56 protein-coding genes, 1 other RNA gene and 1 pseudogene (1 of these 58 only partly in view) are annotated in these 56,037 nt (G+C 63.3%); 26 read left to right on the plus strand and 32 right to left on the minus strand.

Going from position 1 to position 56,037, the window contains the following annotated elements; translation table 11 throughout:
• From INS93_RS11460 to INS93_RS11485, 6 genes are all read right to left on the minus strand, one after another.
• A partial coding sequence (locus INS93_RS11460) for an aminotransferase class III-fold pyridoxal phosphate-dependent enzyme (RefSeq protein WP_192981981.1) occupies positions 1-281 on the minus strand: 281 nt, incomplete at its 3' end.
• Positions 282-304: 23 nt separating this feature from the next.
• On the minus strand, positions 305-1,651 hold the full coding sequence (locus tag INS93_RS11465) for a glutamine synthetase family protein (protein ID WP_074860614.1): 1,347 nt from the start codon (positions 1,649-1,651) through the stop codon (positions 305-307).
• 28 nt (positions 1,652-1,679) lie between these two features.
• Complete coding sequence (locus INS93_RS11470; RefSeq protein ID WP_192981984.1) at positions 1,680-2,237, minus strand: helix-turn-helix domain-containing protein; 558 nt, start codon at positions 2,235-2,237, stop codon at positions 1,680-1,682.
• A gap of 16 nt (positions 2,238-2,253) precedes the next feature.
• On the minus strand, positions 2,254-3,543 hold the full coding sequence (locus INS93_RS11475; RefSeq protein ID WP_192981987.1) for an NAD(P)/FAD-dependent oxidoreductase: 1,290 nt from the start codon (positions 3,541-3,543) through the stop codon (positions 2,254-2,256).
• A gap of 78 nt (positions 3,544-3,621) precedes the next feature.
• Positions 3,622-3,921: an antibiotic biosynthesis monooxygenase family protein gene (locus INS93_RS11480; protein WP_192981990.1), complete on the minus strand. Its 300-nt coding sequence runs from the start codon at positions 3,919-3,921 to the stop codon at positions 3,622-3,624.
• A 20-nt stretch (positions 3,922-3,941) separates the two neighbouring features.
• Positions 3,942-4,088, minus strand: coding sequence for a hypothetical protein (locus tag INS93_RS11485; protein WP_192981993.1), 147 nt, complete (start codon positions 4,086-4,088; stop codon positions 3,942-3,944).
• A gap of 329 nt (positions 4,089-4,417) precedes the next feature.
• Between INS93_RS11485 and INS93_RS11490 the strand changes: the two genes are divergently transcribed.
• A complete protein-coding gene (locus INS93_RS11490; RefSeq protein WP_192981996.1) occupies positions 4,418-5,365 on the plus strand; it encodes an AraC family transcriptional regulator in 948 nt (315 codons plus the stop codon).
• Between the two features lie 89 nt (positions 5,366-5,454).
• Here the strand turns inward: INS93_RS11490 and INS93_RS11495 are convergent, their stop codons facing one another.
• From INS93_RS11495 to dnaX, 5 genes are all read right to left on the minus strand, one after another.
• The gene (locus tag INS93_RS11495; RefSeq protein ID WP_192981999.1) at positions 5,455-6,603 is read right to left on the minus strand and encodes an acyl-CoA dehydrogenase family protein; all 1,149 of its coding nucleotides are present in this window, start codon (positions 6,601-6,603) and stop codon (positions 5,455-5,457) included.
• Positions 6,604-6,669: 66 nt separating this feature from the next.
• Positions 6,670-7,248 (minus strand): DUF4157 domain-containing protein, encoded by a 579-nt coding sequence (locus INS93_RS11500; protein ID WP_160020221.1) that lies wholly within the window; start codon positions 7,246-7,248, stop codon positions 6,670-6,672.
• Positions 7,249-7,278: 30 nt separating this feature from the next.
• Entirely contained in the window at positions 7,279-7,878 is a 600-nt protein-coding gene (recR, locus tag INS93_RS11505; protein ID WP_074674874.1) for a recombination mediator RecR, read from the minus strand.
• A gap of 393 nt (positions 7,879-8,271) precedes the next feature.
• Entirely contained in the window at positions 8,272-8,598 is a 327-nt protein-coding gene (locus tag INS93_RS11510; RefSeq protein WP_003460931.1) for a YbaB/EbfC family nucleoid-associated protein, read from the minus strand.
• Between the two features lie 24 nt (positions 8,599-8,622).
• Entirely contained in the window at positions 8,623-10,716 is a 2,094-nt protein-coding gene (dnaX, locus tag INS93_RS11515) for a DNA polymerase III subunit gamma/tau (RefSeq protein WP_192982001.1), read from the minus strand.
• Positions 10,717-11,181: 465 nt separating this feature from the next.
• On the opposite strand from dnaX, the gene INS93_RS11520 reads away from it, so the two are divergent.
• Both INS93_RS11520 and INS93_RS11525 read left to right on the plus strand, forming a co-directional pair.
• Positions 11,182-11,403: a hypothetical protein gene (locus INS93_RS11520; protein WP_037004057.1), complete on the plus strand. Its 222-nt coding sequence runs from the start codon at positions 11,182-11,184 to the stop codon at positions 11,401-11,403.
• A gap of 53 nt (positions 11,404-11,456) precedes the next feature.
• Complete coding sequence (locus INS93_RS11525) at positions 11,457-11,744, plus strand: DUF3509 domain-containing protein (RefSeq protein WP_119691084.1); 288 nt, start codon at positions 11,457-11,459, stop codon at positions 11,742-11,744.
• Between the two features lie 124 nt (positions 11,745-11,868).
• On the opposite strand, the gene ffs is transcribed toward INS93_RS11525, so the two are convergent.
• The 3 genes and pseudogenes from ffs to INS93_RS25095 form a co-directional block, all read right to left on the minus strand.
• An RNA gene (gene ffs, locus INS93_RS11530) (signal recognition particle sRNA small type) lies at positions 11,869-11,965 on the minus strand.
• Positions 11,966-12,069: 104 nt separating this feature from the next.
• Complete coding sequence (locus INS93_RS25090; protein ID WP_370604793.1) at positions 12,070-12,849, minus strand: methyl-accepting chemotaxis protein; 780 nt, start codon at positions 12,847-12,849, stop codon at positions 12,070-12,072.
• 78 nt (positions 12,850-12,927) lie between these two features.
• Positions 12,928-13,704 (minus strand): annotated as a pseudogene (locus INS93_RS25095) (MCP four helix bundle domain-containing protein); the annotation flags it as partial.
• 196 nt (positions 13,705-13,900) lie between these two features.
• Between INS93_RS25095 and INS93_RS11540 the strand changes: the two are divergent.
• Together INS93_RS11540 and INS93_RS11545 are read left to right on the plus strand one after the other, a co-directional pair.
• Entirely contained in the window at positions 13,901-15,493 is a 1,593-nt protein-coding gene (locus INS93_RS11540) for a hypothetical protein (protein WP_192982007.1), read from the plus strand.
• A 137-nt stretch (positions 15,494-15,630) separates the two neighbouring features.
• Complete coding sequence (locus tag INS93_RS11545; RefSeq protein ID WP_192982010.1) at positions 15,631-15,909, plus strand: HU family DNA-binding protein; 279 nt, start codon at positions 15,631-15,633, stop codon at positions 15,907-15,909.
• 44 nt (positions 15,910-15,953) lie between these two features.
• Here the strand turns inward: INS93_RS11545 and INS93_RS11550 are convergent, their stop codons facing one another.
• The 7 genes from INS93_RS11550 to arcD form a co-directional block, all read right to left on the minus strand.
• Positions 15,954-16,247, minus strand: a complete 294-nt coding sequence (locus tag INS93_RS11550; protein WP_192982013.1) for a copper-binding protein — start codon at positions 16,245-16,247, stop codon at positions 15,954-15,956.
• A gap of 20 nt (positions 16,248-16,267) precedes the next feature.
• A complete protein-coding gene (locus INS93_RS11555; protein ID WP_192982016.1) occupies positions 16,268-16,765 on the minus strand; it encodes a cupredoxin domain-containing protein in 498 nt (165 codons plus the stop codon).
• Between the two features lie 117 nt (positions 16,766-16,882).
• On the minus strand, positions 16,883-18,298 hold the full coding sequence (locus INS93_RS11560) for a multicopper oxidase family protein (protein ID WP_192982020.1): 1,416 nt from the start codon (positions 18,296-18,298) through the stop codon (positions 16,883-16,885).
• Between the two features lie 15 nt (positions 18,299-18,313).
• On the minus strand, positions 18,314-19,714 hold the full coding sequence (locus INS93_RS11565; RefSeq protein WP_192982022.1) for a TolC family protein: 1,401 nt from the start codon (positions 19,712-19,714) through the stop codon (positions 18,314-18,316).
• Positions 19,701-20,000 carry a hypothetical protein gene (locus INS93_RS11570; RefSeq protein ID WP_192982025.1) on the minus strand — a complete coding sequence of 100 codons (300 nt, stop codon included), beginning with the start codon at positions 19,998-20,000 and terminating at the stop codon, positions 19,701-19,703. The genes INS93_RS11565 and INS93_RS11570 overlap by 14 nt, the downstream gene beginning before the upstream one ends.
• A 74-nt stretch (positions 20,001-20,074) precedes the next feature.
• Entirely contained in the window at positions 20,075-20,479 is a 405-nt protein-coding gene (locus tag INS93_RS11575) for a hypothetical protein (RefSeq protein WP_192982028.1), read from the minus strand.
• Positions 20,480-20,547: 68 nt separating this feature from the next.
• Positions 20,548-21,975 (minus strand): arginine-ornithine antiporter, encoded by a 1,428-nt coding sequence (gene arcD, locus INS93_RS11580; protein WP_192982030.1) that lies wholly within the window; start codon positions 21,973-21,975, stop codon positions 20,548-20,550.
• 205 nt (positions 21,976-22,180) lie between these two features.
• On the opposite strand from arcD, the gene INS93_RS11585 reads away from it, so the two are divergent.
• The 8 genes from INS93_RS11585 (at position 22,181) to INS93_RS11620 (ending at position 32,247) form a co-directional block, all read left to right on the plus strand.
• Positions 22,181-22,867 (plus strand): hydrolase, encoded by a 687-nt coding sequence (locus INS93_RS11585; protein WP_021489897.1) that lies wholly within the window; start codon positions 22,181-22,183, stop codon positions 22,865-22,867.
• 97 nt (positions 22,868-22,964) lie between these two features.
• On the plus strand, positions 22,965-23,543 hold the full coding sequence (locus tag INS93_RS11590) for an antibiotic biosynthesis monooxygenase (RefSeq protein ID WP_192982032.1): 579 nt from the start codon (positions 22,965-22,967) through the stop codon (positions 23,541-23,543).
• A gap of 137 nt (positions 23,544-23,680) precedes the next feature.
• Positions 23,681-25,522, plus strand: a complete 1,842-nt coding sequence (locus tag INS93_RS11595) for an amidohydrolase (protein ID WP_192982407.1) — start codon at positions 23,681-23,683, stop codon at positions 25,520-25,522.
• Between the two features lies 1 nt (position 25,523).
• Entirely contained in the window at positions 25,524-27,128 is a 1,605-nt protein-coding gene (locus tag INS93_RS11600) for an MFS transporter (protein WP_192982035.1), read from the plus strand.
• Positions 27,129-27,172: 44 nt separating this feature from the next.
• Positions 27,173-27,910, plus strand: coding sequence for an alpha/beta hydrolase (locus INS93_RS11605; RefSeq protein ID WP_192982038.1), 738 nt, complete (start codon positions 27,173-27,175; stop codon positions 27,908-27,910).
• Positions 27,911-27,941: 31 nt separating this feature from the next.
• Positions 27,942-30,950, plus strand: coding sequence for a sensor histidine kinase (locus INS93_RS11610; RefSeq protein WP_192982041.1), 3,009 nt, complete (start codon positions 27,942-27,944; stop codon positions 30,948-30,950).
• A complete protein-coding gene (locus tag INS93_RS11615) occupies positions 30,950-31,591 on the plus strand; it encodes a response regulator (RefSeq protein ID WP_160020237.1) in 642 nt (213 codons plus the stop codon). The genes INS93_RS11610 and INS93_RS11615 overlap by 1 nt, the downstream gene beginning before the upstream one ends.
• Before the next feature lie 86 nt (positions 31,592-31,677).
• The gene (locus tag INS93_RS11620; protein WP_192982043.1) at positions 31,678-32,247 is read left to right on the plus strand and encodes a helix-turn-helix domain-containing protein; all 570 of its coding nucleotides are present in this window, start codon (positions 31,678-31,680) and stop codon (positions 32,245-32,247) included.
• Here INS93_RS11620 and INS93_RS11625 read toward each other — a convergent pair whose 3' ends face one another.
• Together INS93_RS11625 and INS93_RS11630 are read right to left on the minus strand one after the other, a co-directional pair.
• A complete protein-coding gene (locus INS93_RS11625) occupies positions 32,248-32,850 on the minus strand; it encodes a glutathione S-transferase family protein (protein ID WP_192982046.1) in 603 nt (200 codons plus the stop codon).
• A 107-nt stretch (positions 32,851-32,957) separates the two neighbouring features.
• Entirely contained in the window at positions 32,958-34,115 is a 1,158-nt protein-coding gene (locus tag INS93_RS11630; RefSeq protein ID WP_192982048.1) for a PLP-dependent aminotransferase family protein, read from the minus strand.
• Between the two features lie 83 nt (positions 34,116-34,198).
• Between INS93_RS11630 and INS93_RS11635 the strand changes: the two genes are divergently transcribed.
• The 4 genes from INS93_RS11635 to INS93_RS11650 all read left to right on the plus strand — a co-directional run bounded on the left by INS93_RS11635 (position 34,199) and on the right by INS93_RS11650 (position 38,901).
• Positions 34,199-34,720, plus strand: coding sequence for a MarR family winged helix-turn-helix transcriptional regulator (locus tag INS93_RS11635; protein WP_160020241.1), 522 nt, complete (start codon positions 34,199-34,201; stop codon positions 34,718-34,720).
• Between the two features lie 217 nt (positions 34,721-34,937).
• On the plus strand, positions 34,938-35,456 hold the full coding sequence (locus tag INS93_RS11640; protein WP_192982051.1) for an RNA polymerase sigma factor: 519 nt from the start codon (positions 34,938-34,940) through the stop codon (positions 35,454-35,456).
• A complete protein-coding gene (locus tag INS93_RS11645) occupies positions 35,453-36,412 on the plus strand; it encodes a FecR domain-containing protein (RefSeq protein WP_192982053.1) in 960 nt (319 codons plus the stop codon). Before INS93_RS11640 ends, INS93_RS11645 begins: the two co-directional genes overlap by 4 nt.
• Positions 36,413-36,492: 80 nt before the next feature.
• A complete protein-coding gene (locus INS93_RS11650; RefSeq protein WP_192982056.1) occupies positions 36,493-38,901 on the plus strand; it encodes a TonB-dependent siderophore receptor in 2,409 nt (802 codons plus the stop codon).
• Positions 38,902-38,954: 53 nt separating this feature from the next.
• Here the strand turns inward: INS93_RS11650 and INS93_RS11655 are convergent, their stop codons facing one another.
• A complete protein-coding gene (locus tag INS93_RS11655; RefSeq protein ID WP_192982058.1) occupies positions 38,955-39,602 on the minus strand; it encodes a hypothetical protein in 648 nt (215 codons plus the stop codon).
• 145 nt (positions 39,603-39,747) lie between these two features.
• Between INS93_RS11655 and INS93_RS11660 the strand changes: the two genes are divergently transcribed.
• Both INS93_RS11660 and INS93_RS11665 read left to right on the plus strand, forming a co-directional pair.
• Positions 39,748-40,359, plus strand: a complete 612-nt coding sequence (locus tag INS93_RS11660; RefSeq protein WP_192982061.1) for a LysE family translocator — start codon at positions 39,748-39,750, stop codon at positions 40,357-40,359.
• Entirely contained in the window at positions 40,359-41,549 is a 1,191-nt protein-coding gene (locus tag INS93_RS11665; protein WP_192982063.1) for a benzoate/H(+) symporter BenE family transporter, read from the plus strand. The genes INS93_RS11660 and INS93_RS11665 overlap by 1 nt, the downstream gene beginning before the upstream one ends.
• 137 nt (positions 41,550-41,686) lie before the next feature.
• On the opposite strand, the gene INS93_RS11670 is transcribed toward INS93_RS11665, so the two are convergent.
• The 5 genes from INS93_RS11670 to INS93_RS11690 form a co-directional block, all read right to left on the minus strand.
• On the minus strand, positions 41,687-42,589 hold the full coding sequence (locus INS93_RS11670) for a bile acid:sodium symporter family protein (protein WP_192982065.1): 903 nt from the start codon (positions 42,587-42,589) through the stop codon (positions 41,687-41,689).
• A gap of 112 nt (positions 42,590-42,701) precedes the next feature.
• Positions 42,702-43,463, minus strand: a complete 762-nt coding sequence (locus tag INS93_RS11675; RefSeq protein WP_192982068.1) for an SDR family oxidoreductase — start codon at positions 43,461-43,463, stop codon at positions 42,702-42,704.
• Positions 43,464-43,666: 203 nt separating this feature from the next.
• On the minus strand, positions 43,667-44,368 hold the full coding sequence (gene pyrF, locus INS93_RS11680; protein ID WP_192982071.1) for an orotidine-5'-phosphate decarboxylase: 702 nt from the start codon (positions 44,366-44,368) through the stop codon (positions 43,667-43,669).
• Between the two features lie 241 nt (positions 44,369-44,609).
• Complete coding sequence (locus INS93_RS11685) at positions 44,610-45,527, minus strand: response regulator (RefSeq protein WP_192982409.1); 918 nt, start codon at positions 45,525-45,527, stop codon at positions 44,610-44,612.
• Positions 45,524-46,798: an ATP-binding protein gene (locus INS93_RS11690; protein WP_192982412.1), complete on the minus strand. Its 1,275-nt coding sequence runs from the start codon at positions 46,796-46,798 to the stop codon at positions 45,524-45,526. The genes INS93_RS11685 and INS93_RS11690 overlap by 4 nt, the downstream gene beginning before the upstream one ends.
• Positions 46,799-47,059: 261 nt before the next feature.
• On the opposite strand from INS93_RS11690, the gene INS93_RS11695 reads away from it, so the two are divergent.
• The 4 genes from INS93_RS11695 to INS93_RS11710 all read left to right on the plus strand — a co-directional run bounded on the left by INS93_RS11695 (position 47,060) and on the right by INS93_RS11710 (position 50,361).
• Entirely contained in the window at positions 47,060-48,454 is a 1,395-nt protein-coding gene (locus tag INS93_RS11695) for an ethanolamine ammonia-lyase subunit EutB (protein WP_192982074.1), read from the plus strand.
• Positions 48,454-49,215 (plus strand): ethanolamine ammonia-lyase subunit EutC, encoded by a 762-nt coding sequence (gene eutC / locus INS93_RS11700; protein WP_192982076.1) that lies wholly within the window; start codon positions 48,454-48,456, stop codon positions 49,213-49,215. Before INS93_RS11695 ends, eutC begins: the two co-directional genes overlap by 1 nt.
• Before the next feature lie 54 nt (positions 49,216-49,269).
• Positions 49,270-49,443 carry a DUF2897 family protein gene (locus INS93_RS11705; RefSeq protein WP_003461005.1) on the plus strand — a complete coding sequence of 58 codons (174 nt, stop codon included), beginning with the start codon at positions 49,270-49,272 and terminating at the stop codon, positions 49,441-49,443.
• Positions 49,444-49,602: 159 nt separating this feature from the next.
• Entirely contained in the window at positions 49,603-50,361 is a 759-nt protein-coding gene (locus tag INS93_RS11710) for a CPBP family intramembrane glutamic endopeptidase (protein WP_192982078.1), read from the plus strand.
• On the opposite strand, the gene INS93_RS11715 is transcribed toward INS93_RS11710, so the two are convergent.
• The 3 genes from INS93_RS11715 to INS93_RS11725 form a co-directional block, all read right to left on the minus strand.
• Positions 50,312-51,130, minus strand: a complete 819-nt coding sequence (locus tag INS93_RS11715; RefSeq protein ID WP_192982080.1) for a substrate-binding periplasmic protein — start codon at positions 51,128-51,130, stop codon at positions 50,312-50,314. The two genes, INS93_RS11710 and INS93_RS11715, sit on opposite strands and share 50 nt — an antisense overlap.
• Positions 51,131-51,207: 77 nt before the next feature.
• Positions 51,208-51,993, minus strand: coding sequence for a substrate-binding periplasmic protein (locus tag INS93_RS11720; protein ID WP_192982082.1), 786 nt, complete (start codon positions 51,991-51,993; stop codon positions 51,208-51,210).
• A gap of 237 nt (positions 51,994-52,230) precedes the next feature.
• Positions 52,231-52,854 (minus strand): TetR/AcrR family transcriptional regulator, encoded by a 624-nt coding sequence (locus INS93_RS11725; protein ID WP_160016619.1) that lies wholly within the window; start codon positions 52,852-52,854, stop codon positions 52,231-52,233.
• Between the two features lie 221 nt (positions 52,855-53,075).
• Between INS93_RS11725 and INS93_RS11730 the strand changes: the two genes are divergently transcribed.
• The 3 genes from INS93_RS11730 to atuC all read left to right on the plus strand — a co-directional run.
• Positions 53,076-54,863 carry an acyclic terpene utilization AtuA family protein gene (locus tag INS93_RS11730; RefSeq protein WP_192982084.1) on the plus strand — a complete coding sequence of 596 codons (1,788 nt, stop codon included), beginning with the start codon at positions 53,076-53,078 and terminating at the stop codon, positions 54,861-54,863.
• A gap of 91 nt (positions 54,864-54,954) precedes the next feature.
• Complete coding sequence (locus INS93_RS11735) at positions 54,955-55,824, plus strand: SDR family oxidoreductase (protein WP_192982086.1); 870 nt, start codon at positions 54,955-54,957, stop codon at positions 55,822-55,824.
• A gap of 4 nt (positions 55,825-55,828) precedes the next feature.
• Positions 55,829-56,037 carry the beginning of a geranyl-CoA carboxylase subunit beta gene (gene atuC / locus INS93_RS11740; protein WP_192982089.1) on the plus strand. The gene runs 1,408 nt beyond the window's last position, so 209 of the gene's 1,617 nt are visible here — the first part of the coding sequence; it begins with the start codon at positions 55,829-55,831; its stop codon lies off the right edge, out of view.

A 56,037-nucleotide genomic window follows, 5' to 3' on the forward strand; every position in this document is an offset into this window, starting at 1 on the left:
GTCTGGAAGAAGGTGTTGTAGAACGGCAATTGACGCATCTGCGCGCTGGCGGCTTCGACCAGTTCCTCGCGGCCATAGCCGACGGCCACGCACCACAGACCGGCCATGCCGTCGAGGATCTTGTTGCCCTCGCTGTCCCACAGGTGCACACCCTTTGCTTCAGTGATGATGCGCGGGCCCTTCTCGGCCAGTTGCTTGTAATCACTGAACGGCGCCAGGTGGTGGGCCTGGCTGAGGGCTTGCCAGTGGGCGGTCTTGGGGTTGTTCACGGCGTTATTCATGGCGCCTCCTTCTATCCGTGACATCACAGGTACCAGCGGTATTCGCGCGGGCTGATGTCGTGCATGAAGGCCAGGTGATCCTGGCGTTTGTTCTCGCAATAGACCATGACGAACTCGCTGCCGAGACCAGCGGCGACACGCTCGCTGGCCTGCATGCAGCGCACGGCGTCGAGCATGTCCTTGGGAAAGTCGACGCCGCTTTCGCGGTCGTCATTCAGGGGGGCGATGGGCTCGACCTTGGCGTCGAGGCCATGCTCGATACTGGTCAGCAATGCCGCCAGCACCAGATAGGGGTTGGCATCGGCGCCCGGCAGGCGGAACTCCAGACGCAGGTTGCGCGCATCCGACTCGGGGATGCGTACGCAGGCGTCACGGTCCTCGAAACCCCAACTGGCCTTGCTCGCCGAGTTCACCTGGGCACCGAAGCGGCGATAGCTATTGTGGTTCGGCGCGTAGATCGGCATCAGCTCCGGCAGCAGTTCCAGGCAGCCGGCCACGGCATGCCGCAGCGGGCGCTGCTCGTCACACGCCAGCAGGTTGTCACCGGCTTCGTCGTAGAGGCTGACGTGGATGTGCATGCCACTACCCGGATACTGCAGGTACGGTTTGGCCATGAAGCTGGCGCGATGGCCGTATTTGAGCGCCACGCCACGGGTCAGCCGACAGAACAGCGCCGACCAGTCGGCCGCCTGCATCGGGTCGGTGTTGTGGCTGAAGTTGATCTCGAACTGCCCCGGGCCGATCTCGGCGGTGATCACCGTGGTATCGATGCCCTGCAGGCGTGCGGTCTCGGTGATGTCGTCGAGCACGTCGGAAAAACGCGACAGCCGCTCGATGTGCATGTTCGGCTGGTCGTCGGCATCGCCGCTGAGGTCGTCGCGCGGGTACTGCGGCAAGCCGTCCTTGAGCGCCTTGTCGAACAGGTAGAACTCCAGCTCGAAGGCCACCACCGGGCGAATGCCGCGTGCGGCCAGACGCTGCACCACGCGCGCCAGCACCTCGCGCGGTTCGAATTCGATGGGCGCTTCGGTGCCGTCGGAGCTGATCAGCATCTGCCCCAACGGCTGGCGCTCCCAGTTCACCAGCTTGAGCGTGCCGGGAATCAGGCGCCGTGGCGCGTCCGGGTCGCCGTCATGAAAGCAGTAGTCGCCGATCTCGTAGAGACCGCCCTGGGCACCGAGCAGCACGCAGTTCTGCGGTAGCTTCAGGGCGCTGCCGGCAGCGACCTTTTCCAGCATCTCGATGGGGTAGCGCTTGCCATAGAAATGTCCGGGAATATCCAGGCAGATCAGGTCGACGAAGCGCACCTCTGGGTGGGCCTGGCGGAATTGGCGGACTTCGTCGAGCAGCTCGACTCGGGTGACGTTCATTGGAGTTATGTCCGGTTCACGGTAAGGGTCAGGTGTAGATCCACAGCACACGCGCTGGCGTTTCGCCCTGGTTGGCGTAGCGCAAACGCGCGTAGCTCGGGACCTGGAAGGCATCGCCGGGATACAGCGTGGCACTTTCTTCGTCCTCGCCCAGCCATAGCGTCAGCTGGCCGTCGAGTACGTAGCCGGCCTGTTCCGAGCGGTCGCTCATCTGCCGCTCGCCACTGCTGGCTCCAGGTTCGAGCAGGCTTTCGACCACCATGAAGGCGCCCTGCAAGGTCGGCGAAGCCATGATGTCGGTGATGCCACCGGCCAGGTACAGGGTGCGGCGCTCGTCCGGGCGCGTGACCCAGTCCAGCGCCTTGGGTTTGGGCAGGCTGTAGAAATAGGTGGTGGGTACGTCGAGCGCCTCACTGATGGCGGTCAGGTCCTCGACCGTCGGACGCGACAGGCCCCGCTCGACCTGCGAGACAAAGCCTACGGAACGACCGATTCGCTCGGCCAGCTCGTTGAGGGTGACCTTCTTGTGCTTGCGCAGGTCGTGGATGAGCACGGCCAGGGCCGCCATTTCCAGATTCTTGTCCATGTCAGGGCTGTCCATTTCAGAAGCTGTCTCTGAGTCGATACCAGGCTTTGCCGATGGCCTCGAGCGGCGCAGCCAGACGCTCACCGAACGGAAATTCGGGGTTGCGCAGTTGCCGGTACAACGCCAGTTCGTCGTCATCACCGAGGATGGCATCGCTGACGGCACGCGCCGCCGCCAGGGTCGGCAGCACGCCATGACCGGAGAAACCCTGCAGCCAGTAACGGCCGTTCTCGCCACCAACGTCCGGGGTGCGGGCACGGGTCACGTCGATATGACCGCCCCAGGCGAAGTCGATGGCCACGCCTGACAACTGCGGGAATACACGCTCGAGGAACGGCCGCGTGGCAACGGCAATGTCCTTTGGCAAGCCACCCAGGTAGGTGCAGCCACCGCCGAACAGCAGGCGGTGATCCGGGGTGCGGCGGAAGTAATCGAGGACGAACTGGTTGTCGGTGACGCAGGCATTGCGCGGCAACAACGCCTCGGCGCGCTCGGCGCCCAGCGGCTCGGTGGCGATCTGGTAGGTACCGACCGGCAGGATGCGCCGGGCCAGGCGTGGCTCCAGACGATCGATATAGGTGTTGCAAGCCAGCACCAGGGTGTCGGCCTGCACGCTGCCCTGCCCGGTACGCACGCGATAACCGTCCCCATGCACATCCTGGCTCAGCGCGCGGCTCTGCTCGAAGATCTGCCCACCGGCACGGACGAAGGCCTCGGCCAGACCGAGCGCCAGCTTGAGCGGGTTGAGATGCCCAGCCTCGGGGTCATAGAGGCCGGCGCGGTAACGCTCGCTGGCGACCCACTGCGGCATCTGTTCACGCGACACGAACTGCAGCGCGCGGTGCCCCCATTTATAGGCGGCTTCCTCCTGCCACTCATGCAGCAATGCCACGCGTCGGGGCAATACTGCCGTCCACAAATGACCATGGCGGTAATCGCAGTCGAAGCCATGGCGCTGGGGCAGTTCACGCAGCTCGTGGGCTGCCCAAGTCATGCCGTCCCACAGACGGCGAGCGCGCTCAATGCCCAGCGCCTTTTCCAGCGGCGGCATATCGCACGACCAGCCCAGAATCGCCTGCCCGCCGTTGCGTCCAGAGGCTGCCCAGGCAACACGACTGGCCTCCAGCAGAATGACTCTGCGTCCCGCTTCGGCCAGGCGCAAGGCGGTGTGCAGGCCACTGAAACCGGCACCGATCACCAACACCTCGCACTGCAGATCACCTTGCAGCACTGGATGATGCGTCAGTCGATCCTTGCAGCTATGGGCGTAATAGCTGTCGACGTGCTCACTGGCATGACGAAACATAGACAACTCATGAAATTTAAAATAATTAATTTCATGAAAATCTATAGAGATAATTTCACAAAGGCAAGCCTGAGCGGCTCAGGCGACTTGCTGCTGCAACTCCATACCGCACTCGAGATGAGTGAACAGCCCTTCGTCTATCGCCTGGGCCACCACCCGGCGCAGGCCCTCGCTACCGAGGAAAGCGTCGCGTGCCACTGCCGAGCGCCACTGCCCTTCTACCTGCCAGATCAACGGGTCAGTGCGCAGAGAGAACACATGCAGGCGTTCGCAACCTGGGATATCCCGGCCGACCTCATGCAAGCGCGCCAGGCACTGCCCCAACCGGTCTGAACGGTCGGGGCGGGCGCGAACGGTCATACGGTGAATGATGCTCATGGCAACCTCCTGGAGTTGAATCAATACATACCGGCAGCATTTCGCTGCAGAACATGGGGCGCTGCGTCTGGCTCTGCAAAAGCCGCTTCGCCAAGGGCTCTTGAGTCGAGCCAGGCAGTGGCGAGCAACAACAGGGTCAGCGGCGCGATCAACCATTTACTGGACATGGCTCGCTCCTTTCTTGACATGTGTGGGCACCGCTCAGCGGGTGATATCGCTACTGCATGCGCTCGAGCCGGCACAGAGGCATCGCTCGATGGCTACAAAGATCAGGCAGAAGGTCATCAGAGCGTTAGTCGATTTCTGGTGAATTCTTGCCTAAAACTCCATAGCAATGGAATTGCTGCAACCGAGTGCATCGCACCCTGCCCCCCTTGAAACACTCTGTATCACTGGCCATTTGCCCATTACTGGCAAATATTTGCCTAATCCTGCCGCACCTCATGACTTGCCTGAAAAACCTGGCTAGGCTTCGCTGACTTTCCGGAGGCGTGCCATGTATTCACCCATTAACACCGCCACAACTCTCGACACCCCACTTGCCGAGCTGAGCCACGAAATGGCGCGTCTGGTCGAGCGCTTCGTCCCCGAGGATGGCTTACACCTCACCGCCATCCCCGGCCTGAAACTGGCGCGCGCCACAACACCCAGCCTGCCGATGCAGACGGTCTACGACCCGTGCCTGTGCATCATCGCCCAGGGCCGCAAGGAGATTCGTCTGGGTGACGAACTCTATGTTTATGATCCGTTGAATTACCTGGTGGCATCGGTGGTATTGCCAGTCACCGGCCGAGTGATCGAAGCCAGCCCGGAGGCGCCGTACCTGAGCCTCGCACTGGAGATAGATCCGGCATTGATCAGCAGCTTGATCACCGAGATGCCACCCATTCCGGCCCCTGATGCCGCCTCGCAACGGGCGCTTTTTCTCGACCGTCTCGACCCGCGCTTGCTGGATGCGGTGATCCGCCTGCTGCGCCTGCTGGAAACCCCGCGCGACATCGCCATGCTGGCGCCATTGGCATTGCGCGAGATTTTCTACCGCATGCTGCTCAGCCCACAGGGCCATCGCCTGCATGAAGTGGTCATCGCCGACAGCCAGAGCCAGCGAATCTCCCGCGCCATCGAGTGGCTGCGCAAGAACTTCGATCAACCGCTGCGCATCGAGGAACTGGCCCGCGAAGTGAACCTGAGCCCCTCGACCCTGCACCACAGATTCAAGGCCGTCACGGCGTTCAGCCCACTGCAGTATCAGAAGCAGCTGCGCCTGCAGGAGGCCCGCCGGCTGATGCTGTGCGACAACCTGGAGGCGGCAGCGGCCAGCTACCGCGTTGGTTATGAAAGCCCATCGCAGTTCAGCCGCGAGTACAGCCGTCTGTTCGGCGACCCGCCGCAACGCGACATCGCCCGCCTGCGCCAGGCCGCGCAGAATCAGCAAGCATCCTGAACGCCGCCTTCCGTGGGAGGCGCTTTAGCGGCGACGGTGCTCAGCAGCGCCTCTGATCGCGGCTAAAGCCCCTCCCACTGCGCGCCCGGCTACAGCCCCATCTGCTTCGCGATGATCTCGTTCATGATCTCGCGCGTACCACCACCGATAGAGAGGATGCGGTTGTCGCGGTACAAGCGCTCGACCAGGCTTTCGCGCATGTAACCCATGCCGCCCATGATCTGCACCGCATCATAGGTAAGACGGTCGGAGATATCGGTGGCGAAGTTCTTGGCCATGGAAATCTCCTTGATCACGCTCCTGCCGGCGGCCATCTGCGCGGCCTGACGGTAGGTGAATTCGCGGGAGACCTCCAGCTGCGTCGCCATCTCGGCCAGGCGATGCTTGAGCACCTGGAACTTGCCCACCGGCTTGCCGAACGCCTGGCGCTCACGCGCCCACTTCAGCGACTCTTCCAGTGCCAGTTGCGCGGTCATGTTGGCCATGATCGCCAGGCTCAGGCGTTCGCTCTGGAAGTTGGCCATGATGCAGGCGAAGCCGGCGTTCTCTGCGCCGATCAGGTTTTCCACCGGCACCCTGCAGTCATCGAAGAACAACTCGGCGGTATCCGATGCCCACCAGCCCATTTTCTTCAGCTTGCGACCGACGCTGAAGCCCGGCGCCCCCTTCTCCACCAGCAACAGGCTGACGCCGCCGAAACCCTCACCACCGGTACGCACGGCCACCGTGTAGTAATCGGCACGCACGCCGCTGGTGATGAAGGTCTTGCTGCCACTGATACGGTAGTGATCGCCATCGCGTACGGCGCGGGTCTTGAGATTGGCCACGTCGGAGCCACCGGAAGGCTCGGTCACCGCCAGCGCCATGATCTTCTCACCGGCCAGCACCTGTGGCACCACACGCTCACGCACAGAGGGTTTGGCCCATTTGAGGATGGGAGGCAGCCCGATATCCAGTGAGCCGAGCCCGGCCACCAGGCCGCCGGAACCACAACGCATCAGCTCCTCGCTGGCCGCGACCTTGGCGAACACGTCACCCTCATGGCTGCCACCGTACTGCTCGGGGTAACCGATGCCTAGAATGCCCGCCGCTCCCGCCTTCTGATACAGCTCGCGAGGAAACGCCTCGGCCTCTTCCCATTCATCGATATGCGGCAGGATCTCGCGCTCGACAAAGCGCCGAACGGAATCACGAATCAGTCGGTGAGATTCATCGAAATACGACAAAGGGGCGGCCATGCGGGTACTCCCGTTATTGTTTTGGGAACCCTAACCTAGCGCTTGCTTGGTTTTCAAGCGAGCGTTTCATTTCTGCTCGCGCAACACCTTTCTCACCCGCTCGCCCATCTCGTAGGCTGGCCCCTCCACCGACTGGAAATTGCGCGTGTAGCGCTGGGCGAAGCCATCGGTGCCCCACTCTCGGTATTGCTGTACATGCCACAGTTCATGCGCCCACAACGCTGCATCCTCTGCGGCAGCATCGGCGTTGCGAAACACCACAACATCGACCAGCGTCACGGCCTGTACATCAGGGTTCTGCAGCATGACGGTAGCGGCGTCCATCTCGTCGGTAATGCCCACGCGATAGCGCACTTCATCGAGCAATGCATCGTCGTAGAACGACGCAAGCTGCGCACGGATCATCAAAGGAATCGGCTCTGTGCCGGCTCGCAGTGCTGCCTGGCGAGAGTGCAGCAACCAGGCTTCGAGACGTGCCGCAGCCAGATTCAGGCCGTCCTCACGGACCTGCACGGGATCGGGCACGCACAAGCAGGAAGCGCCCAGACACACCTGCACCTGCCCGGTCGGACATTGAGCCTGTGCGGCCAGAGGCCCCCCAAGCAGGAGCACCAGAGCCATACGGCGCAGAGTGTCGGTGGTCACTGGCACTCCGAATCTGGAGGGTCTGATTGCTTACAGGCTGATCGGGCGTCGACCTGCCAAGGCATGGGCCAGGGTGCCGCCGTCGACCAGTTCGAGCTCGCCACCAAGCGGCATACCATGGGCGATGCGCGAGGCGACCAGACCTTTGCCGACGAGTATCTGGGCGATGTAGTGCGCCGTGGCCTCACCTTCCACCGTCGGATTGGTGGCCAGGATGACTTCGCTGAAAGCACCGGCATCGATGCGCTCGAGCAGCGCAGGAATACCGATTGCCTCTGGCCCCAGACCATCGAGCGGTGACAGATGTCCCTTGAGCACGAAGTAGCGACCGCGAAAGCCGGTCTGCTCCACGGCATGCACGTCCATCGGACCTTCCACCACACACAGCAGGCTGTCGTCACGCCGCTCGTCCAGGCACAGCTGGCAGATCTCGTCCTCGCTCAGGCTGCGGCAGCGCTTGCAGTGCCCAACCCCTTCCATCGCCGCATTCAGTGCCTGCGCCAGACGCTGACCGCCACTGCGATCACGCTCGAGCAGCTGCAGCGCCATGCGCTGCGCCGTCTTCTGCCCAACGCCGGGCAGGATGCGCAGGGAGTCGATCAACTGGCGAATCAGAGGGCTGAAACTCATGGCGTTCCTACAGGTTGATGGCCCGGATGCGATCCGGGGAACGAGACGTACATCTATCCCCGGATTTCATCCGGGCTACGCACCCACCTGATTCGGCTGTGGGTGCGTCATTATCACCACGCAATCCGAGGGGGCGACCAGACGGTATGCAGGTTCGTAGCCCGGATACAATCCGGGTGCACAGGTCACAGATCATTCCCGGATTGCATCCGGGCTACAAATTTGAGGCCCGCCGCCGTCCTGCACATGCGATCAACACAATAAGAGTGGCGATCAGGCGACGTGCAGGGCAAGGCGTCGGCGGACGAGGAACCGCAGTGTGCTGGAGCACATGAGGATTCCGAGTTCGCCGGCAACGCCGCCATGTGCGTCGACTGGACGGCACGAGGCCTGTCAGAAAGGCATTTTGAAGCCGGGGGGGAGCTGCATCCCTGCAGTCATGCCGGACATCTTCTCCTGGCTATTCTGCTCGACCTTGCGCACCGCGTCGTTGACGGCAGCGGCGATCAGGTCTTCGAGCACTTCCTTGTCTTCCTGCATCAGGCTGTCGTCCAGGGTGATGCGTTTGACGTCGTGACGACCGGTCATCACCACGCTGACCAGACCGGCGCCGGACTGGCCGGTGACTTCGGCGTTGGCCAGCTCTTCCTGCATCTTCTGCATTTTTTCCTGCATTTGCTGAGCCTGTTTCATCAGGCCTGCCATGCCACCTTTCATCATGTCGGTATCCTCGGTGTTCGGGGTTTAACTGGGAGTATCGATAGGTTCGATGCTGTCGTCGCGCACCTTGGCGGCGAACTGCTGAATCATCTGCTGCACCAGCGGGTCGGCATGGATCGATGCCTCGGCACTGCGCTGGCGGTCGGCGCGGCGTCGAGCAGCGGCCTGCGCCGGGGTTTCCTGCTCGGGCTTGCACAGCTCGATGCGCAGTTTGATGCTGCGCCCCTGCTGCTGGTTCAGCGCATCATTGAGTCGACGCTGCTGAGTCGGATTGAACAGCGCGCTGTGCGCCGGGTCCAGGTGCAGCAGCCAGTCATCGCCATTGGCTTCGATCAGGGTGCAGTTGGCGGCGATGCTGCCCGTCATGCCACCCAGGCCAAGCTGCGGAAACAGTGACAGCCATTCTGCCGCCAGACCGGTAGCCGGCTTGGCGGCCGGCAACGGTTCTTCAACCACGGGCGCCGTGGTTTCAGCCTGGCCGAAATCATAATCGAGGGTTTCGGCGTCCATTTCGACGTAGTCGTAGTCGCCGAGCGGCGGCTCGTCGTCAGCGCCATCGGCGTCCACCACGGGCTGCGCAGCCTCGCTCTGCTCCGGCGTGGCAGCCGCGGTCACTTGCAGGACTTCAGGCTCGGCAACAGTCACCTCAGGCATGGCTGACGCGACGGCCTGAACAGGGTCGGCTACGGGCGCAACGGGCGCGGCCGTTTCCCAGGGCACATCGACAGCAGCAGGAGCAGCGGGCTCAGGCTCAGGCTCAGGCTCAGGGGCCACGATGGCGGTCGCTGCAACGGGAGGCACAACCTCGGGTTCCGGCTCACTCACGACAGGCTCAACGACAGGCGCTGGCGTAGCCGCGACGAAATCAACCGGAGCAGGCGCAACAGGTTCCGGTGCGACAGCTGGAGCAGGCGAAGAAAGCACAGGAGCAGGAGCCGGCATAGCGGTGCCGGCCACTGGGTTTTGTTGGGAATCAGCAGTGGCCTGGCTGATCCCCAAGGGCTTTAGCGTGACCTTGGGCGCGTCATCGGCGCCCGCCGGGCGGAAGGCCAGCATGCGCAGCAACACCATCTCGAAGCCGCCACGCGGTTCAGGTGCCAAGGGTAGATCGCGACGGCCGATCAAACCCATCTGATAGTAGAACTGCACGTCTTCGGCCGGCAGCACCTGGGCCAGTTGCAGCACGCGCTCGCGGTCGCCCTGACCATTGTCGACGGCCTCCGGCAGCGCCTGGGCAATCGCAACGCGATGCAGAACGTTGAGCATCTCCGACAGCACGCCATTCCAGTCCGGCCCCTGCTCGGCGAGATGACGCACCGCCTCGATCAGCGCCCGGGCATCGCCCTCGATCAGCGCATGCAGCACACCGTAGACCTGACCGTGATCGAGGGTGCCGAGCATGGCGCGCACGTCGGCCGCCAACACCTTGCCCTCGCCGAAGGCAATGGCTTGGTCGGTCAGGCTCATGGCGTCGCGCATCGAACCATCGGCAGCACGACCGAGCAGCCACAGGGCATCGTCCTCGAACGGCACGTTCTCGGCAGTCAATACGTGTGTCAGGTGCTCGACCACCCGCTCCGGCGGCATGTTCTTCAGCGAGAACTGCAGGCAGCGCGACAGCACGGTGACCGGCAGTTTCTGTGGATCAGTGGTGGCGAGCAGAAATTTGACGTGGGGCGGCGGCTCCTCCAGGGTCTTCAACAGGGCGTTGAAGGAGCTGGTGGAGAGCATGTGCACTTCGTCGATCAGGTAGACCTTGAAGCGACCCCGACTTGGCGAGTACTGCACATTATCGAGCAGCTCACGGGTGTCTTCGACCTTGGTGCGGCTGGCGGCGTCCACTTCGATCAGGTCGACGAAACGACCCTCATCGATTTCCCTGCACACCGAGCAGGTGCCACAAGGGGTAGAGCTGATGCCGGTTTCGCAGTTCAGGCACTTGGCGATGATCCGCGCAATAGTGGTCTTGCCCACACCACGCGTGCCGGTAAACAGGTAGGCATGGTGCAGGCGCTGGCTGTCCAGGGCGTTGATCAGAGCCTTGAGCACATGCGTCTGGCCGACCATTTCGCGGAACGAGCGCGGACGCCATTTACGTGCAAGAACCTGATAACTCATGGAAAACCGTCATATGAGGAAAGCAAAAGTGGGCTAATCCTAGCGGAGCAACCGGCAAATTGCATCCGCCACCCGCTTGTGTGGAGCAGCATCGCCCCAGCTTGAGAAATAACACTGGTCATTTCTTGCACAAAGCATTAGTATTCGCGCCGTTCGTACCACGCTGTAAGTCATTAAAGGCCTTTGCGCCCCCTCGCTGGTTTCCCGGTTCAACGTCTAGCGCGTCTCTGCGCTGCCGCCCTCCCCGATCCCATCTGCTGACTGATCAGGCCGACTCGCCGTTTATCGGCGCAGTTCCTCTGCCTGCCTCCGACGTACCGACCACGCCGAAGAACCGTAACAATGGAACTTTATCGTGCTAATCAAGCTCCGATCGGTTGACATGCTATGGCCGCTTTTCGGCCAACCACATGGAGCTACACCACGCGCAACGAAGCGCACATGCTTTAAGGAATACCCAGAAAAATGAATGCTCAACATCAAATTCAGAAAGCCATCAGCACCCTGACTCACGCCTTCGCTCCGTTCGATTGCCGCATCCTAGCAACGCGCAAGGGCAGCTTCAGCTTTACCCTGGTCGACAAGACCGGTATCGCTCAGTACAGCCAGCGTCTTTACCCAGGCCAGTACAGCGACGAGTCTCTGCAACAGGTGATCGAGCGTACCCGCCAGTCGCTCACCGCCTGAACTTAGTCGTCATCCTGGGGTCGAAGGTGACCAACCTCAGGATGGAGTAGGACATGGAACTCACCAACCAACAGCTCGTCGATCACCTGTTCAATCCGTTGCGTGCCAGCTTCAGCTCACCACGACCGGACGGCAGCATCATCCTCGCCTTGCTCGACGAGAGCGACAGCACCGTCTACAGCCGCGTCCTGGCCAAGCCACAGATCACCGACCAGAATGCCTTCGCCCAGAGCCTGGAAGAAATCCGCCTGGAACTGGCCGTACGCGCCGGCAACATACCCGCCGACCTGCGCAAGACGCTCAAGGAACAGGACAGCGTGTTGAATTACCGCATTGCCTGAGCCTGCAAACACCCAAAGCCCGCGCCCAAAGCGCGGGCTTTTTAATGCGCACAGCAAAAACCGCCAGATGGGCGCTGAAGATGGGGATAAGGGAGAGGCAACAGCCTGGAAAACTGGAGGTGGACCCTACCAGCCACACCCCGGCACACAATGTTCCCGCTGTGGCTGCTCCCTTCCGGGCCTGACCAGGTTGACGGGTAATCGTTGCGAGGGGACCGGCAGGGCCACCATAACGCTGCTCGCCATTGCGACGAGCCGCGCCATTGTAACGACTAAACGTAAACTTACAACCGCTTCAAACACTTAGATACGCGAGACACTCAGGTTACACCCGGAAACGTCCCACCAACTGGGCCAGCCCGTGGGACAGTTCGGACAGATGCTGGCTGGCCCGCGTGCTCTGTTCGGAGGTCTGCGCCGCTTCGTTGGAGAGGTCGCGAATGTCACTGATATTGCGTGCGATTTCCTCGGTGACGCTGCTCTGTTCCTCACAGGCGGTAGCGATCTGCGCGGCCATATCATTGATGCGCTGCACCGAATCACCGGTCACGCTCAGCGCCTGGTCCACACCGGCCGCCTGTTCCACGCTTTGCCGCGCTCGCGCGCTGCCCGAATGCGTGGCCTTGACCGCGTTCTGCACACCGGCTTGCAGACGCTCGATCATCTGCTGGATGTCCTTGGTCGACTCCTGTGTACGCGCTGCCAGCGCCCGCACCTCATCGGCGACCACGGCGAAACCACGACCCTGTTCGCCTGCGCGCGCCGCCTCGATGGCCGCGTTGAGCGCCAGCAGGTTGGTCTGTTCGGCAATGCCCTTGATCACCGCCAGCACCGCACCGATGTTGGCGGTTTCCTGCTCCAGGGTCTGGATGGTGTCGGAGGCGCTCTCCACTTCCTGGGCCAGTTGGCGGATCGAATGAATGGTCGCGCCGACCACCTGGGCGCCCTCTCGCGACTGCACTTCGGCGTGCCGCGCTGCATCGGCGGCATTCTGCGCATTGCGCGCCACCTCATGCACTGCCACGCTCATTTCGGTGGCCGCTGTGCTGACCTGATCGACCGCCGCGTGCTCGCTGCTGATCAACCGATCATTGGCCGCTGCCATGCCAGCGAGACTCTGCGCCGAGTCAGCCACCTCACCCGTGACCCTTCCGACCTCCTTGATCAACGGCTGCAGCTTGTCGAGAAAGCGGTTGAAGGCATGACTGAGCTTGCCCAGCTCGTCCCTGGAGAGCACGTCCAGACGCACCCGCAAGTCGCCGTCACCGTCGGCGATCTGTTCGATGCGATAGAGCAGGTTATGCAGCGGACGAGTCACCAACAACGGAAAACCGACCACCAGGATCAGGCACACCAGCAGGCCTATGGCGATGATGAGTCCCTGCTGCCAGACCAGCGCTTCGCCGCGGGCAATGGCCTCGGTGCCAACGGCATTGGCGGCGCTGTCTTCCAACTCACCGAGCTTGTCGATGGCAGTACGCGCCTCTTCGAATTGCGCCTCGCTGTCTGCGAAACTCAGCCGACTGGCTGCATTGGGATCGCTGCCGGCCATTTCCAGCACGCGCGACGAAGTCGCCTTCCAACGGTCGAAGCCGCGATCGAACTCCGCCACCAGTGCCAGCGCCTCGCTACCGGGCTGCATGTCAGCGAACTTGTGCACGCGGTCGTAGGCCTGCTGCAAGTTCTCCGCATGCGAGGCACGTAATTGTGCGGCGTGCGCACCAGAATCCTCATCAAGCAGACTGCGCTCAGCGACGAAGGCCTGGTAAAGATCGCGGTCAGCATTAAGCAGCAGGCTGATGGCCGGCAGATGGCGATTGGTCAGCGTGGTACTGGATTCGGCAACCTGAGTGATACCGCGCACACCCAAGGTTCCCATCGCTACCAGCAAGGCGGCCAGCAATAGAATGGGCAGAGCAATCTTCCAACGGAACCCCAGATCGGCAAATGCGCGCAACATGATGGCACTCCAGCACTAAGCAAGTATCAGTAGCTTAGTCGAGCCGTGCCAAGTCGCCGTCTGGCCGTGGAAAAACCCGGAAAACCTCTGGCGCTGGGCTAACCTTCTCCACTCTTACTAGCGCCACTCGTCGCATCCCGCAGTTCGGCCATGATGAGCATTCCCGAGACACGCGCACGCCACCTCAGGAGCAACCATGGCCAATTCGCATAGCCCCTTCCATCCGATCATCTACGTGCGTGGCTACGCCATGACCCCGGGGGAGATCGACCAGACCAGCGCAGACCCGTTCTGCGGCTTCAATCTCGGCTCTACCGTCTACCGCGCGGTAGCGGAAAAGACCCGCCAGCCACGCAAGTTCGTCTTCGAGTCGCCAGTGATCCGCCTGGCCTCGGAGTTCGGCTATCAGGACGTATACGAAGACGGCTACGACATTCTCGATCCGGAATGGGCCGCCAACGCCGACAATCGCCTGGGCAGCCGTTCGATCATCATCTATCGCTACTACGACGAGGCCTCAAGGCTGCTGGGTATCGGCAGCACACCGAGCCTGGAGGTGTTCGCCAGCAAGCTTGGCGAGCTGATACTCAAGCTGCGCGAACTGGTGTGCGCCAACCCGAAGAACGACATCACCAGGACCGACTTCCGCTGCTACCTGGTAGCCCACTCGATGGGGGGCCTGGTCTGCCGCGGCCTGCTGCAAAATTCCAAACTGGACCCGGGCGGAGCGGCTCAGCTGGTGGACAAGGTGTTCACCTACGCCACGCCGCACAACGGCATCGACCTGCTCGGCATCAACCCGCCGAGCTGGCTGAGCCCAAGCGACATCAGCAATTTCAACCGCCAGCGCCTGGCGACCTTTCTGGATCTGGAAGCCGCCTACACACTTACCGAGCGGGTCGACTGGTTACCCGAGGCACGCTTTCCACCCAAACGTTTCTTCTGCATGGTTGGCACCAACCGCATGGACTACGAAGCTGGCCTGGGCCTGTCACGTACCTTCGCCGGACATGGCAGCGACGGCCTGGTACGCATCGACAACGCAACCCTCTGCGGCCTGGACGCTCACGACAAACCGACAGCACCCTGCGCCAAGGCCTTTACCTATCGAGCACATTCCGGCTACTTCGGCATCGTCAACAGTGAGGAGGCTTACCAGAATCTCACGCGCTTTCTGTTCGGCGATGTACGGGTGGACATCTGGGCTGAAGTCGACGCCATCCCCCTGCCCAAGGAGCTGCGCAAGTCTGAAAGCCAGGGGCAAACGGTCAACGCCCTTTATCAGTTCGAAGTGCTCGCCGCACCCCGTGGCAAACTCTGGTACCTGAGCCGGCGTACCGCCGAAGAGGATTCGGTGGCCTGTCTCGCCCATCAGCACTGGCTCAAGGCACCACAGGAGAACGGCAAGCTGTACCTTGGCAGTTTGTTTCTCGCTGATCGAGCGCGCGTGAACAGCAGACGCAAGGGGCTGGCCTATACCTTGACCTTTAACGTGCGGGTGCCGGACTACGAGGTGGAGCGCAAGCTTTGGATCAACCAGCACTTCGAGGGCAGCTATCTGTTCCGCAACAGTCTGGTGCTGGAAATAACCCCGCCCGGTGCCGACAATGGCTGGCAGGTAAGCCACGCCTGGCAGAACCAGGGAGTGCATGGTGCCGACCGCAAACTCGATGGCAACGTCCTGAAGGACGGAAGCCTGGAGATCGAGGTGCCGTTCGACAGCGCCAGCGAACCCGGCATCAGCGGCCGGCTGCGTTTTTTGGTCGCACGCTGGAACCACCAGGACTGATGCGACACTAAGCCCTATCGGAAGAGCCGGTTACGGCGCTGCCGAGCCACCCCTTTTATGTTAGCGTTCCCATGTTTTCGGCTGCGCAGATCCCTATCTGCAGCGTCGAACCTCTCACCTGCAAACGGAGTTACATCATGGCAATCACCAAAGACCAACTGATCAGCGACCTGGCCGAGGCCGTATCCCTGCCCAAAGCCACTGTCCGCACCCTGATCGATCAGCTGGGCGAAATTGTCGGCGACGCACTGGAAAACGACGGTGAGATCACCCTGCCAGGCATCGGCAAGCTGAAAGTGACTGAGCGCCCGGCGCGCACCGGCCGTAACCCGCAGACCGGCAAAAGCATCGAAATCGCTGCCAAGAAAGTGGTCAAGCTGGTACCTGCCAAGGCCCTGACCGACGGCCTGAACTGAGTGTTCGCCAGCCCAGGCGCAATGCCTGGGCCGGCTCGACCCTGCTATTGCATTACCTGCAACTCGGTGACGATGTAGCGATTTCCTTGTTGCTGCACTTGAAAACTCACCTTTTCTCCAGCTGAAACCCCTTCCAGCAGTTCCGGCTTCTCGACCTCGAACACCATGGTCATCGGCGGCATGCCAATACTGGCTATGGGGCCGTGGCGCAGGGTGATTTTCTGCGCAGCGACGTCCACCTTACGCACCTCGCCCTGACTCAGCGGCGCGGGGTCTGCGGCTAGCAGCGGCAGGCTGAACAGGGCGGCCAGGGCAGCGATCATCAGTTGCTTCTTCATGCGTTTTTTCCTCTCGCAGGTCATTCGGTCAGCACGTGGATGGTGCCGACCATGCCAGCTTGGTAGTGGCCGGCGATCAGGCAGGCAAAATCGAATTCGCCTGCACGGTTGAAAGTCCAGATCATCTCGCCGACTTGACCCGGCGGCACATGCGCCATGTAGGGTTCGTCGTGTTCCATGCCGGGAAAGCGCAGCATCATCGCGGCGTGCTCGTCCAGCGTCTGGCGGGTGCCGATCACGAACTCGTGCAGCATCTGGCCGTCGTTGTGATGGACGAAGCGGATTGTCTCGCCCTGTTTGACCTGCAGGTGATCCGGGGAGAAGCGCATCTGGTCGGTCATGCGAATCTCGATGCTGCGGCCGACCTCTCCGGCATCACCGGCGATGCCCCAGGGTTTCTGTTCCTTGATCGTCGCCTGAGCGTGATGGCCCTCGTGCGCCTGGCTGTGGGCCAGGGCAGGAGCGGCGACCAGCAAGCCGACCAGGAGCATCGGGGTGGAAAAATTTATCGGCTTCATCTGCGAATTCCTCAAATTGCGCTGGCAACGCCTTTAACCTGGCGCTGCGTCAGTTCGCTTCGCGGCTAAAGCGCAATGCCGCCCAGCCGCTCCTACTCACACTACTTCCGGTGTCCGTCAATGCCCGGCATGCCCGCCCGGCTTACGCACCTGAACCTCCACCGGCGCCTCGATCGGCTGCTTGAGCGGCATCGACTGGCCGCCGCCGTCGTGCGAGCGACTCGGGCTGGCCAACGCCGCCCCCTTCCATTCATAAGCCACCGTGCCGGCCGGATGCTTGAACCAGCCGGGGTCGCGGTAGTCGCCGGCGGCCTGGTCCTTGCGCACCTTGAGCATGGTGAACATGCCGCCCATCTCCACCGAGCCGAACGGGCCGTCGCCGGTCATCATCGGCACGGTGTTGTCCGGTAGTGGCATCTGCATCTCCGCCATGTCGGCCATGCCGCGCTCGCCCATCACCATGTAGTCCGGCACCAGTTTGGCAATCTTGCGGGTCATCTCGCGATGATCGACGCCGACCAGAGTCGGTACGTCGTGGCCCATGGCGTTCATGGTGTGGTGGCTCTTGTGGCAGTGCAGCGCCCAGTCGCCCTCCTCGTCGGCGATGAGCTCAAGCTGGCGCATCTGCCCCACTGCCACGTCGGCGGTCACTTCCGGCCAGCGCGAGCCGACCGGGGTCGGCCCGCCGTCGGTGCCGGTGACCTCGAACTCGTGACCGTGCAGGTGGATCGGGTGGTTGGTCATGGTCAGGTTGCCGACACGCAGGCGCACGCGCTCGCCCTGGCGCGCCACCAGCGGGTCGATACCGGGGAACACGCGGCTGTTGAAGGTCCACAGGTTGAATTCGAGCATCTGCATGATCTTCGGCGTGTAGGCGCCCGGCTCGATGTCGTAGGCGCTGAGCAGCAAGCAGTAGTCGCGATCAACCTCGGCGATCAGCGGGTGATGCTCTCTGGGGTGGGTGACCCAGAAGCCCATCATGCCCATGGCCATCTGTACCATCTCGTCGGCGTGCGGGTGGTACATGAAGGTGCCGGGGCGGCGGGCGACGAACTCGTAGACGAAGGTCTTGCCTACCGGGATCGCCGGCTGGGTCAGCCCCGCCACGCCGTCCATGCCGTTGGGCAGACGCTGGCCGTGCCAGTGGATACTGGTGTGTTCGGGCAGCTTGTTGGTGACAAAGACGCGCACTCGGTCGCCCTCCACCACCTCGATGGTCGGCCCCGGCGACTGGCCGTTGTAGCCCCACAGGTGGGCCTTGTAGCCGGGCGCCAGCTCGCGCACCACCGGCTCGGCAACCAGGTGGAACTCCTTGACGCCGTTGTTCATGCGCCATGGCAGGGTCCAGCCATTGAGGGTAACTACCGGGTTGTAGGGTCGCCCGCTGCCCGGCTGCAGCGGCGGCTGGGTGTCAGCACTGCCCTGCAGCACCGGCTCGGGCAGGGCAGCCATGGCTACCCTGCTGACTGAAGAAGTGGCCACCGCAGCGCCGATGGCGCTGGCCCCGAGAAAGAAATCGCGTCGTGAAACCATCAGAGAAATCCTTGTTCAGTGGCCGGCGGCGGCCGGCTCGGCGGTAGCGGCAGGTGCCGCGGCGAGCGAGGGATTGGGAGCGCCCAGCAGGGCCATGTCGAGGTCGGCGCGGGCCATCCAGAAGTCGCGTTGCGCCCGCAGGTAGCCGTCCACCGCCTGCACCTGGCGGCGCGCGTCGGCGAGCAGGTCGAAGGTGCTGATGAACATGCCGTTGTAGCGCAGCAGGTTTTCCTCGGCGATGCGCTGGCGCAGCGGCAACACCTCGGCGCGATAGTGCTGCGCCAGCTCAAAGGCGTTGCGATAGGCGTGGTAAGCCTCGCGCACCTGCGAACGGGCGTTGATCGCCGTCTCGGCCGCACGGTTTAGCGCCTGACGATACTGCGCCTCGGCCCGCGCCACCTTGGCCCCGCTCCAGTCGAACAGCGGCAGCTCGACGCTGATCTCGTAACCGCGCTGAGTCGGCTCCTCGTTGGAACGGTTGTTCACCACGCCCAGCTCCAGCACGTTGATGAAGCGCGTGGTGCGGGTCAGGCCGAGGTTGTGCGCCAGGCGCTCGGCATCCAGGCGCACGATCTGAATGTCCTGGCGCTGGCTCATGGCCAGGCGCTCCACGTCCGGCAGCTGGTCGGCGTTTTTCGGTAGCGTCGGCAAGCGCTCGGGCAGGCGATAGCCGAGTTGTTCGCCCCACAGGCCGAGCAACCGGGTCAGGCGCTCGCGGCTACGTACCCGCGCCTGTTCGGCCTGCAGCAGGCCGATGCCAGCCTCGGCGTAGAAGGCCTGCTGCTCGGCCTGCTGCAATTTGCTGAAGTTACCTACCGCAGCCATTCGCCTTGCCAGTTCGGCACCGACCTCAGCGGCATCCAGCACCTGCCGTGCATAGACCTGGCTTTCCTCGGCCGCGACCGCCTCATACCAGGCTTTGCGCGTCTCGCTGGCCAACTCGAATACCGCCAGGCTGGTCTGGCGCTGCAGTTGCTCGAAGCGCCGCCCCTCCAGGCGCGAGGTCAACGGCAAGGCGATCAGCCGCGCCAGGTTCAGGTGCAAGCCACGCTCGTACTCCACCTCACTGCCCTTCTCCAGACGACCGTAGGAGAAGCCGGGATTGGGCAGGCGCCCGGCCTGCACCCGCTCGGCCTCGCCGATGCCCAGCTCGTCGAGGGAGGCCTGCAGACCGCGGTTGTTGAGCAGCGCCAGCTGTACAGCAGCATCCAGGTTGAGGGGTTCGGCCAGCAGCTCGGTCACCCGCGCGTCGATCTGACCGCGACCGGCTTCGTCCCGGGCCCACAGCAGTTGCTTGTCCAGCTGGCGCTCGCTGGCCTGCTGCACTGGCCCGAAACCGCCGTCCTGGCTGAAGCTGGCGCAGCCGGCCACTAGCGACACGGCGCAGAGCAGCGCGAGGGGTCTAGTGATGGCCATGGCCACCTCCCTCGGACGGATCAGCGCCCTGTTCGTCCGGCTGCTCCCAGCCTTCCATGCTGTAGGTGCGCCAGCCGCCGATACGGCCGACCAGGTCGTTGGCCGCGCGCCAGTCCTGCAACGGCTCGTCGGCCTGGGCGCGATAATCTTCAAGGGGTGAACGGTAATCCTGCGCCGGCACGACGGCGTTGGCGTCCAGTGGGTCGGACTGGGCCGCCACCAAGATGCCGGGTAGCGCCAGGGCAGCAAAGCCCAGCAGCCTTCCGGCAAGGAAATGCAAAGTCATGATGTGTTCTCGCATACGGCGGCCAGGCGGCCGCGTGAGCTACAGGCGCCGCAGGACGGCGCTCCCTAAAAGGCTCAGGCGAGAGAAAAACGCGGGGGGCGTTCGGGCGTGTCGGCTACGCCGACGATAAGGCGATCGGGCCAGGTCGCAGGCAGCTCGACGGCTTGCAGGACAGAGTCGTTCAGAAACGGCTGGCTGGGCGCGGCGACGCCGACGCAGAAGGCGCACAAGGTACAGAGGTTACCGTCGGCGGGAACATCGCTGCTGGCCACCGGGGCGGCGTCCTGATGTGCACCATGCGAGCTGTCGGCCGCCCTATCATGTTGCATGCCGTGCTCGCCGTGCTGACTGGCGCTCATCTGCAGGACACTGCTGCGATGCACCTGCTCGCACAGTTGCATGCCGAGCGCCGCCATGGCCTGTGCCGGCAGGGCCAGCATCAGCATCCAGATCAGGGCGGTACGCAGGTTTTTGCGCATAGGGGTGGCGAAGCCAGAGTCAGGGGTGATAGGCCGGATTATCCGCGCGCCGGCCGCTTTGTCCAGCCCTAGAGCGTCAGGTGACCGGCATACAGGCCATAGCCGGCCAGCACGGAAGTCAGCAACACCGCGGCGAAGATCGGCCATTCGTAGCGGGTGAACAGCACCTGCCCCTGCTCGCGTTTGGCCTGGCGAAACAGCAGCGCCCCTGGCGCGTAGAGCAGCGCCGACAGCAGCAGGTACTTGACCCCGCCGGCATACAGCAGCCAGATCGCGTAGCCCACTGCCAGCAGGCCGATGGCCAGGTCCTTGCGGCGCACCCCGGCCTGGCCTTCGTAGGTTTCGCCACGCAGCGCCAGCAACAGCGCATAGACCGCCGACCACAGGTAGGGCACCAGAATCATCGACGACGCCAGGTAGATCAGTGACAGGTAGGTGCCCTGGGAAAACAGGGTGATCAGCAGAAACAGCTGGATCATGCCGTTGGTCATCCACAGCGCATTGACCGGCACCTGGTTGGCGTTTTCCGTACGCAGGAAGGCCGGCATGGTGCCGTCCCTGGCGCAAACGAAGAGGATTTCGGCGCACAGCAGCGCCCAGGACAACAGCGCACCGAGCAGCGACACTGCCAGGCCGATGCTGATCAACACCGCGCCCCAGCGCCCCACCACATGCTCCAGCACACCGGCCATCGACGGGTTCTGCAATGCCGCCAGCTCGGGCTGACTCATCACCCCCAGCGACAGCAGATTAACCAGCATCAACAGCGCCAGCACGCCGATAAAACCGATCACCGTGGCCTTGCCCACGTCGCGGCGGCGCTCGGCGCGCGACGAGTAGACGCTCGCCCCTTCGATACCGATGAACACGAACACGGTGACCAGCATCATGTTGCGCACCTGCTCCAGCACGCTGCCAAATTGCGGATTGCTGCGCCCCCAGATGTCACGGGTGAAGATGTCGCGGTCGAAGACCAGGCCGACGATGACGATGAACAGCAGGATCGGCACCAGCTTGGCAACCGTGGTGATCAGGTTGATCAGCGCCGCTTCCCTGATACCGCGCAGCACCAGGACGTGCACGCACCACAGCAACACCGAGGCACAGGCGATGGCCAGCGGCGTATTACCCTGGCCGAAGCCCGGGAAGAAGTAACCGAGGGTGGAGAACAGCAGGACGAAGTAGCCGACATTGCCCAGCCAGGCGCTGATCCAGTAGCCCCAGGCCGAGGAAAAGCCCATGTAATCGCCAAGACCGGCCTTGGCATAGATGTAGACACCGCCATCCAGCTGTGGCTTGCGGTTGGCCAGGCCCTGAAAGACGAAGGCCAGCGCCAGCATGCCCACTGCGGTAATGCCCCAGCCGATCAGCACTGCACCGACATCGGCCTGTGCGGCGATATTCTGCGGCAGCGAGAAGATCCCGCCGCCCACCATCGAGCCCACCACCAGCGCGGTCAACGATCCCAGGCCCAGCTTGCGGCTTTCCCCTGTCATGCGTCTCCCCCTGGCAATCCCTGCACTCACTCTAGCAGCCCCGTACGTCGTGCCGGTGGGCAAACCTCGGCACAGCCCGATACCAGAATCGCAGTTACATCCAATCCGAGCGGCGACGGCTCTGCAATAGTCCTTTCGCCTACCCGGACGGCAACGACCGACGGGATGCGTGCATCGTCTACCGCCCCACCAACAGGTAACCGCTATGAGCAATCCAAAAACCGAAGTCCTGACCCCGCACAACAGCCAGTTGATCTTCATCGACCAACAGCCGCAGATGGCCTTCGGCGTGCAGAGCATCGATCGGCAAACCCTGAAGAACAACACCGTGGGCCTGGCCAAGGCGGCCAAGATCTTCAACGTGCCGACCATCATCACCACGGTCGAAACCGAGAGCTTCTCCGGCCACACCTATCCCGAACTGCTCGCCGTGTTCCCCGACGCACCGCTGCTCGAGCGCACCTCGATGAACTCCTGGGACGACCAGAAAGTCCGCGACGCGCTGAAGAAGAACGGTCGCAACAAGGTCATCGTCTCCGGCCTGTGGACCGAAGTGTGCAACACCACCTTCGCCCTCTCCGCCATGCATGACGCCGGCTACGAAATCTACATGGTCGCCGACGCTTCCGGCGGTACCTCTCAGGCCGCCCATGACTACTCCATGCAGCGCATGATTCAGGCCGGCGTAGTGCCGGTGACCTGGCAACAAGTACTGCTGGAATGGCAACGCGACTGGAAGAACCGCGACACCTACGACGCCGTGATGGCCCTGGTCAAGGAGCACTCCGGCGCCTACGGCATGGGCGTGGACTACGCCTACACCATGGTCCACAAGGCGCCTGAGCGCGTCGAGCACGGTCCAACCCTGGCCCCTGTAGCGGCGCCCATCTGACCTCATGACGGCGGAAACGCCCTCGACTCGACCAGTGGCGCGCATAGGTGCGCGCCGCTGGATCGCCAAATCCAAAGCATTGAGCAGAGTCTCCAGCATGAGCGAGACGCAAGCGGAAACCGTCACCCTGGTGGTGCGCCATCAGGTTCGCCCGAGTCATGTGCCCCATTACGAGGCTTGGTTACGGCGCATCATCGCGACTGCCAGCCAATGCCCCGGACACTTGGGGGTCGACGTGGTACGTAGCCATCAAACCTGCCTGGCGCAGTTCACCTGCGTGCTGCGCTTCGCCAGTCTGCAGCAGTTGCAGAGCTGGATCGAATCGGAACAACGACGCCAACTGATCGCCGAAGTCGAGCCACTGCTACGCGCCGGCGACCAGTTGGAAATCGCCGAGAGCAAGGAATTCTGGTTCGTGCCGGAAACCGCACAGGCGCCACCGCCCCGCTGGAAACAGGCCTGCGTCACCTTCCTGGTGATCCTGCCGCTGAGCCTGCTGGTCCCGCTGCTCTGGCAACCCCTGCTCCATCTTGTTCCCTGGCTCGGCGCTTACCTGCCGAGCAACGTCCTGATCACCCTGAGCATCGTCCTGCTCGTGGTGTACCTGTTCATGCCCATGGCCACGCGCCTGTTCGACGCCTGGCTGAACCCAACCGTAGACGAGGATCGACCATGAGCCAGGACCCCTCCGACCCGAAACGCCGCCACTTTCTCGCCACCAGCAGCGTGCTCGGCGCAGCCGGGGCATTGTGGTCAGCCATGCCCTTCGCGGCCATGGCCAGCGACTCATCCGTCAGTTCATCAGGAGGCAACATGAGCGCCGATCTCATTCTCTACAACGGTCGCCTGCACACGGTCGACCGCGAAAAACCCCAGGCCAGCGCCGTAGCCATCAAGGACGGGCGCTTCGTCGCCGTCGGCAGCGACGCCGAGGCCATGGCCTTGCGCGGTGATGCCACCCGCGTCATCGACCTGCAAAAGCGCACCGTCATTCCCGGCCTCAACGACTCGCACCTGCACCTGATTCGCGGCGGCCTCAACTACAACCTCGAGCTGCGCTGGGAAGGCGTGCCGTCGCTGGCCGACGCCCTGCGCATGCTCAAGGACCAGGCCGACCGCACGCCGACGCCGCAGTGGGTGCGTGTGGTCGGTGGCTGGACCGAGTTCCAGTTCGCCGAAAAACGCCTGCCGACCCTGGATGAACTGAACAAGGCAGCGCCCGACACCCCGGTGTTCGTCCTCCACCTCTACGACCGCGCCCTGCTCAACCGCGCTGCATTGCGCGCTGTGGGCTACGACAAGAACACGCCGAACCCGCCCGGTGGCGAGATCCAGCGTGATGCCAGTGGCGAGCCCACCGGCATGCTGATCGCCCGGCCCAATGCGCTGATCCTCTACGCCACCCTGGCCAAGGGGCCGAAGCTGCCACTGGAGTATCAGGTCAACTCCACCCGCCAGTTCATGCGCGAGCTCAACCGCCTGGGCGTGACCAGTGCCATCGACGCCGGTGGCGGCTACCAGAACTACCCCGACGACTACCAGGTGATCCAGGAGCTGGCCGACAAGGATCAGCTCACCGTGCGCATCGCCTACAACCTGTTTACCCAGAAACCCAAGGAAGAGCTGACCGACTTCAAGAACTGGACCAGCAGCGTCAAGCTGCACCAGGGCGATGATTTCCTGCGCCATAACGGCGCCGGCGAAATGCTGGTGTTCTCCGCCGCCGACTTCGAGGATTTTGTCGAGCCGCGTCCGGACCTGGCGCCGAGCATGGAAGCCGACCTGGAGCCAGTGGTGCGTCATCTGGTCGAGCAACGCTGGCCGTTCCGCCTGCACGCTACCTATGACGAGTCCATCTCGCGCATGCTCGACGTGTTCGAGAAGGTCGACCGCGACATGCCGTTCAACGGCCTGCCCTGGCTGTTCGATCATGCCGAGACCATCAGCCCGCGCAATATCGAGCGAGTTCGCGCGCTCGGTGGCGGCATCGCCATCCAGCACCGCATGGCCTTCCAGGGTGAGTACTTCATCGACCGCTACGGCGCCAAGGCTGCCGAGGCCACCCCACCGATCCAGCGCATGCTGGCCGAAGGCGTGCCGGTCGGCGGCGGCACCGATGCCACTCGCGTGGCCAGCTACAACCCCTGGACGGCGCTGTACTGGCTGGTCAGCGGCAAGACCGTCGGCGGCACCACGCTCACCCCGCAGGGCCTGTCACGCGCCACCGCGCTGCAGCTGTTCACCCACGGCAGTGCCTGGTTCTCCAGCGAGCAAGGCAAGAAGGGTCAGATCAAGGTGGGCCAGCTGGCCGACCTGGTGGCCTTGAACGCGGACTTCTTCAGCGTCGAGGAAGAGCAGATCAAGTGGCTGGAGTCGGTACTCACCATCGTCGGCGGCAAGGTCGTACATGGCACCGGCGAGTTCGACAAACTCGCCCCGCCGACGCTGCCGGTACTGCCGGACTGGTCGCCGGTGGCCATGGTGCCCGGGCACTGGAAACCGACAGCGGCGCCCATGGCCGCCAGCATCCACCAGTGCATCGGCTCATGCGCGGTGCATCAGCACCAGCATGACCGCGCACGTCGCAGCAGCATCCCGGTGAGCGACCACCAGGGCTTCTGGGGCGCCTTCGGCTGCTCGTGCTTTGCGTTCTGACATGACCGGGGAAAAAGCTTCGCCGTGGAGCGCACTCAACCACGTCACGTTTCGTTGGCTGTGGCTGGCCAGCATCGCCTCGAACATCGGCACCTGGATGCACGAGGTCGGTGCCGGCTGGCTGATGACCAGCCTGTCGACCAATCCCATGCACGTGGCGCTGGTTCAGGTCGCAGGCTCCGCGCCGATGTTCCTTTTGGCGCTGCCTGCCGGTGCCATGGCAGACATCATCGACAAACGTCGCTACCTGCTTGGCGTGCAGCTGTGGATGGCGGCAGTGGCGACACTGCTGGCCACCCTGACGCTACTCGGACTGACCACGATCTGGCTGCTGCTCAGCCTGACCCTGGCCATGGGTGTCGGCACCGCGCTGATGATGCCGGCCTGGTCGGCGCTGACACCAGAGCTGGTGAGCAAGCGCGACCTGCCCTCGGCCATCGCCCTGTCGAGCCTCGGCATCAATGTCGCCCGCGCACTCGGCCCGGCCATCGCCGGGGTATTGGTCAGCCTCAGCGGCCCCTGGGCGACCTTCGCCCTCAACGCCCTGTCGTTCTTCGCGGTGATGGCGGTGCTACTGACCTGGAAGCGTGAGCGCCAGGTCGCTGCCTTCCCGGCCGAACGCCTGCTCGGCGCCATGCGCGCCGGTTGGCGCTACAGCCGCGCATCGCGACCGCTACAGGCGGTCCTGGTACGCGCCGCTGCGTTCTTCGTTGGCGCCAGCGCCGGCATGTCGCTGCTGCCGCTGATCGTACGTGGTGAATTGAAAGGCAGTGCCAGCGACTTTGGCCTGCTGCTGGGTAGCGTCGGCATCGGCGCAGTGCTCGGCGCCATGCTGCTGCCCAAACTGCGTGAGCACATCAGCACCAACATGCTTGTGGCCGGGGCCAGCGTGCTCTACGCACTGGTGCTGCTGGCCCTGGCCTGGGTGCGTGACTTCGCCGTGCTGCTGCCGGTGATGCTGCTCAGCGGTGCGGCGTGGATTGCCGTGCTGTCGAGCCTGCAGGTCAGCGCGCAGACCTCGGTACCGGATTGGGTGCGAGCCCGCGCGCTGTCGGTGTATATCCTGGTGTTCTTCGGCAGCATGGCTGCTGGCGGCGCACTCTGGGGTTATGTCGCCAGTCAGGCGTCGATTCCGGTCGCCCTGTTCGCCGCAGCGGGTTGCCTGGTGCTGGGCTTGCTGCTGACGCTGCATTTCCCCCTGCCGGTAACCGAAAGCGAAGACCTCGCCCCATCGCTGCACTGGCCAGCGCCGATTCTGGCTGACGAAGCCGATCTGGAGCGCGGCCCAGTCATGGTCACCCTGCAGTACGACATCGCACCTGAGCATGCGTCCGACTTCCGCCAGGCGATGGCCGAGGTCGCCCACATGCGCAGACGCAACGGCGCGTTCTCCTGGGGGCTGGTACAGAACAGCGAAAATCCTCGCCACTGGCAGGAGTTCTTCTTTGACGAGTCCTGGCTCGAACACCTGCGTCATCACGGCCGGGTAACGCGCGCCGAGCAACGCATCGAGGCTGCGGCCAGGCACTTCCAGAATCCGGATGTGCCCGTGCACATCGAGCATTTTCTGATGCCGGCCAAGGATGTGCCCCATGCCACCCCCTGACGACGGCGACCGCCCGAACCAGGGCGCAGCAGGTTGAGTGCAGCATGCCTCGTCACGCCCTGTTCATTCACGGCATCTGGCTCACGCCAGCGATCTGGGAGCCATTTCAGAGACGCTTCAGCGCCTGCGGTTATCGCTGCACGGCGCCGTCTTGGCCGGTTGGCAAAGGCGGTCGACAACCCGGCATCAGCACCCTCCTCGCCCACTACGAAACACTGGTACGCAACCTGGAGCAGCCGCCGCTACTGATTGGCCATGACCTTGGTGGTCTGCTGGTTCAATTGCTGCTCGACCGCGGCCTGGGCCAGGCCGGCATAGCCATTGCCCCACTGCCACCACGCGCCGGTTTGCTGGGTTTGTATAGCACCTGGCCATGGCCATTGCCCTGGGTGGGTTGGCGTGACCTTCTGTACATGACACCGCAGTATTTCGCGCGCAATATGGCGCAAACGCTGACACCTGCACAGCAAAACGCGGCCTATGCGCGCCACATCGTTCCGGCGCCCGGCCGGGTATTCGTCGAGGCTGCGCTAGGCATCGGTAGCACCGTCGACTTCAGCAACGGCGAACGTGCACCTCTGTTGTTGCTGGCTGCAGGCAATTCCCACATCGTTCGCGCCAGCGTAGTGGCCGCCCTCTATCGTCGTCACCGAGGCTCGTCAGCCATCACCAGCTTCAAGCAGTTCCCCGGCTACAGCCACTGGCTGATCGCCGAACCCGGTTGGGAAAGAATTGCCGACTACAGCATCGAATGGGTTCAGAACCAAGTTGGACGTTTTTAAAGCACACACCCCACAAGCTCGCCTCGGCGTCATGGCAAGCCTGTTTTGCCTGGTGTTTTTCAGCGCTGTCGCGCTGGCCGACAGAAGCGCTCTGGAGCAGCAACTGGAACATCGGCGCTGGACGCTCAACGACGACAGCCCCAGCCAGATCGGCGCTTTGGCCGAAGCCCGTGACGGCTACCTGTGGCTGGGTACTCACGACTCCCTGTATCGCTTCGATGGCTTCGACTTCACCCGATATCGCACGCCTGGTGGCCATGAACTGGGTATCGTATCCAGCCTGCTGGCCAGCGACACCGGGCTTTGGGTCGGTTTGCGCAACGGAGGCGTTCACCTGATCGCATCGGGGGAGGAACACCCCAGCAGCTTCGATCTGGCCCGAGGGGTAATCTACGCCCTGGCACAAACAGCAGACGGCAGCGTCTGGGCTGCAGCCAACGACGGCCTGATGCGTTTCGACGGCAAGCACTGGCAGCAACTGGGCATCGCAGAAGGTTTTATCGGCGAAAATGCCTACAGCGTCTTCGTCGACAGCAGTGACCGTCTCTGGGTAGCTGATGAGCAGCGCCTTTATGTACTGCCGCCTGGCACCCGGAAGCTGCACGACACCGGCGTTCGCAGCCAACGCACGCGTCAGATAGCGCAAGCCGCCGATGGCGCACTGTGGTTGATCGAACGCGACCGCGACAGCCTGCTGCGGGTAAAGACCGATCAGCCGCAACTGCAGGCGACCCACATGGCACTTGGCGAAGTGGCCAACGCCATGCTGTTCGACCAGCATGGCTGCCTCTGGCTGAGCACCGCTGGCGGTGGTCTGTTGCACGTGGCCAAACCCAACGAACATGGCAACGGCAGCTTCGATGATATCGAGCGGCTTTCTTCACGTGATGGTCTGAGCTCCGACTTCGCCTGGCCGCTGCTGGAGGACAGCGAAGGCAGCCTGTGGATCGGCACGCAGAACGGGCTTGATCGACTGCGCGAACGCCCTCTGCGCCCGGCTGGCTTTCCGCCCGAGGCGAACAACCTGGCGATTGCCGCAGATGACGCCGGCAATCTCTGGGCTGCCAGCAGCAACCTGCCGCTCATGCGCCTGGATGAACAGGGTTTGCACGAGCTGCCGCTGCGTACACCGATCAGCGCGATCAGCAAGGGCCCTGACGGCACTGTCTGGCTGGCCGGACCCGAAGGTATCTGGCGCAGCGCTGACGAACAGGTGGAGAAAATCTCCGCCCTGCCGGTCGAGCACGACCTGGATTCATCGGTGCGCACCCTGCTGATCGACGATCAGGGCATGCTCTGGCTCTCACTCAACCGTCAGGGTCTCTACGTGCTGCGCGATGGCAACTGGCGACGGCTTCCCGCCCCCAGCAAGGACAAGGCGCAACTGATGCCGGTGAGCTCTGCCCTCGCCCCTGATGGCAGGCGCTGGTTCGGCTATCGCAACAACCTGATCGTCAGCCATGACGATCAGGGCGAACGCCAGTGGGGCAGCGCAGATGGCCTGGATATTGGTCATGTGACGGCGATGGCTCATTTGCAGGACCACAGCTGGTTCGGCGGCCAACGGGGCCTGGCACGCTTCGATGGGGAGCGCTTCCAGAATCTTCCGCTGAGCGAGAATGGGCTGTTCAACAATCTCTACGCGATCATCCCGGTCACCGGTCCTCAGGGAGAAGACCTCTGGCTGCACGGCAAAGGTGGCGTCTTTCAGTTACCGGCCGCAGAAATCGAAAAGGCGCTGAACGATCCCAAGCACCATATCCATTACCGTACCTACGATCTGCAAGGCGGTCTCGCCAACGACCCGCACCAGGTGCTCGCCCTGCCAACAGCGGTGCGCAGCAGCGATGGTCGTCTGTGGTTCGTCACCCGCAACGGCGTGGCCGGCTTGAGTCCACATAAGGCGATACATAGCGACAAGCCCCCCAGGGTGCGTATCGACTCCCTCATGGCTGACGGTGCGACCATCTCCGTGCAAACGCCGCCAACCCTGCCCGCAGACAGCAAACGCCTGGTCATTCACTACGGCGCCCTGAGCCTGTCTGCGCCCGAGGGGCTGCATTTTCTCTACCGTCTCGATGGTTTCGACAGCGAATGGCACTCCGCCGGACGTCAGCGCGAGGCGACCTATACCGGCCTGCACGCCGGCGACTATCGCTTTCGCGTGCGTGCGCTCAATCAAAATGGCGTAGCCAGCGAGCAGGATGCCGAACTCAGGTTCAGCATCGATCAGGTGTTCTACAGTCATCCGCTGTTCATCCTGAGCATTGCACTGGTCATACTGCTGACCCTGCACCTGCTCTATCGCAACAACATGCAGCGCGCAGCCGAACGCCTGCGCACACGTCTGGAAGAACGTCACGACGAACGCGAGCGCATCGCCCGCGAACTGCACGACACCTTGTTGCAGGGCGTGCAAGGGCTGATGCTCCACGTGCAGGCTGCGGCAGACAGTCTGCCAGCCGATCAGCCTGCGCGAGGCAAGCTGGAGAATGCCCTGGATCGTGCCGATCAGGTGATCGCCGAAGGTCGTGAGCGGGTGCGCAACCTGCGCCACGCACAGGAGGCGTCGAATGACTTGCCGCAAACGCTGCACGAGCTCGATCAATTGCATGAACATGCGGATACCGAGTATCGGGTCGAGATCGCAGGCACACCCTGCGCCCTGCACCCGGTGGTGCATGACGAGCTCAGCCAACTCGCCCGCGAGGCAGTCAGCAATGCCTTTCGTCATGCCGGGGCTCGCCATATTTGCGTGCAGCTGGATTACCACCCCCGGCAGTTCTCATTGCGCGTTATCGACGATGGCCGCGGCTTGCTGGCCGAGTACCTGCTGGGCGCAGAGCCGGTCGATCACTGGGGCCTGAGAGGCATGTACGAACGCGCCGCCAAGATTGGCGGCACACTTAATATCGACAGCACCCCCGGCCACGGTTGCCAGGTACGACTGACCCTGGCCGGACCATTGGCCTATCGTCAGTCGCCCCCTCGCGCGCGGCGTTGGCTAAACTGGAAAAGATTGATCAGGAGCTCGCAGTAATGACCGCTGCCAACCCCATCCGCGTGCTGGTCGCCGACGACCACCCTCTGCTGCGCGAGGGCATCGCTGCCGTGCTCGCCGGACAGGCGGATATCGATCTGGTCGGCGAAGCCAGCGACGGCCGCGAAGCACTGGAATGTTTTCGCCACCTGCGACCGGACGTCACCCTGATGGACCTGCAGATGCCTCATATGAACGGCATCGACAGCATTCTGGCGATTCGCGGCGAATGCCCGGATGCACGCATCGCGATCCTCACGACCTATCGCGGTGACGTGCGTGCGCTGCATGCGATCCAGGCGGGCGCGCAGGCCTATCTACTGAAAAGCACACTGCGCAAGGAGCTGGTGGAGACCATTCGCAGCCTGGCCGCCGGCAGACGCCATATTCCGCCCGAGATCGCCGCCGACCTGGCCCAGCACATCGGCCAGCAGTGCCTCAGCCCACGTGAAGTGGAGGTTCTGCAGGCAGCAGCTCTGGGTTATTCGAATCGCGATATCGCGCTGCAACTTCGCATCACTGAAGACACGGTCAAAGGCCATATGCGCCTGATCATGGACAAGCTCCGCGCCAACAATCGCACACACGCCGTGGCCATCGCCGTGCAACGCGGTGTACTGGAGATCGGCACCCCACTTTAGTGTTGTCACCCTTCCCCTCCTTGTGAGCTGTGCGCCGCCGACGGCGCCGCGCATGCTTTGCAACCAATAAGATAAGGAGGCTGGCAATGGGCTCGTTCGGCGAACTTCAGGCAATTACGCCCTGCCCGCACCAGGCCGGGCACGACCCGCAGCTACTGGACCGTATCGCTGCCTTGCTCGCGGAGGCTGAAACGCAACTGCTGGAGGACACGCAAAGCGCCTACTTGCAGGTCGAGCAGGCCATGACGCTGCTACGCCAGGTCAACGCCTGCAAGCAGTGTGGCATTCGTCATTGCGCAAACGGTCTGACACGCTGGCAGACGCGACGCCTGGATCAGTACATCGGCGACAACCTGGCCACCGCCATTCGCACCTGCGACCTGGCAGCCCAGCTCAGCCTGAGCAGCAGCCATTTCTCTCATGTGTTCAAACAGACCTTCGGCATCACGCCGCTGGCCTATGTGGCACGCAAACGCATCGAAGCAGCCAGAGAGATGATGCTGTCCACCGACCAACCATTGACGCAGATCGCGCACGCCCACGGGTTCTGCGACCAGTCGCATTTCACCCGCACCTTCCGCCGCGAGACCGGATTGAGTCCCTTGATATGGCGGCAGCGCTGCACAGCAAACTCCAAAGCCACCGCCGAGCCGTGATCAGCCGAACATGGTCACGTGGCGTGGGTGACTGGCGACGCGCTCGATCCAGGCGCGCACGGCCGGAAAGTCTTCGAGGCTGAAGCCACCTTCGTCCGCCACATGGGTGTAGGCATACAGGGCGATATCGGCAATGGAATACTGCTCACCGACCAGATAAGACGTGCGCTCGAGCTGTTTCTCCATCACCTTCAAAGCCTTGTAGCCAAGCTTCAGGCAGCGCGCATGCTCTTCAAGGCGGGCCTCCGGCATACCCTGATAAAGCTGGATGAAACGCGCCACCGCGACGTACGGCTCGTGGCTGTATTGCTCGAAGAACTGCCACTGCAGCACCTGGGTGCGCAAACGCGGCTCACTGGGCAGGAACTCGCTACCATCGGCGAGGTAGTTGAGGATGGCGTTGGACTCCCACAGGCAGGTGCCGTCTTCCAGCTCCAGCACCGGGATCTTGCCGTTGGGGTTCTTGGCCAGGAAGGCTTCGCTCTGCGTTTCGCCCTTGAGGATATCGATGGCAATCCACTGGTACTCCTTGCCCAGCAGATGCAGCATCAGCTTGACCTTGTAGCAGTTGCCCGAGCGGTAATCGCCGTAGACCTTGAACATCGCGTTGCCCTCCCCGTGTTTCCTTCTTTTACCTGTAGGAGCCGGCTTGCCGGCGATCCGCCTTAGCAAGCGCATCGCCAGCAAGCCGGCTCCTGCGCTTCAAGCTTCTACTTCGCCTGTGCCTCTTGGATCACCGCCGACAGGCGGCGCAACCCTTCGCCCAGGCGCTCCGGCGCCACGTGACTGAAGTTCAGTCGCAGATGGCCTGGGTTGGCGTCCGGATCGATGAAGAAGGGTTCGCCTGGCATGAAGGCGACGTTCTGCGCCAGCGCCGCATCGAGCAGCGTGCGGGTGTCGAGCGGCTGCTTCAGGGTCAGCCAGAAGAACAGGCCACCCTGAGGAATTTCCCACTCGGCCAGGTCGCCGAAGTGCTCCAGCAGCGCCGCCTGCATCGCGTCACGGCGAATGCGGTAGAAGTCGCGCAGCTCGGCCAGGTGGCCACGATACTGCTCGCTACCCAGCCACTGCAGCGCCTGCCACTGACCGATGCGGTTGGTGTGCAGGTCAGCCGACTGTTTCAGGCGCAGCAGGTGCGGATAGAGGTCTTTGGTGGCGATCAGGTAGCCGACGCGCAGGCCTGGCAGCAGCGTCTTGGACACGGTACCGGTGTAGATCCAGCTGGCCTTCTGCAGGCGGCTGACGATGGGGGTGGCGCTACCGGCATCGAACACCAGCTCGCGGTACGGTTCGTCCTCGATCAGGGTCACGCCGAACTCGTCGAGCAGGGCCGCCACGGCTTCACGCTTGGCTTCGCTGTAACGGGTGCCGGACGGATTCTGGAAAGTCGGGATCAGGTAGGCGAAGGCCGGCTTGTGGTTTTCCAGACGCTGACGCAGCGCCGCCAACTCGGGGCCGTCGGCCTCCTGCGGTACGCTGATGCAGTCGGCGCCAAACAGTTGAAAGGCCTGCAGGGCAGCCAGGTAGGTCGGCGCTTCGAGCAGCACTTCGGTGCCCGGATCGATGAACAGCTTGGAGGCCAGGTCCAGGGTCTGCTGCGAGCCGCTGACGATCAGTACCTGGCTGGCATCGCAGGGCACACCCAGCGTACGTGCCTCAGCGGCGATGGCCTCGCGCAGCGCCGGCTCGCCTTCGCTCATGCCGTACTGGCCCATGCTCGCCGGCATCTCGGCCCAGTCCACCTTCGGCAGCATCGGCTCGGCCGGCAGGCCACCGGCGAAGGACATCACTTCCGGACGCTGCGCCGCGGCAAGAATTTCACGGATCAGGGAGCTTTTCAGGCGGGCGATGCGTTCGGAGAAGGCCATGGGATGTCCTGGGGTGCAAAAGTCATTGGAATTAAGTCAAACTGCTTGACCGAAACTACGCCGCCAAGCAGAGATACGTCAATATGACTGACCTAAAAAATTTCCCCGAGAAATTTTTAACGTCACCCGCCGAGGGCACGCAGGCCGGCCGTCATGGTTCGCAGGTCATCAAAAACGCCGCCGCTCAGCAGGCTGCCATGGAAGCCTTCTTCTTCGGCTACCAGGCCTTCACTGCCAAGCCCGACGAAATGCTCGCCAAGCGCGGCCTGTCGCGCGTGCATCACCGCATCCTGTTCTTCATCGCCAAGTACCCGGGCCTGAACATGACCGAGCTGCTGGGCTATCTGGGCGTGAGCAAGCAGGCGCTGAACATGCCGTTGCGCCAGTTGATCGAGATGAATCTGGTGCAGAGTGAGGCAGCCGCGGACGACAAGCGCAAGCGTGTGCTCGGTTTCACCGCCGAGGGCGCCAAACTGGAGCAGGCCCTGCGCCGCGAACAGGCGCGCCTGTTGCAGCGCGTATTCGGCGAGATGGGCGAAGAGGCCGTGCAGGGCTGGCTGGAAGTCAATCACGCCCTGGCACGTAGCCGCCAGGAACGCACCTAAGCATCATCGTCGCACTTCCCCGTAGGAGCGAGCTCTGCTCGCGAACCCGCGCCCTTTACGGGCCGCGCTCACGCCTGCATCCGCAATTTCCTTGCCGTTCTTCCCCTGCCCTTCGCGCCACTGGTCACGCCACGCCAAAGCGTGATTGCACCCTGACACGACCTCTGCGATCATATGCGAATCATTATCACCTTAACTTAGATCTCGCGAGGTGCGCGTGTCGGTTCAGGATTCCAGCAATCAGCAACTGGTCGGTCTGCTTTATCGCGATCACCGTGACTGGCTGTTCGGCTGGCTGCGCAAAAGCCTGAATTGCGCGCAGCGCGCCGAAGACCTGAGCCAGGACACCTTCGTCCGCCTGCTCGGTCGCACTGACCTGCACAGCCCGCGCGAGCCCAGAGCCCTGCTGACCACCATCGCCAAGGGGCTGCTGGTCGACCAGTTTCGCCGCAATGCGTTGGAACGTGCCTACCTGGAAGAACTCGCGCTGGCTCCGCAAGCCGTGCAGCCCAGCCCGGAAGAACAGGCGCTGGCGCTAGAGCAACTGGCCGAAATCGACCGCCTGCTCGGCCAACTGTCGAGTAAGGCACGCGCCGCTTTCCTCTATAACCGTCTGGATGGCCTCGGTCATGCCGAGATCGCCGAGCGTCTTGGCGTGTCCCCGTCGCGCGTGCGTCAATACCTTGCCCTGGGCCTGCGCCAGTGCTACATCGCGCTGTACGGAGCGCCGCAGTGAGCCAGGTATCGGCTCGCGTGCTCGATGAGGCCATCGCCTGGCAGCTGTGCCTGGACTCGGGCGAAGCCAGCGAGCAGCAGCGCCACGCCTTCGCCGACTGGCTGGCCGCGCACCCGGAGCATGGCCTGGTCTGGCGACGCCTCGGCGGCATCGACCAGCAACTGTCTGCCGCCAGCGCGCCGATGGCGCGGCGCGCCCTGTTGCAGAGCAGCATCAGCCGTCGGCGCAGCCTGCGCCGTCTTGGCGGTAGCGCCCTGAGCCTGCTGCTGGCCGCAGGTGTAACACTGGTACTGCTGGCTCAGCAGCGCCCGCTTGGCGATTACCTCGCCGATTACCATACCGCCAGCGGAGAACAGCGCGACCTGCTGCTCGCCGACCGCAGCCAGGTGCGCCTCAACAGCCGCAGTGCGCTGGATATCGAATTCGACGACAACGAACGACGCCTGCGCCTGCGCAGCGGCGAAATCCTGATCCAGACCGCCAAGGGTGACGCACGCCCCTTCATCGTCGAGACGGACCAGGGACGACTGCGTGCGTTGGGTACGCGCTTTCTGGTCCGACGCGAAGGGACTGCGACCGAATTGATCGTGTTGCAGTCGGCGGTCGCTGCCAGGCCGCTGGCCAGTTCGCAGGAACGCATCATCCACAGCGGCGAGCAGGTGCGGATGGACAGCCAGCACCTCGGCGACAGCCACCCTGCCCCCATCAGCGCCGACGCGTGGAGCCGTGGCATGCTGGTGGCGGACAACCTGCCACTGCAGCGCCTGATCGATCAGCTTGGCGAATACCGCGGCGGTTATCTGAGCCTCGACCCGAGCCTGGCCGGGCTGCGCATCAGCGGCAGCTTCCCACTGCACGACAGCGACAAGGCGCTGGCAGCTCTCGCGCTGAGTCTGCCCGTGCGCACCGAACAGTTGGGCCCCTGGTGGACCCGCGTGGTGCCGGCGGAAAAATAATTTTCTCCGCCCCTGTCATTTTTCTTTCCTGCTTCGGCAAAAAGACATTGAGATACATTAACTCTTAGGAGACGTTCGCAATGTCCTTCCGCCCCGCTCCCTTCCGCCACACGCTGCTGGCCCTGACCATCGCCTTTGCCGGCCATGCCGGGCTGGCCCATGCCGAGGCCTACCAACTGCCTGCCGGCCCTCTGGCAGCCACGCTCAACCAGATCGCCAGCCAGGCCGGCGTGACCCTGAGCATCGATCCCGCCCTGACCGAGGGCAAAAACTCGGCACCGGTCAGCGGCGACTACGAAGCCATCGAAGCCCTCGATCAGGCGCTGCGTGGCACCGGCCTGCAGCTGCAAGGCGGCAGTGGTGGCACCTACAGCCTGGCCCCTGCAGCAGAAGCGGCAATGGCACTGCCGGACGTGACCGTGACAGCCAGCGAACAGGCCGCCGAGACCGCCTGGGGCCCGACCCGTGGTTATCTGGCCAACCGCACCGCAACCGGCACCAAGACCGACACGCCTCTGCTGGAAACCCCACGCTCGATCTCCGTCGCCACCCGCGAGCAGATGCAGGACCGCAAGGTGCAGAACCTCGATGATGCCGTGCGTTATATGCCGGGTGTCATCGCCAGCAGCTACGGCAGCGACAGCCGCGCCGACTGGATGAAGATCCGCGGCTTCGAACCGATCCAGATGCTCGACGGCCTGCCACTGCCCAAGGGCAGCTACACCATGGCCAAGCTGGAAACCTGGAACCTGGAGCGCGTTGCCGTACTGCGCGGCCCGGCCTCGGCCGTGTATGGCCAGACCCCGCCCGGCGGCCTGGTGGATGCGGTCAGCCGCCGCCCGCAGGCCGAAAGCAGCCATGAAGTGCAGGTGCAGGTTGGTAACTACAATCACAAGCAGATCAGCTTCGACAGCACCGGCAAGATCGACGATGAAGGTCGCTTTCTCTACCGTTTCAGCGGTACCGGCCGTGACAGTGGCACCGTTATCGAACATATGGACGACCAGCGTTTCAACCTGGCGCCCAGCCTGACCTGGAATATTGCCGACAACACCAGACTGACCTTCCTCGGCCAGTTCAACCGCGACGATACCGGCGGCACCAGCCAGTTCCTGCCCCTGCAGGGCACCAAGCTGGGCACGCCAGCCGGCAAGGTCGATTACAACAAGAACCTGGGTGACCCTGACTGGGAGTTCTACGACAAGACGTTCTACGCACTGGGCTACGCCTTCGAGCACCGCATCAACGATACCTGGCAGTTCAATCAGAACCTGCGTTACAGCAAGCTCGAACTGGACAACCAGATCATCACCGCTGGCGGCTGGGCAAGCGCCGTGGCCGATGACGGCACGGTGGCACGCGGTGCCAACGTGTACGACGAGAACATCAGTCACTTCGCCGTGGACAACAACTTCCAGGCCGATTTCAACACTGGCGCAATCGGGCATACGTTGTTGCTCGGCGTGGATTATCTGCGCGTCAACACCGATTACCGCTGGCTCTACGGTGCTGCTCCCAGCAGCAACATCGTTCGCCCGATCTACGGCCAGGACTTCAGCGGCGTCGCCTACACCGCCTTCCAGGACTACAACCAGAAGCGCAGAAACACCGGCCTCTATCTGCAGGACCAGATGGCACTCGACGCCTGGCGCTTGACCCTGGGCGGCCGCTGGGACCGGCTGGATACCGACTCGGTGTTTTACAACGCCAATAACGCCAAGGACAGCCGTCGCGACAGCCAATTCAGCGGCAACGCAGCGCTGAGCTACGTGTTCGATTCCGGCTTCACGCCCTATGTGTCCTATGCCGAATCCTTCCAGGCCGAAGCAGGCGGCAACAGCGGCGCCGCGTTCAAACCCAGCACCGGCAAGCAGTACGAACTGGGCATCAAGTATCAACCGCCGGGCAGCGACATGCTGTTCACCGCCGCCGTCTATGACCTGAAGCGGCAGAACATCGTCACCACCAACACCGCCGGCGCCACCGAGCCGGTGAGCGAGGTGGAAGTGCGCGGCCTGGAGCTGGAGGCTACCGGTAACGTCACCGAGAACCTCAGCCTGACGGCGTCCTACAGCTACACCAACAGCAAGATGACCGAGGTCGGCGACCCGCGCGACAAGAACCGCGCCCTGCCGCTGATCCCCGAGCATCAGGCGTCGATCTGGGCCGACTATGACTGGAACCAGGGTGTGCTGGCGGGCTTCGGCGTTGGTTTTGGCGCCCGCTTCGTCGGCTCCACCGACAATATTGCTGTCGGCAGCATGGGCTTCGTGCGTGATCCTTCCGACGGCCACAGCAGCGCCTACACCGTTTACGACGCCGCAGTGCGCTACGACCTCGGTCAGCTCGATGCAAACCTGCGTGGCGCCAGCGTATCGCTCAACGCCAACAACCTGTTCGACAAGGAATACCTTTCGACCTGCGACGGTTTCTACTGCTACGCAGGCGACCCGCGCCGGGTCACAGCCAGCCTCGATTACAAGTGGTAACAGGCTGAAAAACAGGAGCCGCCGATGGGCGGCTCCTGTCATTTACGCTGCAGTCAGCTCGTAATCCCCTGCAACTCGGCAGCCCCTCTGAAGAACACCAGCCCCTGCGCCACGCAAACCGCCAGTGCCGGCAATATAGCTAGCGGCAGCAACAACACACTGGCGAACATCAAACCACTGGCAATGGATAGCCAGGCCATGATCCGCAGAGAGGCGTACGCCAGCCTCACCTTGAGCAAACGAATACCGAACCAGGTAATGCCGAGGCCCATGAGTACCATCAGGCCCAGGTAGATAATGGTCAGCATGCTAAGTGCCTTGAACACCTGATCCCCAACCATGAAGTCCATCGCCCCGCTGACCAGGGCCAGGACGACGATGATCCAGACCGGCCAGCCCAACCCATGTGCAGTAAAACGCCGCTCAATGAAGCTCTTGAGCCGGATCAGCAGATAGTTGCCCAACAACATCAGCAACAGCTGCAGCCAGCGGGTATAGCGCTCAACCTGCTCCAGTTCTGCCTGGCCCAGCCAACTGCTGAGGAAAATAACGCCCAACATCAGCGCACTGCCCAGCGCCGACATCAGCGCCAACCAGCCGAGCACCTGCAACTGACGCACACTCCAGCCTGGGAGCTGCCGCACCGGCAGGTCGTCGATCAGTTCGACCTGCGGGGCACTGTAGGGGTTATCCGGCTGCATGGGGCTTCCTTGTCTGCAAAAAGCCAAGGCTAACCACAGATCAGCCACTTGCCTAGGCCCGACTGTACGGCCCAACCCAGCCATGGCTGTACCGCGACGCCGCTGCGGTCGAGCAATAGGCTTTGCCAGTCACCGGAGAACGACCATGTCCACCGAACTGCTGCTCGCCTTCATCGCCTTCGCCTTCGTCACCTCGGTGACGCCCGGCCCCAACAACATGATGCTGCTCGCCTCTGGAGTGAACTTCGGCGTGCGCCGCAGCATTCCGCACATGCTCGGCATCAGCCTGGGTTTCATGTTGCTGGTGGCTGCCGTGGGCCTGGGCCTCGGCCAGGTGTTCCAACGTCTGCCGGTGCTGCACGATGTGCTGCGCTATGCCGGCGCCGCGTACCTGCTTTATCTGGCCTGGAAGATCGCCCAGTCCGGCGCGCCGCAAAGCCGGGAGAATCCCGAAGCGAAGCCGTTCACCTTCATCCAGGCGGCGGCCTTTCAGTGGGTCAACCCCAAGGCGTGGATCATGGCCATCGGCGCCATTACCACCTATACACCGCAGGACGGCTTCTTCAGCAACGTACTGTTGATCGCCGCGCTGTTCGCCCTGGTCAACTGCCCAAGCGTGGGTCTGTGGACCGTAGCCGGCAGCCTGCTGCGCAAATGGCTGGACAACCCACGCGCGCTGCGCGCCTTCAACATCGGCATGGCGTTGCTGCTGGTCGCCTCGCTCTACCCCATCATCGTCGATACTGGAACGTTCTGATGCAAGACGCCGCCCCTACTCGTCTGCGCCCACTGGCGGACACCTCCACCTCGGCCGTGGTCGCTGGCTTCATTGCCATGCTCACCGGCTATACCAGTTCCCTGGTGCTGATGTTCCAGGCCGGCCAGGCTGCCGGCCTGAGCAGCGGGCAGATCTCCTCGTGGATCTGGGCGTTGTCGATCGGCATGGCGCTGTGCTGCATCGTGCTCTCGCTGCGCTATCGCGCGCCGGTGATGATCGCCTGGTCCACCCCCGGCGCTGCGCTGCTGGTCACCAGCCTGCCGCAGGTATCCTACGGTGAGGCCATCGGCGCCTACATCCTGGCCTCGGGATTGATCGTGCTGATCGGCCTGACCGGCACCTTCGACCGCCTGATGCGCCGCATCCCCGCCTCCATCGCCGCCGCCCTGCTGGCCGGCGTGCTGTTCAAGATCGGCCTGGAAATCTGCGTGGCCGCCGAGCAGCAGCCGATTCTGGTGGTTGCCATGCTGCTCGCCTACCTGCTCGGCAAGCGCCTGTGGCCGCGCTACTCGGTACTCTCTGCGTTGATCGTCGGCAGCGTGCTGGCCGGGATCTTCGGCCTGCTGGATTTCAGCGATTTCCAGCTGCAACTGGCCACGCCTGAGTGGACGACGCCAAGCTTCTCGCTGGCCGCCGCCATCAGCATCGGCATTCCGCTGTTCATCGTTGCCATGGCCTCGCAGAACCTGCCGGGCATGGCCGTATTGCGCGCCAATGGCTACGACGTGCCGGCCTCACCGCTGCTGACCAGCACCGGCCTGGTGTCGATCCTGATGGCGCCGTTCGGCAGCCATGGCATTCACATGGCTGCCATCAGCGCCGCCATCTGCGCCGGCCCGGAGGCCCATGAAGACCCACGCAAGCGCTACACGGCGGCGGTCTGGTGCGGGGTGTTCTACGCCATCGCCGGCATCTTCGGTGCCACCCTGGCTTCGCTGTTCGCGGCGCTGCCGGCGGCGTTGATCCTGTCCATCGCCGCATTGGCGCTGTTCGCTTCGATCATCGGCGGCCTGACCCAAGCCATGAGCGAGCCCAACGAGCGCGAAGCGGCACTGATCACCTTTCTGGTCACCGCCTCCGGCATGAGCCTGGCCGGCGTCGGCTCGGCATTCTGGGGTATCGTTGCTGGCCTGTTGACCTTGGCGATCCTCAACGCCGGCAAACGCTAGCCACCGTAGCCCGGATGCAATCCGGGAACGCCCTGCAAGACCGCCCCGGATTGCATCCGGGCTAAGGACTCGGTCGAAAGTGGGAGGGGCTTTAGCCGCGACTGTTGCCGGTAAAGCCCCGCGCCCATTTGCTAGTGCTACGCCCTTTCACCCTGCGCCACCGGCTCGGCCAGTTCTGCGCCATGCACACGGTTGACCCACAAGCCGAACAGCGCTGCGGTCACGAACATGATCAGGCTGTAGATGGCCGCCGGAATAGCCATGGTCGGGTTGTTCAGCAGCGCCGGGCTCAGGGCCAGGGCGATGGCCAGGGTGCCGTTGTGGATGCCGATCTCCATGGCGATGGCGATGGCCTGACGCAGATTGAGCTTGAGCAGCCTGGGTACGCAGTAGCCCACCGCCATGCTCAGCAGGTTGAATGCCAGCGCCGCCCCGCCCACCGCAGGCGCGTAATCGACGAAGGTGCGCCAGTCTTTGGCCACCGCCAGCAGGATGATCAGCAGTAGGAACAACGCCGAGATGATCTTCACGGGTTTCTGCATGCGCTCGGCGAAACCAGGGAAGTGGCTGCGCAGCCACATGCCGATGGCCACAGGACCGAGGACGATCACGAATACCTGCACCACCTTGGCGAACTGTAGCGGGATGGCCTGATCGGCAGACATGAAGTACGCCAGCGACAGATTGACGATCAGCGGCATGGTCAGAATCGCAATCACCGAGTTGACCGCGGTGAGGGTGATGTTCAACGCCACGTCGCCGTGAGCCAGATGGCTGTAGAGATTGGCGGTGGTGCCACCCGGCGAGGCTGCCAACAGCATCAGACCGACGGCCAGTGCCGGCGCCAGACCAAAGACCTTGGCCAGGAAGAAACACGCCAGCGGCAACAGCAGCAGCTGGCAAGCCAGGCCGATCAGCACGGGTTTGGGAAATTTGGCCACGCGGGCGAAATCGGCCAGGCTCAGTGACAAGCCAAGCCCGAGCATGATGATGCCCAGCGCAGCGGGAAGGAAAAACGTCAGCAAGGGATCGGCGGTCATTATTGTTATCGCTCCAGTTGAATCTGGCAGGATTGTGCTGAGTCAGGACCACTGCGGACAGTGGCCCTGCGAGCCAACCTTAGCCTGCTTGCAGACTACCGGGATAGAGCCTTTATATTGCCGTGGCCCCGCCGTCCACCGCCAACGCCTGGCCGGTGGTGAATGCCGCGTGGTCGCTGCACAGATAGAGCACGGCAGCTGCGATCTCCTCGACCTTGCCGATGCGCCCGACGGGGTGCATGGCGGCGGCGAACTCGGCCTTCTTCGGATCGGCTTCATAGGCGCGGCGGAACATATCGGTGTCGATCACGGCCGGGCAGACTGCGTTCACCCGCAGCTTCTTCTTGGCGTACTCGATCGCTGCAGATTTGCTCAGACCGATCACCGCATGCTTGGAGGCCGCGTAGATGCTCATCTTTGGCGCGGCACCCAGGCCGGCCACCGAAGCGGTGTTGACGATGGCGCCGCCGCCCTGGGCCAGCAGCAAGGGGATCTGGTGCTTCATGCACAGCCACACACCCTTGACGTTGACGCCCATGATGGCGTCGAACTCGGCTTCGTTGCCGTCGGCCAGCTTGCCCTGTTCGATCTCGATACCGGCGTTGTTGAAGGCATAGTCCAGACGACCGTACTGCGCCACGGTGGCGTCCATCAGCGCCTTGACCTCGGCATCGCGGGTCACGTCGCAACGCACGAAGCAGGCCTCGCCGCCAGCCCCACGAATCAGCTCGACGGTGCCCTCACCGCCGGCCACATCCACGTCGGAAACCACCACCTTGAGCCCTTCGGCAGCGAAGGCCTGGGCGGTGGCACGGCCAATACCGGCGGCAGCGCCGGTGACCAGGGCAACCTGGCCGGAGAACGTCATGCTCATGTCTGCTTCCTCGCAGCGATTCTTGTTGAATTGGCGAGGAGTCTAGCCAGGCGGCCGCACGCAGAGCAGCACTATCAGGCTCTGGAGTGGCGAGTCATGCAGGGCGCTGATGGCGACTCCACCAGCGCGGTGCCGCGATCAGCGGGTAGGGACAGATCGGACGGCATATCAGACAGCCCCGGAGTTCATCCGGGCTACAGGGCTCAGCCTTGCAGTTCGGCAACCACCGCAGCCAGTGCCTGGGCCGGATCGGCAGCCTGGCTGATCGGGCGACCGATCACCAGATAATCGGAGCCAGCATCCAGCGCCTGACGCGGGGTGAGGATGCGTTTCTGGTCATCGGCGCTGCTGCCGGCAGGACGAATACCCGGTGTCACCAGCTGCAGCCGCGGCTGTGCGACCTTCAGCGCGCTGGCTTCCTGCGCCGAGCAGACCAGACCATCGAGCCCGGCCTCGGCAGCCAGCCCGGCCAGGCGCAGCACCTGCTCCTGCGGCGGCACGTCCAGGCCGATGCCGGCCAGATCCTGCTGTTCCATGCTGGTCAGCACCGTCACGCCGATCAGCAGCGGCTTGGCGCCCGCGAGCTTGTCCAGCTCGTTGCGACAGGCCGCCATCATGCGCAGACCGCCAGAACAGTGCACGTTGACCATCCACACGCCCAGCTCCGCAGCGGCCTTGACCGCCATCGCCGTGGTGTTGGGAATGTCATGGAATTTCAGATCGAGAAACAGCTCGAAACCCTTGGCCTGCAACGCCTCGACCACCTGCGGACCACTGCGGGTGAACAGTTCCTTGCCGACTTTGACCCGGCACAGCGCCGGATCGAGCTGAGCGGCCAGCGCCAGAGCGGCATCACGGCTGGGAAAGTCGAGGGCGACGATGATCGGGGTTTGGCAGACAGGCATGGGGTGGGTCTCGAACAGGATGAAAAACGCCGCGCATTGTAGCGCAAAGCATCCGATCACTGGTCGCGGCCGAAGTCCCTGTCCAGGGCAACCGCGCTATGCGTTCAGGGACCCGAGGATACTGCATTGGTAGGGCGGGTGAAGCCCGCCAATAGCCTCTGGCGGGTTTCACCCGCTCTACGAATCTGGCGTTGCCCCGTAGGAGCGGCTTCAGCCGCGAAAGCTCAGGGCAGCCAAACGGTCAGGCTATCAGCCGTTCACGCAGGCGCCCGAGCATGCCCATCAGGCTGCCCACTTTCTCCTGCTCACGCTCGTCACGCGGCACCTCGGCCAGGCGAGTAACCACCTGCTGTGGTTGAGCGCGCCAGATCAGCGCCTGTTCGGCAGCGGCCTTCAAACCCTTCTCGAACAGACCACGACGAATCGGCTTGGGCAGGTAGCGGAAGATCTGCGCCTCGTTGACCAGACGCAGCAGCGCCTGGGTGTCCTGAAATGGCGTGACCACCAGGCTGAGCAGCCGCGGGTGGGCTTGCGCCAGGGTCTTGAGCAAGGGCGCGGTATCTTCGCCGGCCAACTTGAGGTCACTGACCAGAATGTCCGCGCCTTCGTTGTTGAGCTGCAGCATGGCTTCGGCCAGATTGCGTGCGCGTAGCAGGCGATGCCCACCCGCGACGCAGAACTCGCCAACGACGGCGAGCGTGTCTGGCTCGTCGTCCAGCAGCAGCACCGACAGCGGTGCACTCAGCCCTTCGCTGGCGACAGCTTGCAGCGGCTGCGCCTGGCGGACGGCCAGCTCAGCCGCCTGGCGCAGGGTGAAGGCCATTTCCTGTTGGTCCCAGGGCTTGGTCAGGTAGCGGAAGATGCCGCCGTTGTTCAGCGCCTCCACCGCGGCATCCAGATCGGAATAACCGGTCAGCAGGATACGCAACGTGTTCGGCGCGATCTCGCGCGCTTCGGCCAACAACTGGGCCCCGCTCATCTGTGGCATGCGCTGATCACTCACCAGAACGTGAATGTGCTCCTCGCGCAGACGCTGCAGCGCGCGCAGCGGATCGCTCTCGGTCAGCACGTCGTAGTGGCGGCGAAACTGCAGGGCAAGGCTGCGCAGAATACGCTCCTCGTCGTCGACGAAGAGAATGCGAACGGGTGCGGACATCAGGCGCTCCTTTTCATGGCGGCGGTAGCGGGCAACGGCAGGCTGATGAGAAAGCGCGTGCCACGCCCTGGCTCGGAGGCGACGCGAATCTGGCCGCCGTGGTCCTGGACGATCTTGTAACTGATGGACAAACCGAGGCCGGTGCCCTGGCCGACCGGTTTGGTGGTGAAAAAGGGATCGAAGATCTTCGCCAACACCTCGGGCGGCATGCCACGGCCGTTGTCCTGCAGCGACACATGAACGCCCTGGGCATCGACCCAGCTACGGATCTGGATGCGCCCCATTCCCTCGATGGCCTGTGCAGCGTTCGTCAGCAGGTTGAGCAGCACCTGGTTGATCTGTGATGGCGCACAGGCAATGCGTGGCAGCTCGCCGAGCTGCTGTACCACTTCGACCTTGTCCTTGATGTGATTACGGGCGATCAGCAGCGCGCTGCGGATGCAGTCATTGAGGTCGACCTCCTCACTCATGGCGCGGTCGAGACGAGCGAAATCCTTGAGGCCAACCACCAGCTCGGCGATCTGTTCCAGGCCATACAGAGTGTCGCCGTAGAGCTGCTGCAGGTCCTCGGCAAGCAGCTCCGGCGCCGCCTGCTGGCGAGCCTGTTCGGCAGCCTGCAGGGCCTGGGCGAGGCTTGCCTCGTCGCAATCCGGGTCGCTCAGGCATTGGCCCAGTCGCGCCTGCGCGGCGGCCAGTCCGAACAGTGGCTCGCTCAGCTCGCGCAGCAGTTGCACGTTGTTCTTCACGTAGCCCAGCGGCGTGTTCAGCTCATGGGCAACGCCGGCGACCATCTGCCCGAGCGACGCCATCTTCTCCGACTGCAGCAGCTGCGCCTGGGATTCCTTGAGGTCCACCAACGCCTGGCGCAATACGCGATTGCGCTGGGCAACGCGCGCTTCCATGGCCTTGAGCAAATCCAGAACCGTACCCAGACCGCAGTACTGGCCTTGAGCATCGATCAGGATGAAGTCCTCGGTGATCGGGTACTGCAACTGCGCGGTAACCTGCTTGGCAGCCTGTTCCAGGCTGGTTTCCAGGCTGACGATCAGCGGCGCTTCGTTCATCACCTCGCCCACCGGGTGGCGGCCTCGCAGGTCGCGCCCGAAGCGCTGCATGAAGATGTCCTGCAGCGTGGCGCGACTGACCAGGCCAAGCGGCCGATTGTGCTCATCGACCACCGGCAGAGAGAGAAAGGCGCGGTGTTCAGTCGCCAGGAACAGATCGGCGACCTCGTTGATATTCATCGACGCGGCGAGCGGTGTAACGGCTCGCATCAGCGATTGCAGCGCTCTGGCATGGGTCACGAACGGCCTCCCCGCGCGATCGGAAAGCCGACATTCAAACAGCGCCAAGTTGCCATCATGTGACAGACATCACGATGCCGACGCGCTAATCTGATGCACCAGTCTCAGCCCTGCACCGTTTTCAGGCTTCCGAGATATTCGGCCGCGCCTGCGGACCACCAATCACCGGCGGCAAGCCCGCTGGCATGAGCACTGCACGGCAAGTACATCCTCTTGCAACGGGTTGCAGCCATGCCCTATCAAACCACCATCGGCAGCCTGGTCTACCGCTTCGCGGACCTCAAGACGCTGCTGGCCAAGGCCAGCCCGGCGCGATCCGGCGACTACCTGGCGGGACTGGCTGCCGCTACCTACGAAGAGCGCATGGCGGCCAAGCTGGCCCTGGCCGAGGTGCCGCTCACACGCTTTCTCGACGAGGCGCTGATTCCCTACGAGCAGGACGAAGTCACCCGCCTGATCATCGACCGCCATGACGTCGCCGCCTTTGCTCCGATCAGCCACCTGAGCGTGGGCGACCTGCGCGACTGGCTGCTGCTGGAGAAGACCGACAGCGCGCGTCTGGCAGCCGTGGCCGCCGGGCTGACACCGGAGATGGTTGCCGCCGTGAGCAAGCTGATGCGCAATCAGGACCTGATTCTGGTGGCACGCAAATGCCAAGTGATCACGCGTTTTCGCAACACCCTGGGCCTGCCCGGTCATCTGGCCGTACGCCTGCAGCCCAACCACCCCACCGACGACGTGCGTGGCATCGCCGCCAGCATGCTCGACGGCCTGCTGTATGGCTCCGGCGACGCCACGGTCGGTATCAACCCGGCCAGCGATTCGCTGCCGACGCTGATGCGCCTGTGGCAGATGATGGACGAGGTGCGCCAGCACTTCGAAATCCCCATGCAGAGCTGCGTGCTGACCCACGTCACCACGCAGATCCAGGCCATCGAAGCTGGCGCGCCGATCGATCTGGTATTCCAGTCCATTGCCGGCACCGAAGCCACCAACGCCGGCTTCGGCGTATCCCTGGCTATCCTGCGCGAAGCCCATGAAGCCGCGCTGTCGCTGGGGCGCGGCACCCTGGGTGACAATGTCATGTACTTCGAAACCGGCCAGGGCAGCGCGCTGTCGGCCGGCGGCCACCATGGCGTCGACCAGCAGACCTGCGAAGCCCGCGCCTATGCCGTGGCCCGCGAATTCCGCCCGCTATTGGTCAATACCGTGGTCGGTTTCATCGGCCCGGAATACCTCTACGACGGCAAGCAGATCATCCGCGCCGGCCTGGAAGACCACTTCTGCGCCAAGCTGCTCGGCCTGCCGATGGGCTGCGACGTCTGCTACACCAACCACGCCGAAGCCGATCAGGATGACATGGACAGCCTGCTCACCCTGCTCGGCGCGGCCGGTATCAACTTCATCATGGGTATCCCGGGTGCCGACGACATCATGCTCAACTACCAGAGCACCTCGTTCCACGATGCGCTTTACCTGCGCCATGTGCTGGGCCTGAAACGCGCACCCGAATTCGATGCCTGGCTGGCACGCATGGCCATTACCGAACCGAGCGGCCGACTGCGTGAGATCGGTAGCGGTCATCATCTGCTCAAGCAACTGCCGCACATCTCGGGAGCTGCGTGATGGCCAATGATCTGATTCAGCAAAATCCCTGGGACGAACTGCGCGCGCATACCTCGGCACGTATCGCGCTCGGCCGCGTCGGCTGCAGCCTGCCCACCCGCGAAGTGCTGAAGTTCGGCCTGGCCCATGCCCAGGCGCGCGATGCGGTGCATCGCCCGCTGGACTTCGGCGAACTCAAGCACCAACTGCATGCGGCGGGTTTTCGCACCCTGAAAGTACGCAGCAACGCCGAAGACCGGCAGACCTACCTGCTGCGCCCGGATCACGGCCGTCATCTGCATGGCGACTGCCAGGTGCAACTGCTGCACGAATTGCCCGCCCCTGAAATCGCCATCGTGCTGGCCGATGGTTTGTCAGCCGTCGCCGTGCAGCGCCATGCTCTGCCGCTGTTGCAAGCCTTCCGCGAACGCTTCGACACTGACTGGGCCAACACCCCGGTGGTGCTGGCCGAGCAAGGCCGCGTGGCGATTGGCGACGGCATCGGCGAAGCACTGCGTGCGCGCCTGCTGATCGTCATGATCGGCGAACGCCCTGGCCTGACCTCGCCGGACAGCCTCGGTCTGTACCTGACCTACGCACCGCGCGTAGGCTGCCTGGACAGCGCACGCAACTGCATCTCCAATGTGCGTCCCGAGGGTCTGCCCTACGAGCTGGCAGCACACAAACTCGACTACCTGGCGCGCCAGGCGCTACGCCTGCAACTGAGTGGCGTGCAGCTCAAGGACGACAGCAACCTGAGGCCTGTCCTACAGGCAGACTGACAAGAACCTGAACGCGCGTTATGGTGACAGCTCCATTCCTTGTGAGGAGTCATCATGCCCTGGTACGTCTGGCTGCTGCTGGTTCTGGTATTCGGCTCGGTGATCGGCAGCCTGCTGGTGCTGCGCAGCAGCGCCAAGAAAATGCCCCTGAGCGAAGACCAGCTCGAACGCATGCGCAAGCGTGCCATCGAGCAGGAAGCCAAGGACGCACGCGAGCGTCAGCGCTAAACGCACTCGTCCCATCAGGTAACGCCAAGACTGCCCGCAACGCAGCCTGCTAGCAGGTTGTTGAAAAACGTAGGCGACGACTGCATGGATGCAGGAGCCAAAGCCGAGGTAGTTTTTCGACTGCCTGTTAGACTGCGCGCCTTCTCAGGAGGAGGTGCCATGCCCCTGCATCTGCGCTTGCTGTTCCCTGCTCTCACCCTGGCCCTGGGCACCGGCCTGGGCTTCATCCACCCCGTCGGCCTGCTGCTGGGCAGCGCATTCGCCATCATCCTGCTGGCCGGGCAATCGCATCTGCCGAACTGGCTATGGCTGCCTCTGATCCTGCTCGGCGGCATTGCCCTGGCGGCGCACCTCATACCCGGTTTCAGCCCCTGGCAGTTGTGGCAGCCACGTCTCATCAGTCACGACGCAGCTCCCTATGGCCTGCGTCTGTCCTGGGACAAGCTGCTGTTGGGCACCGCCCTGCTCGCCTGGTGGCTGGGGCAGCCACGCAGCCCTGTGATTTCGCTGAAACATGCCTGGCTGACGTGCGTCGCCACCCTGCTGCTGGTGCCGTTATTGGCCATGGCGCTGGGTCTGGTCGCCTGGCAGCCCAAATGGCCGCAGGGCCTGCTGCTGTGGCTGGCAGTCAATCTCGGCGTGGCGGTGCTGGCGGAGGAACTACTCTTTCGCGGTCTGTTGCAGACTGCCCTGATCAAGCGCCTGGGAATCTGGCCAGGCTTGCTGTTGACGGCGGGCCTGTTCGGTGCGGCCCATATGCCCTTCAGCACGCTATTCGCCGTGGTGGCGACCTGCGCGGGGCTGGGTTATGGGCTGGTCTTCCACTACAGCGGCCGCCTGAGCCTGGCCATCGCCCTGCACACAGCGGTCAATCTTCTGCATATATTGCTGTTGAGCTATCCGCTACGTCTGGCGTGACGGCAATGCGATAAGGCGAGAAAATGCGTTGCAGCTCGCCTTTCGCCCTCAACTGCTCGAGCAGAGCGGCGAAGCGTTCAGGAGTAATCGGCGCGCCGGCGCGAATCATCGCATGATGGCGATAGACCTGATCGACACGCTCGGAGATCAGTAACTGCCGTGCATACTCGCGATTGCGCTCGAGGAAGTCGTAGAGATTGGAGCGAGTCACCAGCGCGACATCGGCGCGCCCGCGTATCACCATCAGCAGGTTGCTGTCGTGGGAATGACCGAGGTTGGCGTTGAAGGCGCTGGTAAGGAACTCCGGGTCGCTGTTGAACTGGGCAAAGCCGTAGTGATAGCCGCGATAAAGCGCCAGGCGCTTGCCTTCGAGCTGCTCGAAGTAACCCTGGTCGCGCAGTGCCTCCTTTCTAGCGACGAACAACTCCGCATCTTCCAGCCTCATATCGACGGCTTCAGCGTCGATGTCCTGCCAGCCCCATTGCGGATTCTCGAAAATTGCCATATCGATACGCCCACGCTGCAGGTCGCTGAAGCGACGCACGATGGCGGTGGGCAACATGGTGAAGTGGTATTCGCTCTGCTCTCGATTGAGCGCTTCGAGCAGCTGCGGCAGCAGGCCACTCGAGTCATGCAGGTTGGACTTGATCACATAGGGGGGGAAGTGCGCGCCACCGACCTTGACCACGTCGGCCGCATGAAGAGGATCCACCAGCAAGAGACACAAGGCACCCAAACATCCATGAATCCAGCACCGCACATGCCGCATGTCGAGTCCCCAAAAAATTCCTTCTCTACAGTGAGCTGCACACTACTCCAGTCTCTCCTGACCGACTAGATGGATTTTCACTCTACTGACACTTTGTTACCCAATGTCAGACGATAGCGCCCAAGTAGCTTAGTTAGTTCACCACTGGCCTGCAGCCGGCTCAACAGCTCGGCAACTTCAGCCGGACTCAGTGGTCCCTTGGGGCGCAGCAGCACCTGATGGTGATAGAGCTGATCAGGGCGATCGGAAACCAGCAACTCGGACAGCATTTCCGGGTGCCGATCCAGGAACAGCTCCAGATACGAGCGCGTCACCACGGCGATATCGACGCGTCGCGCCACGAGCATGCGCAGGTTGCTGTCGTGGGAATAGGTCAGCAACGCGTTGAAGTTCCGCGCGAGATAGTCAGGGTCGGCGTCGAAACTGGCGAAGCCGTAGTGATAGCCGTTGTAGAGCGCCATGCGCTTGTCGCTGAAATTCTCGAAATAGTCCTGCCCACGCCCCGGTTCCGCCGCAGCGACATAGACTTCCGCATCATCGATATCCAGCCCCAAGGCCAGGTATGACGTGCCCTGCCACCCCCAGCGACTGGACTCGAAGAACATCAGGTCGAAGCGTCCGCTTTCAAGGTCGCGGTAACGGCGGGTCGCCGAAGTCGGTACAAGCACGAAACGGTATTGCTGCTGCGCCGCGTTGAGTGCGCGCAACAACTCGGGCACCAAACCTTGCGGATAGGATGATTCGGGTTTGTCCAGATAGGGCGGGAAGTGATAACCGCCGACGCGCACCTCCTGCAGCGCAACGGCAGCAGGTACATGCAACAGCCACAGACAGCACAACAGGCAAAAGGCTAGTGCGCGCAAACTCGACCTCTCGTCACGGATCACAGCGCGGGAGTACCCAACGCCCGTGTTCGAGCCAAAAACCGGCAGTTGCTACTATCCTAGGTTCTCTACGAGAAGTCGTCGAGCGAAGGTCAGGCGAGGCAAAAACAGATGAGGAGGCGGAGTTTACGAGCTGTAAATGAGCATTCCGAACCTGTTTTTAACGAAGCATCACCGAGCGCAGGCACTTTTCGTACAGAACCTAGCCGAATTCGCTCAGGCTTCCTTACACACCAATGACAACGCTTCTTCTGCCAACTGATCCAGCGTCATGGGTCCCTGCGAACGGAACCAGGTATTGGTCCAGCTCAGCGCACCGGTGAGAAAACGCCGCTGAATGAAGGGATCGCCCCTGAAGTAACCGGCCTCACGCGCCTCGCCCAGCACCGCCAACCAGATCTGCTCGTAGGTATCACGCAAGGCCAGTACCTGCGCCTGCCCATCTTCCGAAAGCGAACGCCATTCGTAGACCAGCACCGCCATGGCCTCGCCGGTACCGCCCATGATCGATTGCAGCTCGCAGCGGATCAGCGCCAGCAGCCGCTCGCGGGTGCCCTGCGCCTCGGCCAGTGCAGCGCGCATGAGCGCGGTGTTGTAAACGATGGTTTCCTCCATCACCGAGCGCAGGATCTCGTCCTTGCTCTTGAAGTGGTGAAAGATGCTGCCCGACTGAATACCGATCGCGGCGGCCAGATCACGCACCGTGGTGCGCTCGTACCCCTTGCTGCGGAACAGGTGGGCAGCCATCTGCAACAGCTTGCCGCGGGCACTGTCCGGATCGGTTACCTGGCCGCTGGCGACCAGTTCCTGCATCACGGCCTGGGCTCTGTGTTCATCCACGCTGACTTCTCCCCTGGCTGCCTTGCTCGGCGATTGTTCTGATGAATTCTCTATGCTGCCGGCAAGTGCTTGTCTTGCTTGATGAAATGTATGCGGCGAGAGCTGACCAAGCAAGCGCTTGGGCGCATTTTTGGCCGAATTGCCGTCTTTCACCACTTTAAAACCAAGCGCTTGCTTGGTAGTGTGAGCTCACCTTCTAAATGTGTGACGGGCCAATTCCAATGAGCAAAACCGTACGCATCGGCTGCGCCTCCGCTTTCTGGGGCGACACCTCCACAGCAGCAGCCCAGCTGGTTCGCGGCGCCGAGCTGGATTACCTGGTATTCGACTACCTGGCCGAGATCACCATGTCGATCATGGCCGGCGCCCGCATGAAGAAGCCTGACGATGGCTACGCCCGCGATTTCGTCGAAGTGCTGACGCCGCTGCTGGGCGAGCTGGCGGCGAAGAAGATCCGCGTCATCAGCAACGCCGGCGGGGTCAACCCGATGGCCTGTGCCACCGCACTGAGCGCTGCCTGCGAGCAGGCCGGCGTGCAACTTAAGATCGCCGTGCTGCACGGCGACAACCTGCAACCCAAGCTTGGCGAGCTGGTCAAGGCCGGCACCCGCGAGATGTTCAGCAGCGCAGCGCTGCCGCCCTTCTGCGTGTCGGTCAACGCCTACCTGGGCGCGCCGGGCATCGTCGCCGCGCTCGAACAGGGCGCCGACATCGTCATCACTGGCCGCGTGGTCGACAGCGCCGTGGTCAGCGCCGCCCTGGTGCACGAGTTCGACTGGGCCTGGTCCGACTACGACAAGCTCGCCCAGGCCGCCCTGGCCGGGCACATCATCGAATGCGGCGCGCAGTGCACCGGTGGCAACTTCACCGATTGGCGCGACGTACCGGATTACGAGCACATCGGTTTTCCCATCGTAGAAGTCGAAGGCGATGGCCGTTTCGTCGTGACCAAGCCCGAGGGTTCCGGCGGCCTGGTCACGCCTCTTACCGTGGGCGAGCAGATGCTCTACGAGATCGGCGACCCGCGCGCCTATCTGTTGCCGGACGTGATCTGCGACTTCACCCTGGTCGAACTGCGTCAGGTCGGCGACAACCGCGTGCAGCTGCAGGGCGCGCGCGGCCTGCCGCCTACCGATCAGTACAAGGTCAGCGCCACGCACCCGGACGGTTTTCGCTGCACCGCCAGCTTCCTGCTCGCGGGTATCGACGCCGTGGCCAAGGCGGAGCGGGTCAGCCAGGCGATCATCAAAAAGACCGAAGAGATGTTCGCCGAGCGTGGCTGGGGCCGTTACCAGGAGGTCAGCGTCGAGCTGCTCGGCAGCGAGGCCACCTATGGAGCCCATGCCCATCGCACCTACTGCCGTGAGGTGGTGGTGAAGATCGCAACTCGCCACGCCCGGAAGGAAGCGCTAGTCCTCTTTTCCCGCGAGATAGCCCAGGCCGCCACCGGCATGGCGCCGGGCCTGACCGGCATCGTCGGCGGCCGCCCCACCGTCTACCCGGTGATCCGCCTGTTCAGTTTCCTGGTGGACAAGAGCGCCTGCGCCTTGAGCGTCGAGATCGATGGCGAGCGCCAGCCGGTCGCCCTGCCCCAGGTCGATGCCTTCGACCCCATGCAACTGCGCGCGCCGGCCGCCCTCCCCGTGCCCATGGGCGAAGCGGACGCCGCCGTGCCGCTGATCCGCCTGGCCGTGGCGCGCTCCGGCGACAAGGGCAACCACAGCAATATCGGCGTGATGGCCAGAAAGCCCGAATACCTGGCGTGGATAGCCGCTGCACTGACACCCGAAGCCGTGGCCAGCTGGATGGCACATACCCTGGATGCCGAGCACGGTCACGTCAGCCGCTGGTACCTGCCAGGCAGCCACAGCCTCAACTTCCTGCTGGAGAACGCGCTGGGCGGTGGTGGCGTCGCCAGCCTGCGCATCGACCCGCAGGGCAAGGCATTCGCCCAGCAACTGCTGGAATTCCCGGTGCCGGTGCCCAAGGCGCTGGCCGACAGCCTGTAGGAGCGGGCTTGCCCGCGATCAACAACGCAAAAGCATCACCAGCAAGCTGGCTCCTACATAAACCGATGCAGGTGCAACAAGGAAAACAACAATGGCATACGACTCGGTATTCAGACCTGGCCTATTCGCCGATCAGACCATCCTGGTTACCGGCGGTGGCAGCGGCATCGGCCGCTGCGTGGCCCACGAGCTGGCCCATCTCGGCGCCCATGTGGTGCTGGTCGGACGCAAGCAAGAAAAACTGGAGAAGACCTGCGCCGAGATCATCGAAGACGGCGGCAGCGCCAGCTTCCAGGTCTGCGACATCCGCGACGAAGACGCGGTAAAGGCCATGATCGCTACAGTGATCGAGGAACGCGGGCGCATCCACCAGCTTGTGAACAATGCAGGCGGCCAGTTCCCCGCGCCGCTGATCGGCATCAACCAGAAAGGCTTCGAGACCGTGGTGCGCACCAACTTGGTGGGCGGTTTCCTGGTGGCCAGGGAAGTCTTCCTGCAGAGCATGAGCAAACACGGCGGCGCCATCGTCAACATGCTCGCCGACATGTGGGGCGGCATGCCCGGCATGGGCCACTCCGGCGCCGCCCGCGCCGGTATGGAGAACTTCACCAAGACTGCTGCCTACGAGTGGGGCCACGCTGGCGTGCGGGTCAACGCCGTGGCGCCGGGCTGGATCGCCTCCAGTGGCATGGACACCTACCCCGAGTCGATGAAGAACATGATCCGCAACCTCAAGGATCACGTGCCGCTGCAGCGCATCGGCAGCGAATCCGAGGTAGCCGCGGCCATCGTTTTCCTGCTCAGCCCCGGCGCCAACTTCATCAGCGGCAACACCATCCGCATCGACGGTGCGGCCAGCCAGGGCACCCGCGCCTGGACGCTGGGCAAGGCGAGAAACAGCGAGCCCTACAACGGTTTCCATCGGGCCTATGTGCCCGATGTACTGAAAGATCAGGAGTAAGGCGATGCCCGTGATCCAATCGGAAATCGACGTGCATGGCGAAGCCTTCGCGCAGAACCGCGAAGCCATGCTGGCCGCCATCACAGCCTTCCGCGACGTCGAGCAGAAGGTGCAGGACAAGGCGCAGGAAGCCAAGGCCAAGTTCGAGAAGCGGGGCCAGTTGCTGCCGCGTGAACGCATCAACCTGCTGCTCGATGCCGGTGCGCCGTTCCT

This window comes from Pseudomonas sp. EggHat1, from assembly GCF_014892995.1.
Taxonomy (GTDB): domain Bacteria; phylum Pseudomonadota; class Gammaproteobacteria; order Pseudomonadales; family Pseudomonadaceae; genus Aquipseudomonas; species Aquipseudomonas chaetocerotis.

What these genes read in the sequence shown, in the direction of transcription:
- INS93_RS11510 (WP_003460931.1), bottom strand. Translation starts at nt 8,598, where the DNA reads ATGATGAAAGGTGGCATGGCAGGCCTGATGAAACAGGCTCAGCAAATG.
- INS93_RS11525 (WP_119691084.1), top strand. Translation starts at nt 11,457, where the DNA reads ATGGAACTCACCAACCAACAGCTCGTCGATCACCTGTTCAATCCGTTG.
- INS93_RS11605 (WP_192982038.1), top strand. Translation starts at nt 27,173, where the DNA reads ATGCCTCGTCACGCCCTGTTCATTCACGGCATCTGGCTCACGCCAGCG.
- INS93_RS11495 (WP_192981999.1), bottom strand. Translation starts at nt 6,603, where the DNA reads ATGGCCGCCCCTTTGTCGTATTTCGATGAATCTCACCGACTGATTCGT.
- INS93_RS11585 (WP_021489897.1), top strand. Translation starts at nt 22,181, where the DNA reads ATGAGCAATCCAAAAACCGAAGTCCTGACCCCGCACAACAGCCAGTTG.
- INS93_RS11470 (WP_192981984.1), bottom strand. Translation starts at nt 2,237, where the DNA reads ATGGACAAGAATCTGGAAATGGCGGCCCTGGCCGTGCTCATCCACGAC.
- INS93_RS11630 (WP_192982048.1), bottom strand. Translation starts at nt 34,115, where the DNA reads ATGGCCTTCTCCGAACGCATCGCCCGCCTGAAAAGCTCCCTGATCCGT.
- INS93_RS11690 (WP_192982412.1), bottom strand. Translation starts at nt 46,798, where the DNA reads ATGCGAGCCGTTACACCGCTCGCCGCGTCGATGAATATCAACGAGGTC.
- INS93_RS11650 (WP_192982056.1), top strand. Translation starts at nt 36,493, where the DNA reads ATGTCCTTCCGCCCCGCTCCCTTCCGCCACACGCTGCTGGCCCTGACC.
- INS93_RS11610 (WP_192982041.1), top strand. Translation starts at nt 27,942, where the DNA reads ATGGCAAGCCTGTTTTGCCTGGTGTTTTTCAGCGCTGTCGCGCTGGCC.
- INS93_RS11590 (WP_192982032.1), top strand. Translation starts at nt 22,965, where the DNA reads ATGAGCGAGACGCAAGCGGAAACCGTCACCCTGGTGGTGCGCCATCAG.
- INS93_RS11560 (WP_192982020.1), bottom strand. Translation starts at nt 18,298, where the DNA reads ATGGTTTCACGACGCGATTTCTTTCTCGGGGCCAGCGCCATCGGCGCT.
- INS93_RS11485 (WP_192981993.1), bottom strand. Translation starts at nt 4,088, where the DNA reads ATGTCCAGTAAATGGTTGATCGCGCCGCTGACCCTGTTGTTGCTCGCC.
- INS93_RS11660 (WP_192982061.1), top strand. Translation starts at nt 39,748, where the DNA reads ATGTCCACCGAACTGCTGCTCGCCTTCATCGCCTTCGCCTTCGTCACC.
- INS93_RS11620 (WP_192982043.1), top strand. Translation starts at nt 31,678, where the DNA reads ATGGGCTCGTTCGGCGAACTTCAGGCAATTACGCCCTGCCCGCACCAG.
- INS93_RS11665 (WP_192982063.1), top strand. Translation starts at nt 40,359, where the DNA reads ATGCAAGACGCCGCCCCTACTCGTCTGCGCCCACTGGCGGACACCTCC.
- pyrF (WP_192982071.1), bottom strand. Translation starts at nt 44,368, where the DNA reads ATGCCTGTCTGCCAAACCCCGATCATCGTCGCCCTCGACTTTCCCAGC.
- INS93_RS11520 (WP_037004057.1), top strand. Translation starts at nt 11,182, where the DNA reads ATGAATGCTCAACATCAAATTCAGAAAGCCATCAGCACCCTGACTCAC.
- INS93_RS11710 (WP_192982078.1), top strand. Translation starts at nt 49,603, where the DNA reads ATGCCCCTGCATCTGCGCTTGCTGTTCCCTGCTCTCACCCTGGCCCTG.
- INS93_RS11655 (WP_192982058.1), bottom strand. Translation starts at nt 39,602, where the DNA reads ATGCAGCCGGATAACCCCTACAGTGCCCCGCAGGTCGAACTGATCGAC.
- INS93_RS11555 (WP_192982016.1), bottom strand. Translation starts at nt 16,765, where the DNA reads ATGAAGCCGATAAATTTTTCCACCCCGATGCTCCTGGTCGGCTTGCTG.
- INS93_RS11615 (WP_160020237.1), top strand. Translation starts at nt 30,950, where the DNA reads ATGACCGCTGCCAACCCCATCCGCGTGCTGGTCGCCGACGACCACCCT.
- INS93_RS11565 (WP_192982022.1), bottom strand. Translation starts at nt 19,714, where the DNA reads ATGGCCATCACTAGACCCCTCGCGCTGCTCTGCGCCGTGTCGCTAGTG.
- INS93_RS11550 (WP_192982013.1), bottom strand. Translation starts at nt 16,247, where the DNA reads ATGAAGAAGCAACTGATGATCGCTGCCCTGGCCGCCCTGTTCAGCCTG.
- INS93_RS11540 (WP_192982007.1), top strand. Translation starts at nt 13,901, where the DNA reads ATGGCCAATTCGCATAGCCCCTTCCATCCGATCATCTACGTGCGTGGC.
- INS93_RS11595 (WP_192982407.1), top strand. Translation starts at nt 23,681, where the DNA reads ATGAGCGCCGATCTCATTCTCTACAACGGTCGCCTGCACACGGTCGAC.
- INS93_RS11570 (WP_192982025.1), bottom strand. Translation starts at nt 20,000, where the DNA reads ATGACTTTGCATTTCCTTGCCGGAAGGCTGCTGGGCTTTGCTGCCCTG.
- INS93_RS11730 (WP_192982084.1), top strand. Translation starts at nt 53,076, where the DNA reads ATGAGCAAAACCGTACGCATCGGCTGCGCCTCCGCTTTCTGGGGCGAC.
- dnaX (WP_192982001.1), bottom strand. Translation starts at nt 10,716, where the DNA reads ATGAGTTATCAGGTTCTTGCACGTAAATGGCGTCCGCGCTCGTTCCGC.
- arcD (WP_192982030.1), bottom strand. Translation starts at nt 21,975, where the DNA reads ATGACAGGGGAAAGCCGCAAGCTGGGCCTGGGATCGTTGACCGCGCTG.
- INS93_RS11480 (WP_192981990.1), bottom strand. Translation starts at nt 3,921, where the DNA reads ATGAGCATCATTCACCGTATGACCGTTCGCGCCCGCCCCGACCGTTCA.
- INS93_RS25090 (WP_370604793.1), bottom strand. Translation starts at nt 12,849, where the DNA reads ATGGCAGCGGCCAATGATCGGTTGATCAGCAGCGAGCACGCGGCGGTC.
- INS93_RS11675 (WP_192982068.1), bottom strand. Translation starts at nt 43,463, where the DNA reads ATGAGCATGACGTTCTCCGGCCAGGTTGCCCTGGTCACCGGCGCTGCC.
- INS93_RS11475 (WP_192981987.1), bottom strand. Translation starts at nt 3,543, where the DNA reads ATGTTTCGTCATGCCAGTGAGCACGTCGACAGCTATTACGCCCATAGC.
- INS93_RS11695 (WP_192982074.1), top strand. Translation starts at nt 47,060, where the DNA reads ATGCCCTATCAAACCACCATCGGCAGCCTGGTCTACCGCTTCGCGGAC.
- eutC (WP_192982076.1), top strand. Translation starts at nt 48,454, where the DNA reads ATGGCCAATGATCTGATTCAGCAAAATCCCTGGGACGAACTGCGCGCG.
- INS93_RS11465 (WP_074860614.1), bottom strand. Translation starts at nt 1,651, where the DNA reads ATGAACGTCACCCGAGTCGAGCTGCTCGACGAAGTCCGCCAATTCCGC.
- INS93_RS11735 (WP_192982086.1), top strand. Translation starts at nt 54,955, where the DNA reads ATGGCATACGACTCGGTATTCAGACCTGGCCTATTCGCCGATCAGACC.
- INS93_RS11635 (WP_160020241.1), top strand. Translation starts at nt 34,199, where the DNA reads ATGACTGACCTAAAAAATTTCCCCGAGAAATTTTTAACGTCACCCGCC.
- INS93_RS11670 (WP_192982065.1), bottom strand. Translation starts at nt 42,589, where the DNA reads ATGACCGCCGATCCCTTGCTGACGTTTTTCCTTCCCGCTGCGCTGGGC.
- INS93_RS11545 (WP_192982010.1), top strand. Translation starts at nt 15,631, where the DNA reads ATGGCAATCACCAAAGACCAACTGATCAGCGACCTGGCCGAGGCCGTA.
- INS93_RS11575 (WP_192982028.1), bottom strand. Translation starts at nt 20,479, where the DNA reads ATGCGCAAAAACCTGCGTACCGCCCTGATCTGGATGCTGATGCTGGCC.
- INS93_RS11705 (WP_003461005.1), top strand. Translation starts at nt 49,270, where the DNA reads ATGCCCTGGTACGTCTGGCTGCTGCTGGTTCTGGTATTCGGCTCGGTG.
- INS93_RS11715 (WP_192982080.1), bottom strand. Translation starts at nt 51,130, where the DNA reads ATGCGGCATGTGCGGTGCTGGATTCATGGATGTTTGGGTGCCTTGTGT.
- INS93_RS11490 (WP_192981996.1), top strand. Translation starts at nt 4,418, where the DNA reads ATGTATTCACCCATTAACACCGCCACAACTCTCGACACCCCACTTGCC.
- INS93_RS11625 (WP_192982046.1), bottom strand. Translation starts at nt 32,850, where the DNA reads ATGTTCAAGGTCTACGGCGATTACCGCTCGGGCAACTGCTACAAGGTC.
- recR (WP_074674874.1), bottom strand. Translation starts at nt 7,878, where the DNA reads ATGAGTTTCAGCCCTCTGATTCGCCAGTTGATCGACTCCCTGCGCATC.
- INS93_RS11600 (WP_192982035.1), top strand. Translation starts at nt 25,524, where the DNA reads ATGACCGGGGAAAAAGCTTCGCCGTGGAGCGCACTCAACCACGTCACG.